Source organism: Terrimonas pollutisoli (assembly GCF_029360765.1).
GTDB lineage: Bacteria > Bacteroidota > Bacteroidia > Chitinophagales > Chitinophagaceae > Terrimonas_B > Terrimonas_B pollutisoli.
In genome coordinates, this window is sequence record NZ_JARKNA010000004.1 from 230,686 (window position 1) to 288,356 (window position 57,671).

General features: G+C 41.9%; 42 protein-coding genes (2 of these 42 only partly in view). 29 read left to right on the forward strand and 13 right to left on the reverse strand.

Features of this window, described 5'->3' with window-relative positions; all coding sequences use genetic code 11:
- Window positions 1-197 carry the end of an MFS transporter gene (locus P2W73_RS09620; protein ID WP_276501812.1) on the forward strand. Its footprint begins 1,090 nt before the window's first position, so 197 of the gene's 1,287 nt are visible here — the last part of the coding sequence; its start codon lies off the left edge, out of view; its stop codon occupies window positions 195-197.
- 816 nt (window positions 198-1,013) lie between these two features.
- Window positions 1,014-1,607 (forward strand): YciE/YciF ferroxidase family protein, encoded by a 594-nt coding sequence (locus P2W73_RS09625; protein WP_276501813.1) that lies wholly within the window; start codon window positions 1,014-1,016, stop codon window positions 1,605-1,607.
- Window positions 1,608-1,781: 174 nt separating this feature from the next.
- On the opposite strand, the gene P2W73_RS09630 is transcribed toward P2W73_RS09625, so the two are convergent.
- Complete coding sequence (locus P2W73_RS09630; RefSeq protein WP_276501814.1) at window positions 1,782-2,153, reverse strand: hypothetical protein; 372 nt, start codon at window positions 2,151-2,153, stop codon at window positions 1,782-1,784.
- 154 nt (window positions 2,154-2,307) lie between these two features.
- Here P2W73_RS09630 and P2W73_RS09635 point away from each other — a divergent pair, with 154 nt between their 5' ends.
- The 3 genes from P2W73_RS09635 to P2W73_RS09645 all read left to right on the forward strand — a co-directional run bounded on the left by P2W73_RS09635 (window position 2,308) and on the right by P2W73_RS09645 (window position 3,713).
- Entirely contained in the window at window positions 2,308-2,634 is a 327-nt protein-coding gene (locus P2W73_RS09635) for a hypothetical protein (protein ID WP_276501815.1), read from the forward strand.
- A gap of 156 nt (window positions 2,635-2,790) precedes the next feature.
- Complete coding sequence (locus P2W73_RS09640; RefSeq protein WP_276501816.1) at window positions 2,791-3,246, forward strand: DUF1572 family protein; 456 nt, start codon at window positions 2,791-2,793, stop codon at window positions 3,244-3,246.
- Window positions 3,243-3,713 carry a hypothetical protein gene (locus P2W73_RS09645; RefSeq protein WP_276501817.1) on the forward strand — a complete coding sequence of 157 codons (471 nt, stop codon included), beginning with the start codon at window positions 3,243-3,245 and terminating at the stop codon, window positions 3,711-3,713. The genes P2W73_RS09640 and P2W73_RS09645 overlap by 4 nt, the downstream gene beginning before the upstream one ends.
- Before the next feature lie 34 nt (window positions 3,714-3,747).
- Here the strand turns inward: P2W73_RS09645 and P2W73_RS09650 are convergent, their stop codons facing one another.
- From P2W73_RS09650 to P2W73_RS09660, 3 genes are all read right to left on the reverse strand, one after another.
- Entirely contained in the window at window positions 3,748-4,266 is a 519-nt protein-coding gene (locus P2W73_RS09650; RefSeq protein ID WP_276501818.1) for an REP-associated tyrosine transposase, read from the reverse strand.
- 837 nt (window positions 4,267-5,103) lie between these two features.
- Entirely contained in the window at window positions 5,104-6,288 is a 1,185-nt protein-coding gene (locus tag P2W73_RS09655; RefSeq protein ID WP_276501819.1) for a DNA-binding transcriptional regulator, read from the reverse strand.
- A 238-nt stretch (window positions 6,289-6,526) separates the two neighbouring features.
- Window positions 6,527-7,360, reverse strand: coding sequence for an ROK family protein (locus P2W73_RS09660; RefSeq protein WP_276501820.1), 834 nt, complete (start codon window positions 7,358-7,360; stop codon window positions 6,527-6,529).
- A gap of 339 nt (window positions 7,361-7,699) precedes the next feature.
- Between P2W73_RS09660 and P2W73_RS09665 the strand changes: the two genes are divergently transcribed.
- The 3 genes from P2W73_RS09665 (at window position 7,700) to P2W73_RS09675 (ending at window position 12,735) form a co-directional block, all read left to right on the forward strand.
- On the forward strand, window positions 7,700-10,753 hold the full coding sequence (locus P2W73_RS09665; RefSeq protein ID WP_276501821.1) for a SusC/RagA family TonB-linked outer membrane protein: 3,054 nt from the start codon (window positions 7,700-7,702) through the stop codon (window positions 10,751-10,753).
- 21 nt (window positions 10,754-10,774) lie between these two features.
- Window positions 10,775-12,223: a RagB/SusD family nutrient uptake outer membrane protein gene (locus P2W73_RS09670; protein ID WP_276501822.1), complete on the forward strand. Its 1,449-nt coding sequence runs from the start codon at window positions 10,775-10,777 to the stop codon at window positions 12,221-12,223.
- A gap of 122 nt (window positions 12,224-12,345) precedes the next feature.
- The gene (locus P2W73_RS09675; RefSeq protein ID WP_276501823.1) at window positions 12,346-12,735 is read left to right on the forward strand and encodes a hypothetical protein; all 390 of its coding nucleotides are present in this window, start codon (window positions 12,346-12,348) and stop codon (window positions 12,733-12,735) included.
- Between the two features lie 244 nt (window positions 12,736-12,979).
- On the opposite strand, the gene P2W73_RS09680 is transcribed toward P2W73_RS09675, so the two are convergent.
- Window positions 12,980-16,462, reverse strand: a complete 3,483-nt coding sequence (locus tag P2W73_RS09680) for a VCBS repeat-containing protein (protein ID WP_276501824.1) — start codon at window positions 16,460-16,462, stop codon at window positions 12,980-12,982.
- A 187-nt stretch (window positions 16,463-16,649) separates the two neighbouring features.
- On the opposite strand from P2W73_RS09680, the gene P2W73_RS09685 reads away from it, so the two are divergent.
- Entirely contained in the window at window positions 16,650-18,293 is a 1,644-nt protein-coding gene (locus P2W73_RS09685; RefSeq protein WP_276501825.1) for an MGH1-like glycoside hydrolase domain-containing protein, read from the forward strand.
- A 435-nt stretch (window positions 18,294-18,728) separates the two neighbouring features.
- The gene (locus P2W73_RS09690; protein WP_276501826.1) at window positions 18,729-19,163 is read left to right on the forward strand and encodes a hypothetical protein; all 435 of its coding nucleotides are present in this window, start codon (window positions 18,729-18,731) and stop codon (window positions 19,161-19,163) included.
- A gap of 298 nt (window positions 19,164-19,461) precedes the next feature.
- Here P2W73_RS09690 and P2W73_RS09695 read toward each other — a convergent pair whose 3' ends face one another.
- Window positions 19,462-19,647 (reverse strand): hypothetical protein, encoded by a 186-nt coding sequence (locus P2W73_RS09695; protein ID WP_276501827.1) that lies wholly within the window; start codon window positions 19,645-19,647, stop codon window positions 19,462-19,464.
- A 648-nt stretch (window positions 19,648-20,295) separates the two neighbouring features.
- Here P2W73_RS09695 and P2W73_RS09700 point away from each other — a divergent pair.
- Window positions 20,296-20,907, forward strand: coding sequence for a CDP-alcohol phosphatidyltransferase family protein (locus P2W73_RS09700; protein ID WP_276501828.1), 612 nt, complete (start codon window positions 20,296-20,298; stop codon window positions 20,905-20,907).
- A gap of 70 nt (window positions 20,908-20,977) precedes the next feature.
- Here P2W73_RS09700 and P2W73_RS09705 read toward each other — a convergent pair whose 3' ends face one another.
- Together P2W73_RS09705 and P2W73_RS09710 are read right to left on the reverse strand one after the other, a co-directional pair.
- Window positions 20,978-22,054 carry a class I SAM-dependent methyltransferase gene (locus P2W73_RS09705; RefSeq protein ID WP_276501829.1) on the reverse strand — a complete coding sequence of 359 codons (1,077 nt, stop codon included), beginning with the start codon at window positions 22,052-22,054 and terminating at the stop codon, window positions 20,978-20,980.
- A 65-nt stretch (window positions 22,055-22,119) separates the two neighbouring features.
- Window positions 22,120-22,329: a KTSC domain-containing protein gene (locus P2W73_RS09710; RefSeq protein WP_276501830.1), complete on the reverse strand. Its 210-nt coding sequence runs from the start codon at window positions 22,327-22,329 to the stop codon at window positions 22,120-22,122.
- A 74-nt stretch (window positions 22,330-22,403) separates the two neighbouring features.
- Between P2W73_RS09710 and P2W73_RS09715 the strand changes: the two genes are divergently transcribed.
- Complete coding sequence (locus P2W73_RS09715) at window positions 22,404-22,934, forward strand: hypothetical protein (protein WP_276501831.1); 531 nt, start codon at window positions 22,404-22,406, stop codon at window positions 22,932-22,934.
- 185 nt (window positions 22,935-23,119) lie between these two features.
- Here P2W73_RS09715 and P2W73_RS09720 read toward each other — a convergent pair whose 3' ends face one another.
- Entirely contained in the window at window positions 23,120-23,770 is a 651-nt protein-coding gene (locus P2W73_RS09720) for a hypothetical protein (protein WP_276501832.1), read from the reverse strand.
- A gap of 174 nt (window positions 23,771-23,944) precedes the next feature.
- Here P2W73_RS09720 and P2W73_RS09725 point away from each other — a divergent pair, with 174 nt between their 5' ends.
- Window positions 23,945-24,892 (forward strand): D-2-hydroxyacid dehydrogenase, encoded by a 948-nt coding sequence (locus tag P2W73_RS09725; RefSeq protein WP_276501833.1) that lies wholly within the window; start codon window positions 23,945-23,947, stop codon window positions 24,890-24,892.
- A 79-nt stretch (window positions 24,893-24,971) separates the two neighbouring features.
- Here P2W73_RS09725 and P2W73_RS09730 read toward each other — a convergent pair whose 3' ends face one another.
- The 3 genes from P2W73_RS09730 to P2W73_RS09740 are packed head-to-tail and all read right to left on the reverse strand — an operon-like array spanning window position 24,972 to window position 27,165.
- Window positions 24,972-26,405 carry a hybrid sensor histidine kinase/response regulator gene (locus tag P2W73_RS09730; RefSeq protein WP_276501834.1) on the reverse strand — a complete coding sequence of 478 codons (1,434 nt, stop codon included), beginning with the start codon at window positions 26,403-26,405 and terminating at the stop codon, window positions 24,972-24,974.
- Between the two features lie 16 nt (window positions 26,406-26,421).
- Window positions 26,422-26,868 carry a response regulator gene (locus P2W73_RS09735; protein WP_276501835.1) on the reverse strand — a complete coding sequence of 149 codons (447 nt, stop codon included), beginning with the start codon at window positions 26,866-26,868 and terminating at the stop codon, window positions 26,422-26,424.
- A 36-nt stretch (window positions 26,869-26,904) separates the two neighbouring features.
- Window positions 26,905-27,165 (reverse strand): hypothetical protein, encoded by a 261-nt coding sequence (locus P2W73_RS09740; protein WP_276501836.1) that lies wholly within the window; start codon window positions 27,163-27,165, stop codon window positions 26,905-26,907.
- Between the two features lie 395 nt (window positions 27,166-27,560).
- Between P2W73_RS09740 and P2W73_RS09745 the strand changes: the two genes are divergently transcribed.
- Window positions 27,561-28,676, forward strand: a complete 1,116-nt coding sequence (locus tag P2W73_RS09745) for a T9SS type A sorting domain-containing protein (RefSeq protein WP_276501837.1) — start codon at window positions 27,561-27,563, stop codon at window positions 28,674-28,676.
- Window positions 28,677-28,717: 41 nt separating this feature from the next.
- Here the strand turns inward: P2W73_RS09745 and P2W73_RS09750 are convergent, their stop codons facing one another.
- Window positions 28,718-29,761 (reverse strand): LacI family DNA-binding transcriptional regulator, encoded by a 1,044-nt coding sequence (locus tag P2W73_RS09750; RefSeq protein ID WP_276501838.1) that lies wholly within the window; start codon window positions 29,759-29,761, stop codon window positions 28,718-28,720.
- Window positions 29,762-30,197: 436 nt separating this feature from the next.
- Between P2W73_RS09750 and P2W73_RS09755 the strand changes: the two genes are divergently transcribed.
- The 15 genes from P2W73_RS09755 to P2W73_RS09825 all read left to right on the forward strand — a co-directional run.
- The gene (locus P2W73_RS09755; RefSeq protein WP_276501839.1) at window positions 30,198-33,440 is read left to right on the forward strand and encodes a SusC/RagA family TonB-linked outer membrane protein; all 3,243 of its coding nucleotides are present in this window, start codon (window positions 30,198-30,200) and stop codon (window positions 33,438-33,440) included.
- A 92-nt stretch (window positions 33,441-33,532) separates the two neighbouring features.
- Complete coding sequence (locus P2W73_RS09760) at window positions 33,533-35,326, forward strand: RagB/SusD family nutrient uptake outer membrane protein (RefSeq protein WP_276501840.1); 1,794 nt, start codon at window positions 33,533-33,535, stop codon at window positions 35,324-35,326.
- 18 nt (window positions 35,327-35,344) lie between these two features.
- Window positions 35,345-36,934 carry a DUF5123 domain-containing protein gene (locus P2W73_RS09765; RefSeq protein WP_276501841.1) on the forward strand — a complete coding sequence of 530 codons (1,590 nt, stop codon included), beginning with the start codon at window positions 35,345-35,347 and terminating at the stop codon, window positions 36,932-36,934.
- A 137-nt stretch (window positions 36,935-37,071) separates the two neighbouring features.
- The gene (locus P2W73_RS09770; protein WP_276501842.1) at window positions 37,072-37,227 is read left to right on the forward strand and encodes a hypothetical protein; all 156 of its coding nucleotides are present in this window, start codon (window positions 37,072-37,074) and stop codon (window positions 37,225-37,227) included.
- Between the two features lie 13 nt (window positions 37,228-37,240).
- Complete coding sequence (locus P2W73_RS09775) at window positions 37,241-38,668, forward strand: pectate lyase family protein (RefSeq protein WP_276501843.1); 1,428 nt, start codon at window positions 37,241-37,243, stop codon at window positions 38,666-38,668.
- Window positions 38,665-39,414 carry a rhamnogalacturonan acetylesterase gene (locus P2W73_RS09780; RefSeq protein ID WP_276501844.1) on the forward strand — a complete coding sequence of 250 codons (750 nt, stop codon included), beginning with the start codon at window positions 38,665-38,667 and terminating at the stop codon, window positions 39,412-39,414. The genes P2W73_RS09775 and P2W73_RS09780 overlap by 4 nt, the downstream gene beginning before the upstream one ends.
- Window positions 39,415-39,429: 15 nt before the next feature.
- On the forward strand, window positions 39,430-46,539 hold the full coding sequence (locus tag P2W73_RS09785; protein WP_276501845.1) for a pectinesterase family protein: 7,110 nt from the start codon (window positions 39,430-39,432) through the stop codon (window positions 46,537-46,539).
- 486 nt (window positions 46,540-47,025) lie between these two features.
- Entirely contained in the window at window positions 47,026-48,060 is a 1,035-nt protein-coding gene (locus tag P2W73_RS09790; protein ID WP_276501846.1) for a pectinesterase family protein, read from the forward strand.
- A 2-nt stretch (window positions 48,061-48,062) separates the two neighbouring features.
- A complete protein-coding gene (locus tag P2W73_RS09795) occupies window positions 48,063-48,983 on the forward strand; it encodes an alpha/beta hydrolase (protein ID WP_276501847.1) in 921 nt (306 codons plus the stop codon).
- Between the two features lie 13 nt (window positions 48,984-48,996).
- Entirely contained in the window at window positions 48,997-50,649 is a 1,653-nt protein-coding gene (locus P2W73_RS09800) for a glycoside hydrolase family 43 protein (RefSeq protein ID WP_276501848.1), read from the forward strand.
- Between the two features lie 461 nt (window positions 50,650-51,110).
- Window positions 51,111-52,505: a Gfo/Idh/MocA family oxidoreductase gene (locus P2W73_RS09805; RefSeq protein WP_276501849.1), complete on the forward strand. Its 1,395-nt coding sequence runs from the start codon at window positions 51,111-51,113 to the stop codon at window positions 52,503-52,505.
- An 11-nt stretch (window positions 52,506-52,516) separates the two neighbouring features.
- On the forward strand, window positions 52,517-52,951 hold the full coding sequence (locus tag P2W73_RS09810) for a nuclear transport factor 2 family protein (protein WP_276501850.1): 435 nt from the start codon (window positions 52,517-52,519) through the stop codon (window positions 52,949-52,951).
- 152 nt (window positions 52,952-53,103) lie between these two features.
- Window positions 53,104-54,744, forward strand: a complete 1,641-nt coding sequence (locus P2W73_RS09815) for a glycoside hydrolase family 28 protein (RefSeq protein ID WP_276501851.1) — start codon at window positions 53,104-53,106, stop codon at window positions 54,742-54,744.
- Window positions 54,741-56,651, forward strand: coding sequence for a glycoside hydrolase family 88 protein (locus P2W73_RS09820; protein ID WP_276501852.1), 1,911 nt, complete (start codon window positions 54,741-54,743; stop codon window positions 56,649-56,651). Before P2W73_RS09815 ends, P2W73_RS09820 begins: the two co-directional genes overlap by 4 nt.
- A 10-nt stretch (window positions 56,652-56,661) precedes the next feature.
- Window positions 56,662-57,671 carry the 5' portion of a pectinesterase family protein gene (locus tag P2W73_RS09825; protein ID WP_276501853.1) on the forward strand. The gene runs 7 nt beyond the window's last position, so 1,010 of the gene's 1,017 nt are visible here — the first part of the coding sequence; the start codon lies at window positions 56,662-56,664; its stop codon lies beyond the right edge, outside the window.

Consider the following 57,671-nt stretch of genomic DNA (forward strand, 5'->3'; position numbering starts at 1 on the left):
GCGCAATACTCACTGGCGTTATTGCCGACACATTTGGGATTAATGCTTCAATCCTGGTAATAGGGCTGCTTACACTATTTTCAGCAGTTGTCATTTTTTACCGAATGAAATGCAGTGACAAAAATTTCGTAAACATTAAGGATTGGATTCGGAATAAATTTTCCCAAACACATGGAGTTAAGTATAAAAGTATCTGAGCTTTGCCAACTACTGAGAATAATCCGGATAAGCGGAATCACTGCCAAGGTTATTGGTTATTTCTTATCAGCTGAAAAGCATTCGCCACAGGGACCGGCTATAATGAGTTGCCAAACGTATAAAATGTATAAAACCAAACAGAGCAGGGCTTGTTTGGGTTGATTAAAATTTTTGTTCAAATAAAATCTGCCTCCGTTCATGGTCAAACCTAAGATTTAAAATATTCTTCTGTAACCTCCATTTCACCATCTACAACCTTAATTGTTTTCCAGGATATCTTATCTTCCAATTTTATCCCGTAAGCGATTTTGCCATAGCTGATTTACATTTTCTTCGATGCTGTTCATTTCAATAGATTTTCATATAAAACATCGAACACTAACATAATGAACTGGCTACTTATCCTGTCATGGATTTTAGTGTTTAAAAATTACAAAAAAATGGTGATGAACAGATCTATGATTATCCACAAAAAAGGAAAAGTTTTACCCGCTGCATTGGCTTGGCCAGCCGTCCGCAGGCATTGCGACACTCAGTTTCCGATCGTGTAAAATTTCTGCTAATGGTAAAATGAAAGAACCGATGTCAATTTTTGTTGCTATTTCAATACCTGTGAATGTTACATAGTTTACTGCAAGATGACTTTTGAATACTTTCGATTGTGGCCTAAACTACCGATGGCTTTACTCACTTATCGTGCAACAAACTCCCCATAATCACCCGATCAATTGTATAGTAAACAAGGATTACTCATGGCATATCGTTTGTGCCATCCAAATGATTGAACAAATTTTTAAACAAAAAATTATATAGCGATGCCAAACACAAAAACCAGGAAGTCAGCCACCGTGCGAACCAGGAGATCAACTGGTTCTTCATCACGGAATGAATCCAATTCTCAACTTGAAAAGTTTTTTACGGATTCGCTGAAAGATATTTACTGGGCTGAGAAACATTTGACAAGGGCTCTTCCCAAAATGCAAAAGGCAGCCACATCGCAGGAGCTTAAGGATGCTATTGATGAACACACTGCGCAGACAGAAGAGCATGTGGCCCGGTTGGAGCAGGTGTTTGAAATGATGGGTATGAAGGCGCAGGCAAAAAAATGCGACGCTATGGAGGGATTGCTTAAGGAAGGAGAGACCGTGGTGGAGGAGACTGAAGAAGGGAGTATGACCAGGGATGCGGGAATCATTATGTCTGCTCAGAAGGTCGAGCATTATGAAATAGCCGCTTATGGTGGATTGGCTCAACTGGCTACTACCATGGGTAAAACAGAAATAGCAGAAATTTTAACTTCTACCCTGGAAGAAGAAAAACAAACTGACGCAGGTCTTACAGAAATTGCAGAAGGCAGCATCAACTGGGAAGCTGAACAGGAAGATAATACTGAAGACGATGATGCCTGATTAGAAAGTGGTTTTAGTTAGCGACAAGCCGGGTTGTTCATAGCCCGGCTTTTTGTTGGAGGTTAAAGGAAGTTCTATTTATCCAGGAGATGCCAAAAAAGCTGATACCAGCAAAAACAGGGGAGCCTTTAAGATTGATCTTTAAGGAAGAAGGAGGGATGCCGGCAGCAGGGTTCAAATTTTGTTCAACCGGCTCAGCAAAAATAGCCAGGTAAGCAGAAACGCAAGTTCTATGAAACCATCCAGTTGATAGATCCATCTAATGGTTCCATTGGCCGTATAATAAAAGTCGATTATGGCTAAACCAGCCGAAGTTGATGTGCCCAACAGCAACACTATCCAGAAATCCTTTTTTAAAAGCGGGCCAAGCAGGATACCGGTACCGATCGGAACCAGCAATGCGGCCACCGTTTTCACCAGCCAAATATCGGTTTTCGGACCCGTTACCGCCATGAAACTTTTGATATCGATGAGTGCCCACAATGCTGTCAGAACGGTATAGCCACCCTGCATGAAACATAATGCCGTATAAACCCGCTTTTCCATGAAATTTTTTTTTAATCTTTTGCTGTAAAAAACGTTTGATAAATATGGAATTTATCAATAAATATCTATTTTAACGTTGTGTCCATGGCTGGCTGATGACACATTTTGGCAAAAGGATTAGTGTAGTTTGACTTAAATGTTGAATTTAACTATTATGACTTCCGATTTAGCGATAGCCCCGACTTTGATCAATGTTGAGACAGCCATATTAGCTAAATGCCTGCTGCAGGATGCATGGATTACCTGTTTAAACCGGTTGGCCCAGCGTTTTCAGACCGGCTGTATGCCGCTGGAAGAAAAAATAATGCTTGAGAACATGTATACTTCTTTTTTTTACAACGCTTTCTACGCCCCGGTTAAATCATATCCTGATATTCGAAGTCTGCTTGTAAGCACCAAAAAGATGTTGGATATGCTTAAAGCCATTGATGAAGATGCCTGGTTAAATATTATTACTACAGGTAAGGCGGACCGGCAATAGACGGAGGTATTTGCCTTCCATTTTTTAAAAATTTTGTTTCTGCAAGCCCCTCCTTATGGTACAACAATTTTTACCTGGATCAATTGACAGATCAGTTGAAAAAGCAAATAATAAAGATTCACTGAATAAATTTTATCAGACACTTATTTTACTTGTATGCTGACTGAAACACTGGCCTCAATTTTCCAAAGAGACCTGTCAAAACTTTATGCAGAAATCGAACAATATAACGACGAGAAAAAACTTTGGGCCACAGAAAAAGCAATTGCCAATTCGGGTGGTAATCTCTGTCTTCATTTAGTAGGTAATCTTAAGACCTATATTGGCGCCGAACTCGGAAATTTTGCTTACACAAGAAACCGTGACCTGGAATTTTCGCAAAAGGGAGTACCCAAAGCTGAACTATTGGCGATGATCACTGAAACAAGAAATATTGTTGATCTAACCTTACGCCAGCTGTCTGCTGACAAATTGCAGGAGGAATATCCATTATTGGTGTTTGCTGAAAAAACATCAACCGAATATTTACTTGTTCATCTTGCCGCGCATTTGAGCTATCATCTCGGTCAGATTAATTACCACCGGCGATTACTGGATACAACGACCTCATGAGTTTACGACTGTCAAAATATTATTTCCAACGCAAGGAATTAATCGATGCGTCTTTGTCCGGGAATAAAGAGCGGATCAGCTACGATGCCAATGGCAATATTTTAAAATACCTGCGCCATGGCGCCGATGACCCTCCCCCACCCGGGGGAGCCGGAGGGGGCCCATTGGATATGGACAGCCTCGGTTATAAATATAACCGGGATGTAAATGGCAACCTGGTCAATAACAGGCTGAACCATGTACGAGATGCTGTCAGCATCAGCAACTATACGGTTGATATCGACAACCAGTCAGCCAACAACTACACCTATGACAGGATAGGGAATCTAAAAACCGATGTAGCCGAAAAGATCGGCAATGTCAACTGGACGGTTTCGCTCATGTTGGTCTTCCGAAAAAGAATACGCCGAACGCCGAGGTTGGTGTTTTTCACCAACCGCATTGCTGTAAGACTATTTGAGAAATAAATGCCTTTATCCATAGTTTCATTCCGCAATCTGGTCAGTCCCTGTGATGAGAAAGAAACCCCCAATTATCTACGCCTGTCTCATAAAATAAAGCCGAAGAATATTTATATTCCTCCGGAAACCCACAAATTCCGGCTCTTACAGGATTCCAATGAATATAGTCAAGCTTCTGCCGATAAACCGTATCTGTTCTTAATTCAATGCTTAAAGGATTTCGTTCCCATATCTGGTACTCTCTGTCAGCCGCATCCACCCTGAAACGTTCCAATACGGCCGGGTGATGCTGTCGCAAATCATGTTTGATTTTCTGCGCTGTGTACTTCAGGAAATCCCGTTGTACATGCTGCGGATGTATCAAAGGCTCCATCTGCCAGATAAGATGGATATGATTGGGCATAATAACAAAAGCATATAGCTTTATCCGCTTATCTTCTACCAAAAATTGAAAACTGCTTATTATAATATCTTTATACTTATCAGGTTCAAGCAGTTTCTTCCACTCCAGATTTGTGGCTGTAAAAAATTGTGGATATTCTGTGATAAAAGCCGGCATTCTGCATATGAAAATATAGAATTTGTTGTATTGATAGTTAGAAAACTTTAGATTGTGCGGTTGGTGAAAAACACCAACCTCGGCGTGTTTTTTTTGGCCAACACCTGCGTGGGCAAAAAATTCGACAAAAAATTTGATTTAAGTGGTAATCAAATGTATTTAAGCGATGATAAACTATTTTTTTCTGATGCCTCATTTTATGTCAACTCGTATTCAATTAGAGATAATAAGTTCAACCAACTGCTAAACGTGGAAAAATCATTAATCTGGGTTTTCATAAAGGAAGGGAAAACTATATTTATTCTTTAACAAGTCGAGGGCTAACGCACAAAAACACAAACAGACATCGGTTGCCAAATATTCATAACGGATACTCGGAAAAGAAAGGGGTGATTCTAAATCATTTGGTTATTCTGATAAATGAAAGTTTAGTGAAAAGGAAGGAAGACTCAAATCAAACTCGTCCTGCTGTAGACACTGCAGGCGAAAAAGCAGCGCCTCCAGTTGCTTTGAATAGCACGATGCGGAGTCTTCGTCCTTCCCCGCCAAAAGCAAAGGCGACATACAAGCCATCAGCGTTTCATGTGCGTTGGCTTGGCAAAAACCCGCGGAGCGTCGGTGTTTTGCCTTGATCTTTTTGTTACTCCATCTAAGGGAAAAAGAAAAGAAGAAAAATTATTTATAAACTCCATACTCCTAAAAATGTATATCACAGGTCTCCTGATCACGGTGCCGGCATATCACAACAAAATTTCCTCCGCCTTAGTGTTGTTAAAAAAAGAAATCCAGGGCTGTGCTGTGTACACCCGCATCATTAATTATAAATCATAGATACCCCTACTTATTCGGCAAATGTTTCTTCCGGTATTCACCCGGGCTGCAGCCGTGAATTTGCTTGAATTGACGTGATAAATTATTGGTGAGCGTTATACCTGCATCGAGAGCAATTTCAGAAATTCTCTTATCTGTTTTCAGCAAACGCTGCGAGAACCGTTGCATCTTTAATTTCAATATATACTGGTATATACTGGTTCCCGTTACTTCATAAAACCTCTTTTCAAGCGATCGCCGCGAGGTAGGAATTTGCGTCAAAACATTACTCACGTTGATGTTCTTCTCTATGTTTTTATGAATGTAATTCAAAGCGATGGCAATATGCGCATTGGTGGTAGCCGTGATGTCGGTAGATTGACGGGTGACAATATAAGTAGGCATCACCATCACATTCCTTGGTTTTTTTATTTTTCCACGAAGCATCATATCCATTAGCCTGGCTGCTTCATATCCGCCCTTCTCTGTGTCAAGGCTGATACTTGATATGGGAGGATCTGACAGGTTGCAGGTCATTTCATCATTGTCTACTCCCAGTACCGCTACATCTTCCGGTATTTTGATATTGGCATGTTTGCAGGCTTCAGTAATATGCTGCGCCCGGGCATCATCGCAAGCCATGATTGCAATCGGCTTGGGAAGCGATTTTAACCATTTACTCAACGCTGAAGGCCTGTAAAGCCAAAAATCCGTCACGTGTATTTCCTCATGTTCAAAATTGTATACTTCAAAACCACGTGCATTCAAATATTCTTCAAAACCTTCCAAACGTTCCCTCGACCAGACAATATCCCGAAAGCCATAAAAGGCAAAATGTTTGAATCCTTTTTTTACAAAATATTCCGCACCCATTTGACCTGTTTCATAATACCCGCCGGTAATATTAGGATATTCGTCAAACCGCTCTTTAAAATCTTCCAATATTAACCGGATACCTGAGTCTGCAATTTTTTTTACATCGCGGGTATTATCCAATTGCGCTATGATTCCCTGTGCGCCCCATTCCTTTGCAAACTTCAATATTCCTTTAATGCCAATTTTTTCCCGGTAATAAATGGGCATCCTGCAAAATAAAGCAGGTTCATTTTCTTTATAATAATTCACGATGCCTGATAGAAGGCTCTGACCATATTGTTCAGAGATATCGAACAACAAAATAATCTTGTGCATTACAGTAGCAGGTGCTTTCATTCAAACTTAGTACAATTTGAAGAATTTAGTTTTATTACACTTATTCATGGGGCGTCCCCAATTTTCGCTTTTTTAAAACCCACCTACGACGCTTCGGCCGGAGCCAGACATTTATCGCCAGGCCCAATTGAATTTCCTTTATGCGAAATCACTTCTACCCCGACGGAGGGGATGCAGCGTTCATTAATTGTAGCAGCGAAAAACCCAATACTGCCAAAATTTAGGACTATACCCTCACTCATTGCCTGGAATAGGCCATAGCAGCGGCGCCTAAAATGGCAATGTTTTTTACTGAAGAAGGAAGTATGCGTACTTGTTTAAGCAGGCCAGGATAAATAAAATCACTCATGCTTTGATACATGGAAGTCTCAAAAAAAGAAAAGGCATTAGACAAACTGCCGCCAATAAATATAGCTTCGGGTGCATAGGTATATAATATCACCTTCATTACCTGTCCCAAATGATGACCATAAGATGACCACATTTGTAAGGCTGACTCATCTTTGTTTACAGCAGCCTGGTAAGCGGCGTGGGCAGTAGTGGAAAAGGTTTCAAAAAAAGCGCCGCTGGCATAAAACTCCAGGTTTTTATCCAGGTATGGGATATAGCCTATTTCACCCGATCCGCATTGTACACCTTCATACAATTTATGATCGATGACAATGGCCGCACCAAGACCTGTACCGATAGCAATCGTCACAAAAGAAGAAAAAGAAGAAGCCTGTCCAAATAACTGCTCGCCGAGAGCCAGGCAATTCACATCATTGTTTACATAGGTCGGGATGCTAAACTTATCTTCCAGTATTTTTTTCAGATCAACTTTTTTCCAGGAAGGAATATTGACGACATCATAGACAATTCCTTTTTTCGTGTCCACTATCGACGGAACGCCGATACCGATTCCCTCTATATTATAGTTGGTGAAAGAAGAAATACTGGAGAACAATTGTTGAAGAGTGCTCTCTAATGAATTTTTTTCGGAAAGTTCCGACTGATGAATTTGAAGGATCGTGCCATTGTCAACCAAACCAGCCCTGACATTCGTGCCTCCCAAATCAATTCCAATGATCATGATTTGCTATGAATTGAATAAAATAAAGGGAAATTTTTATAGGTTCTTTCAACAAATATATCCTTGCCTTTACAAAACAATTGGTTCAATTGCGCAGTAATCTCTTCAAAATGCGCAGCGTATTATTTTTTTGCTATCAAATGATGGCCTTGCGCAAATAGATGGTTAATATACGCATTTGCGCATTGTTCCCCAATCAGTGGAATTTATCTTTAGGAAAGAAAAACGATAACTGTCTTATTGAATGAATGCTTCAAATGTTCCGATTACGGGAAGCACTATAAAATGTATTGCCATACTATGCATTTCACCAAATTAACTGACAAATACCCAAAAAATATGATAATAACGCATATGCGAAGACCTGTATTGGTTTTTGCTTTGACTATGTTAAGTTGTGCGATAGCCATCGCACAATCCACTGTTAAAGGTAAACTAACTGACCAGGGCTCCGGCCAGCCAATTCCCAATGTCAACATAACTGTAAAGGGAACCACCAGGGGGGCAGTCTCTAATGATGCTGGTGTGTATTCAATCACGTTAGCTGCCGGTGATTCCGTATTAGTATTTTCAAGTTCCGGTTATTCAACGGCAGAAGTGGCTATTAATGGAAGATCGGTTATTGATTTACCACTCGAAACAAGCGTAACCGGCCTTGGTGAAGTAGTAGTTGTAGGTTATGGTACGCAAACCAGGCGGGATGTTACGGGTGCTGTCGCTTCCATTAAAGGAAAAGAATTTGAAAATCTACCCGTATCCGGCGCTGTACAGGCATTACAGGGCCGCACTGCCGGTGTAAATGTGGTGAGAAACGGAGGAAGCCCTGGTAATACAGGATCTATACGTATCCGTGGTACCGGCACTATCAACAATGCAGAGCCACTTATTATTATTGATGGTGTGCCTGCTGGCAATCTGAATTCAGTTAATCCTAATGACATCGCTTCTATCGAAGTATTGAAAGATGCTTCCGCATCTGCGATCTATGGTACACGTGCTGCTAACGGAGTTTTAATTGTAACAACCAAACGCGGCAACTTTGAACAACCTACCAGCGTAGGTGTGAACGCTTATACCGGTTTTTCGAAAGTAGGAAACACGATTGATATGCTGGATGCAGCATCTTTGGTAGAACTAAAAAGAGAACGTTATACCAATGATGGTTTAACGGTCAATTCTGTATGGGATGATCCTTCTAACAAAGTTCAACGCACCAACTGGCAGGATGAATTGTTTCAAACCGGAAAAGTAAATAATATAGATGTTAACCTTACCGGTGGTTCTGCGAAATCATCATTTATGTTATCAGCCGGCTACTATGATGAGAAAGGTATTATTACCAACTCTTATTTTAAAAGATATAGTTTCCGTCTTAACTCCGATCACAAGGTTGGCAAAAAACTAAAGATCGGGCAAAGTCTTCAATTGACCCGCTCCAATGATAATAGCCTTAACACAACATCTGCACAAGACGGTTTGATCTGGAGTGCTATTCGTTTCATGCCGTTTATACCGGTAATAAATGATGATGGCACCTGGGGCACATCAAAGGCTTCCAATGAATATGGTGATATCAATAACCCGGTTTTTACCGCCAATAGTGTGGATGCATCCAATATCAATACCCGCCTGCTTGGAAATTTGAATGCGGAATACCAGATAGTAAAAGGCCTGAAGTTGAAAGTGAATTTGGGTCTCGATGGAAATCATTATACCGGCCGCAACTTCAATATTATTGTTACTGATCAAACACGTACTACCAATAATAACTCGCTTAATAAGAGTTTTAGTGAGTCCTATTCTTTGCTGGGTGAATACTTTCTTTCTTATAATACAGTATTTGCCAATAAACATAAACTGGATGTAGTAGGCGGGTACACTGCGCAAACTTTTGATGGCGATGTATTTTCCGCGAGCAAGCGGGACTTTCTCAATGAAGATCCTAATCAACGTTATTTGGATGCAGGACAATCACTCGGCGGTATCTCCGGCAATCGTTACTATGATGCATTACAATCTGTTTTCGGACGAGTAAACTATGATTATAAAAATCGTTATTTATTTACAGGAACATTTCGTGCGGACGGCTCTTCCAAATTTGCCGAAGGAAATAAATGGGGATACTTTCCCGCCTTCTCTGCCGGCTGGAGAATATCACAGGAAGAATTTTTCAATGTAAGTTTTATCAATGAGTTAAAATTAACCGCTGGCTGGGGCCAATTAGGTAACCAGAATGTTGGCGGATTGCAATACCTGGCAACAATTGGTAATGGTGGAAGATACTCCTTTAATAACAATACGGTTTCTTCAGCAACACAAACCCGCTTACCCAATCTCAATATATCCTGGGAAACGGCAGAGATGACCAATATTGGTCTTACCGCCGGGTTGTTTAACAACCGCTTCCAGGTGTCGCTGAACTATTTCGATAAGACCACCCGCGATATGTTGCTTTCACCGCCTACTATCGGAACCGTTGGTACTTTATCTATTCCGGATCAAAACTTAGGTGTGCTTAAAAATAGCGGGGTAGAGGTTGACCTTTCTTATCGCAATAAGCTGGGAGAACTTAGTTATAGCATAAGTGGTAATGCATCTTTCATCAGGAATAAAGTGACAAAATTATATGATGGGAATTTCATTGGCTCGCAAACGTATGGTCGACCCAATGAAGAAATTTCCAGGACCTACGAAGGAGAACCCATTGGTATTTTCTGGGGATGGAAAACAGACGGCTTGTACCAGACAGCAGATGAAATCAATAAAGATGCAAATATTGCCAACGATCCAAGAAGGACGGGTGGATTGATTGAACCCGGTGATGTCAGGTTTATTGATACAAACGGCGATGGGTTGATTGATGACAGGGACAGGGTTAAACTAGGCAGTCCTCATCCTTCTGTAGTGTATGGCTTGAATGCGGACATAGGATATAAAGGATTTGATTTGGGATTGTTTTTCCTGGGCAATGCAGGCTTGGAAATTTATAATGCGGACAGAATGCAGGGGATAGATCCTACCTATTCATTCAATATGTATGCAGAGACAATTAATCGTTGGACAGGTCCCAATACCAGTAACACAATTCCAAGAATGACAACACGCCGGAATAACAGGAACTACCGCACTTCCGACATGTTTATTGAAAAAGGCGACTTCTTCCGTTTAAAAAATCTCGTACTCGGTTATACGTTGAATGAAAAGATCACTGACAAATTGGGCATTGGCCGTACAAGATTTTATATCACGGGACAAAATGTATTTATCATCACAAAATATAATGGATTGGATCCTGAACTGGGTTACACCGATGGTAATAAACAAATCAATGTAGACTTTGCACAATACCCGCAATCACGTTCATGGGCTTTTGGTGTCAACGTTACTTTTTAACTGATTAACGAACTAACTAACATGAAACATATAATAATAAAAAGCGGAATGGTCTTATTGACAGCTCTTTCAATAAGCAGCTGTAAAAAAAATCTCCTGGACTCAACACCTTATGGTCAGTCCACATCAGCAGATTTCTGGCGCAATGCAGATGATGCTATTTCAGCTTCCAATGCACTTTATTCATTTTTGGGTGATGAATATATGTTTGCCCATACCGAGTTTACCTGGGATATATGTTCAGATGACATGTGGAGAGCCGGTGACCATCCCGAGGACCAGGCCATTGAAGAATTTACCTATGAACCCAGCAATCCGCAGCTCAATGAAAGTTGGTCCCGGAAATACGAAGTGATCTCCCGGGCCAATGCGGTGCTTATTAATGTTCCGGATATCGATATGGACCAAACGTTGAAAGATAGGATACTCGGGGAAGCTCATTTTATCAGGGGATTTATTTATTGGCACTTTTACCGGATCTACGGCCAGGTTCCTATCATCAAAGAAGAAAATGTGCTTAGCAATACTTACAACGTGCCGAAAGGAACAGCGGATGAAATGAAAGCAATTATTGAATCTGATTTGACAAAGGCGGCAGATCTTTTACCAGTGCAACATGATGCGGCTAATTTGGGCAGAGCAACAAAAGGTTCGGCATGGGGATATCTTACCAAGTTTTATGTGTACCAGCAAAACTGGGCCAAGGCGATTGAAACCGGTAACAAAGTCATCACCGGACCGTATGCACTTGCTCCGAGCTTTGGCGACAACTTCAAACCAGATACGAAGAACAATCCCGAAATGTTATTTGCTATCCAGTGTACGGACGGCTGGACAGAAAACGTTCAGCAAATTTATGCGGCTCCGAGGCCATGGGGCGGATGGGGATTTACAGAACCCATCAAAGACCTGGCAGATGAGTTCGAGACCGGTGATGAAAGATTGACTTACTCTATTGGAAAAGTAGGAGATATTATAGATCCGGGTGCGTCAAATGGCGGACCGCAACCCGTTCCCGTTGGTCTTACTAACACAGGATATTTTTTCAGGAAAAACGTAAGCTGGAGACCTGATGGTGGTTTAGATAATAATATGAATATACCCATGCTCAGATCGGCGGATGTATACTTACTCGTTGCCGAGGCTAAGATCAGGTCGGGAGCAAACGGTGATAATGAAATAAATAAATTACGAAGCCGAAACGGTTTAAGCAATGTCACCAATGCTACGATGACGCAATTGATTCACGAGAGAAGAGTTGAATTGGCCGGAGAGAATGAAAGACACCAGGATTTGATGCGTTGGGACAGAGCCAGTTTAATAGATCTCAAAACGCATTATGCAAAAAATCGCGGGCAGTTTAAACCCGGAAGAAATTTTCAACGGCCGAAAAATTATCTCTTTCCTATACCTCAACGGCAAATTGATTTGAGTAATGGCGTGCTGATACAAAATCCCGATTTTCAATAACAATTATTAATTACGGGTCCCTGTTCATGTGTTAACTTAGACACAAGGACAGGGATTTTTTTTAAGAAGCAATTATCATTTATTTAATGAGTTCAGGAATAACTGTAAAATTTTTTATAGGGATGTTATGTATCCTATGCACATCCTGCAATCCATCGCCTGATGTACAAATCATCGGCAACTGGCGTATGGATTCTATTTATGATAATTATAACGGGTTTAGTTTTACCAATACAAATCCATATCCGAAGGAAGTGTATGAATACCGAAAAAACAATACGGTGTTGCGAAAGGGTATGGGGGAGCAGTTGGAATACCGGTATAACTTAACGGATTCAATGTTGACCTTGACTGATACATCGGGTAATCAACGTTCCGAGTTTATTATCCTTCATCTCGACAAAAACAGGATGGCACTTAAAAAAAACAGAAAGTTTTTATTTCCCGGAAAGAACCAGGTAAGATATGAGGTTCGTTACTTTACCAGGATCGATTCTGTTGAATTAAAATGACATTAATTTGCGGAGAACAAAGGACACAACGCAGGACACAAAGAACCTGCCTGCCGGCAGGCAGGCACAACGTTTGAACACAAGTACTGGTTTCTTTGTGCCCTTTGTGTTTTCTTAGTGTCCTTCGTGCTACTAAACACTTTTCAGACAACCTCCGGGTGCAAACATTTATAATATCAACCCACCATCAGTTCCTAACGGGCAATGAAAGGCATTTATCATTGAAAAACATCCCAAACTCACGTTAAAACGATAATTTTCTTTTCACGCCTTTGTAATTGTATAGCTCCACCGATTTCACATTGCCTGGTAGTCGCAGATATCTTGCAGTGCCGGATAAATAGCCGGAACCGTAATAAAATTCCTGTTTGATTGTTTTTCCATTGTCAAGCTGGATAATCGCTACCGCATCATCAGCGCTTGCTTTCAGTATTCGAAGACCTTTGTTAGGAGAACGACATTCTACTGCAACCAGGGAATCATTATTCAATGCCGCCAGGATGATAGATGTATTATTTGTCCGCAAAATTTCCGCAAGGCCTTTGCCATCGCCTTCAACACGAAAGCCATTCTCTTTGACTTTAAATTCTCCCTGGCCATTCCCTTGCAGGAAAAGCCCTTTGAATGCGTCATACTGTCCGTTGATTACTTCAGTTCCATAGAAGTTTCCGGTAAGCAATATATCCTCAAACCCATCTGCATCGTAATCATTGACAAGGATGCCAAATACCGGCGCAAATTGCGCTTCGACACAAAGTGGTGAAATAGCCCAGGGTTGGTTGCCATTATTCAGCAATATCACAGATTGAAAAGTATTTGCGGTCACCATCTTCGCTTGTTGTAAAGTCTGCGGTGAAAATAAATCAGTGATGCCCGCTTTGGCATAATCATCATACAGGGGGAATTTCTTTCTCAGGCCGGGTAACTGCATCATCATGTCATCCCGCGGATGGATAGGGTAACTGTTCCCTTTTTCTTTATAAGTGATAACCGGATTGCGATTCCCTACGTTTCCAAAATCATTGGTGTAAATGGTCAGGGGATTTGTTGCCGAAGTGGTATAGCGGCTATTGCTACCTAAATTGCCGAGGATAAAATCCATTCTTCCATCACGATTGAAATCGCCGGCATGGATGCTATTCCACCAACCCACTGTATTCTCCAGTCCAAATTGTCGTGTCACATTCCTGAACTGTTGCTGTTCATTTGTGAATACGGTAACAGGCATCCATTCACCCGCTACAATTAAATCCGGCCGGTGATCATTATTTACATCTGACCAAATCGCAGCATTTACCATCCCGATATTTTTTAAGCCGGGAGCCTTTTCATCGGTTACATCAATAAACCTTCCAGCCCTGTTTTCCAATAAAAAACTATTTCCTCCTTCGGGATAATGTTGTGGATTTATTTTGCCAGCTACAAATAGATCAAGATCACCATCCCGGTCAAAATCGCTTGCTGTAACACAGGATCCACTTGAGTTTTCAGCAGGTAAAGCATCCGTGTTAAGTTTAAAGCGACCGTGCCCATCATTGCTGTACAAACGATCCTGGTAATACTTAGAGCCAGCCGCGAATTCATTACCACCACTCACCACATACAGATCAAGGTCTTTATCGTTATCCGCATCAAATAACAATGCGCCCATGTCTTCTTCGGATTTTTTTCTATTCTCCAATGGGATTGAAATAAAATTGCCACTTTTTTGTTGAAAGAAGAGTTCTCCGGATTGATGATAAGCGCCGCCCACAAAAAAATCATCCATGCCATCTCCGTTCATATCGCCAACCGCAATACCTGGTCCACTTTGCGAAAATTTGTGCGGCAGCAAAGGTTGTATGTTGAAATCGGTATAAGGCGTTTCTTTATGCCGGAAATGAATGTTGTATTGCTTGTTCACCCGTTGAAAAATTATTTCATCCTGCTTACCTGATTCTTTGTTGGAAAAATTGCCGGTAGAATAAACGATTTGAATTTGCTGATCAGCCTTGATATTATATAACCGGGTTATTTTTCCGTCCGGCCATGTAATGATAACGGAGTCTGCTTTTGATTCCTTGTTAATTCCAAAATGAATAGGACCAGCAACAGATGACTGGTATCCATGCACCGGGTTATACTCCTGGTACAATGCCAGTTCATTGGCATACAAATTAATTTTTGTTCCAAATGCATCGATATTTCCGGGAGGGCCTTTCAATGCAATGCTTATAGAATGATGTTGTTTTAAACTATCGGCATTGTTTCGGTATATGTCAGCCGGAGTGCCGGTATTTACAAGGATCAGATCCTGGTCGCCGTCATTGTCGAGGTCTGCATAAGCAGCGCCGCTTGAATAAGCACTTTTAGAGATGCCCCATTCAGCAGATACGTCTTTATAAATAAGATTTTTTTGATTTTGAAAAACAAAACTGTGGAGCAATGCACCATCAAGTTTTTGTAGCGCTGCAAATAAATCTGTATTTCCACTTTGCGCTCTATAGGTAATAAAGTCACGATTGGTAATATCCCGCGGATAACCGTTCGTAACCACCAGGTCTTTCCAGCCATCATTGTCAAGATCGGCAAGCAAAGCACTCCAACTCCAGTCAGTAGCGGCTATTCCCGATAGTTGGCCAATCTCACTGAAGCCAGGAATGCCGTTTTCATTAATGCCACGATTCAGTTGCAGTGTATTTCGCATGAATTGCGGGTCATACCCGTATTGCAATTCTGAGCGATAGCGGTCATGGTTCGTTGAACCCAGCATCATTTTTTTTCGATAGTTATCAGGAGGCAGCATATCAACCTCGATAAGATCAGGTTTTCCGTCATTGTTTATATCACCAATATCGTTCCCCATGGCGGAATAACTGGTGTGTTTAAAAACAACGCCAGCCACATCGCTGAATGTTCCATTTTTATTATTGATGTATAACAGGTCGTTGGAAATGTAATCGTTTGAAACAAAAATATCGGGCCATCCGTCCTCGTTGATGTCGGCGACAGAAACGCCTAACCCATAGCCTTCCTTGGTTATACCGGCTTCTCTTGAAACATTTGTAAAAGTGTTATTACCATTATTGTGATACAAGCGGTCGGTATTGGCCATTTCCCCATTGTTGCGTTTGGGCCGGATGATATTGGGGCCCGTTTCATCTGTAATATTCGTGAGCAGGTACATATCAAGGTCCTGGTCCCTGTCATAATCGAAAAAAACAGCCTGCACACTGTGCCCGGTATCCGCTAATCCATATTCAACAGCTTTATCAGTGAAAGTGCTATTACCGTTATTAATGTACAGTGAATTGGCTCTTTTCTCCGGACCGTGCGGACCTGCAAAACATAGATAAATATCCGGCAGGCTATCCTGGTTAATGTCTACAATGGAAACACCTGATGCCCATTTACCGGTGGTGTTGATTCCTGATGAATCAGTGATATCATCGAAGACAAAATTGCCCCGGTTAAGGTATAATTTGCTTTGGCCCATGTTGGAGCTAAAAAAAATATCCTGCAAACCATCTTTGTTGAAATCGCCAATACCTACACCGGCGCCGTTATAAAAATATTCGAATGATAAAATGTTCAGATTTTCATCTTCCCTGATTTCATTGGTGAATTCAACACCGGTCTTTTCAGATGGCAGCAGTTCAAGCAATACAAGATGGTTACTATTTTTCTTGCATGCCGGGATAAAGAACAACGCAATTACAAAAAGAAAAAGCGGAATGAGTTTGTACATTTAATACCTGTAATTAAGAGATTAAAAGTAGCGTCTTTTCAAAAATATTTAGCGGGTCAATTTATTTTCTATTACGTATTTTGAGGTAGTAATTGCGCAATTGCGCAGCAACGATATTGCCGCCGGGGATATCTTAGCACGGATAGCTTTTTAACCAATCACCTTTATCTTTTATAATTTATTTGCCATGGATTCACGAAGAAAATTTTTACGGGACAGTGTGATGATCGCTGCCTCCACAGCTGTTCCTGTTTCTGCGCTGAAAGCAAATGAGAAAAAAAAGGACAATGTTGGGATGAACGCTGATGCCGGCGGCTGTGAATTCAAAAATACATATGTAAAGAATGTATTTGTAACCGAGAATGAATTTCGCAACGCCAAACCAACTATTATAGATGCTCCGGCGTTTCAACAAGCAAAGGAATTGTTGCCTGCACCGGTGTGGAAGGGGAATGATCTTGCTATTGAGATGTATTGGAAGGCCTGGGAAATCGCATTTAGAAATATCAAAAACCCTGCTCCTGAATCAGGTTTTATCTGTTCCTATATTGATACAGCTTACAACGGAAATATATTCATGTGGGATTCTGCTTTTATCACCATGTTTGCCCGTTACGGATCGAAAGCATATCCTTTTCAGCAAACATTGAACAATTTCTATTGCAAGCAACATCCCGATGGTTTTATTTGTCGGGAAATCTGGGGTCAAACCGGGGGTGATTGTTTTCACCGTTTCGATCCTACGAGCACAGGCCCCAACCTTATTCCCTGGAGTGAACTGGAGTATTATCACCAGTTCGGGGATTTGAACAGGATTCATAAAATTTTTCCTGTACTCTGCGGATATTATCAATGGCTGAAACTATACCGCACCTGGCAGGATGGGTCCTACTGGTCGAGCGGATGGGGAACCGGGATGGATAATCAGCCACGGGTGCCGAAACAGTACAACCCGATTTATTCGAATGGACACATGACCTGGCTTGATACCTGTTTACAACAATTGTTTATCGGTAAGATCCTGGTAGATTTTGGTTTTTATACAGAAAGATGGCAGGAGATTGAAGACATCGAAGAAGAAACAAAATTTCTTAGAAAATATATCCGGGAAAAATTGTGGGATCCAAAGACATCCTTTTTTTATGATCGTTATGCAGATGGCTCCAAAGGAACTTTGAAAAGTATAGGGGCGTATTGGGCGCTATGGACAGATATACTTATGCCAGAAGAACTCCAACGTTTTGTCGCACATTTAAAAGATCCAAAAACTTTTGCAAGAAAACATCCCATTCCATCCATGCCTGCCGATCATGAGAAATACCAGGCAGACGGACGTTATTGGCAGGGAGGTGTGTGGGCTCCTGCAAATTATATGGTCATAACAGGATTGAAGAAGAAAAACTTCGGCGCAATGGCCTTCGATCTGGCTATCAAACATCATCAGCAAGTAGGGGAAGTGTATAAGAAGGAGAAGACTTTTTTTGAATATTATGCTCCCGAATCTGCTGCTCCTGGTTTTTTGGCCCGCCCGGATTTCATCGGCTGGACCGGGCTTGTTCCTATTTCCATTTTAATTGAATCTATTTTTGGAGTAACAGCCAATATTCAACAACAGTTGATAAAATGGGATATCAATTTGACAGAAGAACATGGCATCGATAAATACCCGGTGGGTAAGGATGGTCTTATTTCATTTCGTTGTGCAAATCGTAGCAATGCAAAACAAAAGCCACAACTGCTGATTGAATCCAATATTGCGATAAAGCTGGCCGTATCCTGGGCAGGAGGGACTGACAACATAGACATCAAGCCCGGTACCAATAAATATTAATAGTATCGGATCAATGTCGTTTACTTAAGGAAACCAGAATTGAACATTGATCCCGATGGCTATCGGGAGAATATTTGAACATTTATTCCTGCTGAAGAAATGTTCAATGCTCAACGCTCAATTTTCAATAAAAAGACCTTAAGTAAAACGATATTGAATATCGAATAACAATTGCTGTCGAATCATTTTTCAGTAAGATTAGGACAGGGGTACTTGCAAAAAAGTTCGCGGTTGTAAAGGTTTCTTACAGTGAAAATACTTAGTGTTTAGTCAATTATATTCTACAAATCGGGCGGTCAGTTAATGACGGCCGAATCATAGAACACTCTATTTTTTCCGGCTCAGTTTGTTACTTACTTTGTATCGTCATAGCAAGGATAACCTGCCCTGTGAAAAATTCAGACCATGTCCTAAAATCCCTATCCGTTGTAAACCATGTTAACTGACACTATCCCGGAAATCCCGCCGGTTGTCAATCAGCCGGCGGACCTCCACGAGTTTACCTCAGGCTTGCTCAACACCATTACCACTAAAGCAGTGTTGAACAAAATTAGTTTTATCAATGATGTCCCAGCCCGTTTGCCGCTGGCTACAGACCAGGGTATGTTAACAATGATGTTGGAGGCGTTGTTGTCAGTAGTTGTTTTTCATGCCAGGGACAATTGTATCCGGTTAACGGCAAAAGCATATGGTCATGTTGTGATGATGTATGTGACCGATCATTTGTCCGATACGCCAGCTGTTGAAACAGAGGTCTGCAAGTTGCTACCGGTTGCTGAAAAAATGATGTGTTCGGTAAGTGTGACGAGTATGAGAAAGGATTTAACGACGGTGGCGTTTGGGTTTGTGAATTTACCGTTGATGGATTGACATATTGCAAATGAAATCAATTAATACCCTATGCAATTCTTTTTATTACAAATAATCTACGGCTCCATTCTGCATTGTTCGATTTTTTTGTCCAATATCCGTTTGAGAATACTCATATCAAAGAACAGGTGATCCCTGGTTGGTAGTTTTTACAAAGGCCGGTTTTTACCGGCTTTTGTTTTTTATACAATTTAGTCGACAGGTTAAGTGGGATATAAACCGACGCCTACCCGGATTTTTATAAAATTTTTGAGGTCCGGTTGAATTTTAAATAGAAAGAAGCAAGTAAGGTCTGAAGCTAGTTTTGTCGTTCTTTCGTGTGCATCAAAAAAGAATCGAGCTTTGTTTTCAGCAAGCTGATATAACGGCGTATTCTCTTTACCTCTTCAAATACAATTCCTTTCTTAATAGCTTCTTTCGCTTTTACCTCTTGCTCGGTTATTTCCTGGCGTAACTGATTCAAAATTTCTTCATTAGTATCCATATCAATAGATTTTCATATAAAACATCGGAACAATCAAAGAAAGAACTCTGTGATCCCGTCCCTGTAGTAAGGTTTATTAAAAGTCACAAAAAAAATTACACAAAAAGCGGAAGATTGATGAATGGTTTAACCGGGCAAATCCTGATTTGGTGCCGGTTATTCAAATCGTCTTCTTAATTAAGTATAAACAATTAATAGAAAAACAAATACCGAAGGCATTCACGTATATGCCCGGCAATTACCGGATGTAATCGGGTTATAAGATGGGGACATGATCCGGAAATATCTGATCCTGTTTTATTTGCACTGCTGGTTTTTTTTCTGAAAAGCGAATGGGCATCTTTTTTGTCGCTTTGGTTAATAAACAGTAGCATGTATCATCAAAAACTTGACACCGCCCGTCATCCCTGACACATGAAGCATTTAACCAGTTCAGGTTTGTTCCGATGCTGGAAGGAACCACAGGATAGCAAATCATAGCTTTCAATAATCGGTTAATGTATGGATTATGGACGTGGACAATAAAGTAAAAAGCTTTTCGCTTAAAAGCTCTGCTGATTCGGATCAGTCATTGTATCCGCTGTAGGAAGAACCGGATTGTTATAAAATGCCCGAAACATATCCGTTCGGGTATTAATGAAGAAGGACATGCAAAGAACCAGTTATTATATCATCAACGGGATTACGGTTTATCGAATTGTGGCGTCGATATTGCTTCTTTATTTCATTATCTCGGATAAACCCAATTTTTTTAAATGGTTTCTGGCAGTCAGTTTTTTTACCGACGCAATTGATGGTTTCCTGGCCCGTCGTTATCATGTTGTCAGTGCAATGGGAGCAAAGATTGATTCGATCGGGGATGATCTTACTGTTTTAATGGGTGTCATCGGACTTTTTGTATTTAAATGGGATTTTATCAGTAGTCAATATGTTTGGCTGATTGCCATTTTTATGTTATTTCTTATCCAGGTTATTTCAGCATTCATCCGCTATGGCGCTTTAACAAGTTTTCATACCTACCTGGCCAAATTTGCTGCTGTCGTACAGGGTACATTTTTAATTCTCGCATTTTTTTTAAAAGAGCCATTGCATACGCTTTATTATCTTGCCATTGCAGTTACAGCCCTGGACTTGCTGGAAGAAATTGCCATTACCTGGTTTCTTCCTGAAAACAAAGAAAATGTGAAGGGTTTATATTGGTTGGTAAAACAGAGGAGGGCTCTGGTGTTTCTTCCCTTTATCGCGGTTTCAATTGTTTGAAAAAAATCAGCATTGATAAATGTGGTCTGTAATAGTTTAAAATTAATATGGCTGTGACAATCCGTGCCATTCAGAGAGGATTACTCAGGGACAGCCCCGAAAGATAAGCAGCGTTCATATTTTTTTGTTGAATAAACACTTTGATTTTGGTTCCAATATTCCATAACAGAGCTTTTATTGCATCAACAGCGTCACGACTATTTAATTTTAACGATCGTAGGTTGCCGATACCCAAACCCGATAAAAAATGAGCCTGTGATGTAAAGCCGAGTGGCAGCAAGTTAAATTTGGCACCCCATAATTTCAGCGCAGAGAAATTAATGTGGGCAGTAATATCCTGCTTACCTATATTTTGATATGGGCAATAGTTTCGCTTGTGTTCATGATAGCAAATCATATTACCGGATTTTCTGTATGGTTGATATAATTCATCAGATGTATAGCCATAGTCAATTGTCAATACGAATCCCTTGCGCATTTTTGCCGAGATTGTTTTCATCCAATGAATAGCTTGCAGGTTAATTTCGGTTCGCAGGCCAAATGGCAACTGTACATTGAGTTTCTTGAAGTAATCGGCCAGGATCTTGCTTGCCGGGTGTAATACTTCTGTGAAGCAGCTATCCTTATAGCTAACCATGATTTCCATAAGTTGATTTTCCATCAGCACCTGGTGTACGGAAAAATTATCGACTAACTCGTTAGATAAAAAACAGCCCTCAAACTGGTCTATTTCCTCAAGCGATTCGTGCCAACTCATTTTTTCATGAAATTCAGCCAATACTGTCCTCGCATGCATAAGATTCTTTTCTACAAATACATATCGAAGATTTTTATACAATGATTTATTTTCTTTTAATGCGTGAAGGATATCACTGCAGAGTTTGCCCGATCCGCCACCCATTTCTACAATGGTAAAAGGTTGTTTGCCCAGGGCAATCCACATCTCTGCTATTTGTCGTGCAATCATTTGGCCAAACACTTCACTTATACAAGGACTTGTGTAATAGTCGCCAGGTGTGCCAATCCTGGGAGTGGGAGAGGTATAGTAACCCATCCCCGGATAATAGAGACACATTTCCATAAATTTTCTGAAGCCAATCGGGCCTTTTTTCCCGATTTCGTGGACAATTGTTTCCTCCAGGGACATGATCGTAATTTATTCGTATTGTCCAATTTTAATGCCTGAGCGGCAAAATACTGGAGTGCTGTGCTTTAATGACGTTTTAATTGTTCATATTCAAAAAGGCCTTTAATATGGGTGTTGAAAAATTTTCCTTTCGAAAAAGCCTGGATCATTTGGGTATACAGTTCAGCAGGCACTTTTTTATAACGATAAATATTACCGGATGTAAAACGAATGTCCAGGTTCCTGGAAGCAGCATTGTATTTTATATCGGAAATGACGCTTGAGGGCATATCCATCAGCAATAAAATTTATACCATTTTTGCCAAGATTGGCTAAGCTTTTGCGGCTTATTTTTTCTAAGTCCTGGTAAATGATCACCTATCCTGTCATATCATTTCAGACTGATATTGACGATAAATCAATGGGGGTGGATGTTTTAACGCAAGTGCTGGACCGTGGTCAATTCAGGTTTTATGTCAAATTCGGGAACGGCCAGGAGGATATTTATGTGCATGATGCTATTCACAATAGCTGGTTCAGTGAACATAATGAGGATTGCGAGCAAGCCTGCTTCAAAGCTGTTAAGGACGACCTGGTAACGCTTGAATATTATCCTGTTTTTAAAAAATACCTGGTGCACCGGAAGAATATAAATGGTGAGCCTGTAAATATTTGGGTATTTGAATCGCAGCGGGAAAAAGATGTTATTATCTATACGGTATATTTCAAAGGGGACTATCAATTTGATTTAAAAAAGCATAGGGGAGCATGGCACGGCGAATCGGTTAAAAAAGGCAAGGCTGTCGTTGATCCGCACCTGGTAAAGGAAATCGGAAAACTTATTGACAATTCCATTTATGATACCGATTTGTGGAGAAGCCACGCCCATTTCATTCGTTGATAGATTAAAATTATTTTCTCTATATAGAGTGGATAACTTCGGGCAATGATAAAATTATTCCACGCTTATGAAAAAGGGGTGGACAATGGTCTACATGTCGTTGGTTTGTAAATGTTGCTGTTTGTTCTGGGTTGTACATTTTTTAAAATGCCTATAATACATAGTACGGAATGTTGTACGCAGATTTAATAATTAGCCATTCTCCATTCTAAGTCTATATTCTCCAAATCTGCATCTGGATAATTTATTTCTTTTTTGCTTAACTCCCTTTTAGTTGGGTCAAGAATAAGCCAAAGTGTTTCGTCAATTTCAGAAAGATTATTGTTGATTATTTCTTTAAGTTGCCGTTGCAGATAAAAGCTATAATGTAGTCCGGCTGAAAAACCTTCCAACATTCCATCATTAGGATAAGTTATTTTATATATCTCTTGTCTGAAATTAAGCAGGTCATTAAACAGCCAGCCAATATCTACGGGCTTTTGATGGATATATTCTGTGAGGTCTGGATACAAAGAAGTAATTCTTGTTGCAATTTTCTCAGACAGTTCTTTGTTTGCCACTTTTTCTCTGTCGTAAAGAAATTCTCCATTTAGCAAATATTCAAGATTTGTCAACTTGTTTAGGTGTTTCGCTCTGTCCAGCTTGTCCTTATTACCAGTAAAAGAGTACTTTATTTGAACAAGAGGGTTTACGTATTTCTTTGTAAGTCCGAATGCTTCTTGTAGCGCTTCAATCTGTGAAAGTCTAATCTTTGCGGGGATAGAATTTTTTCTGTTTGGCGACAACCACAAATAGTTGTAGTCTAAAATTTTGTTCAATAAATCTTTTGCTGTCATGGTTGAAGTGTTCCTGAAATTTGCCAACGTACTGTATTGATGTATTAGATGCTATTGCACTAAAAATACAAATTATTAAGCAGGGAGATAGAAAGGGAATGCAAGATTTAATAGATAGTCAAACTTATGTGGTGATAGTTTCACTACTTTTATTTTAAGTATATAAATGAAACAATGAAGATTGTAGTTACTGATGGTTATACCCTGAACCCGGGTGATTTAAGCTGGGACAGCATTGCAGCTTGCGGTGAGCTGGTTGTTTATGACAGAACCCCGCCGGCAGAATTTATGGATAGGTGCACAGATGCGGAAATTATTCTGACCAATAAAGTAGCGATGAATAAAGAAGCCATTGAACAATGTAAAAAGCTTCAATTGATCAGTGTGCTGGCAACTGGTTATAATGTCATTGATGTCAAAGCTGCCAGCGACCGAAAAATAATTGTTTGTAATGTGCCTGCCTATGGTACCGACTCCGTAGCGCAACATTGTTTTGCTTTGTTGCTGGAACTGACGAACCGGGTGGGACAACATGCATGGTCTGTCGCTAAAGGTGATTGGCAGCAGTCGCCGGACTGGTGCTATAGCGTGGCGCCGATTATGGAATTGGCCGGTAAGACCGTAGGGATTGTTGGCTTTGGCCATATAGGGCAGCAGGTAGCCCGCGTTGCCAATGCATTCGGGATGCAGGTTATCTATCATCGGTTGAATGATAAACCCACTACGCTGGGCCGATACGTGGATTTACCAACCCTATTTGCCAGCAGTGATATTATAACATTACATTGCCCGCTGACGACCGGCAATCATCAATTCGTAAATAAGGACTTATTGCAGCGCATGAAACGATCGGCTTATCTTGTCAATACGGCCCGCGGGCCTTTGATTCATGAACAGGATCTCGCTGATGCATTGAATAATGATCAAATAGCCGGCGCCGCCCTGGATGTTTTATCTACTGAACCGCCACAGGAAGGCAATCCTTTATTGAAGGCGAAGAATTGCATTATTACGCCGCACAATGCATGGATGAGCAAAGAAGCGAGAGCCAGGATCCTGCATATTACCCGGAATAATGTAGTGGCTTTTTTAGAGGGTCAGCCTGTCAACCGGGTAAACTGAGATTGGAAAGACAGGGATCTGTTTTGACAATAAGATCAATTCAGCCAGCATCTTTTATTCCGGGCAATGTACCGGGGCCTTACGAGTTATCGTTGTCGCTCAACGGTACGCCTACACTTACCGTTGTCCCTTTTCCGGCTTCACTTTTAATCGTCACCTGGCCATTCATAATATAAGCCCGTTCCCGCATACCCAATAATCCGAGGGACTTCAACACCGTTGAAGTGTCGAACCCCTTCCCGTTGTCTTCAACTGTCAGCGTCAGCATATCCTTCAAATAGGAGAGGGTTGTGGTCACTTTTGTCGCTTCGGCATGTCTTGCGACATTCGTCAATGCTTCCTGGTAAATCCGGAATACACCGATGGCCACAGATGGATCGATATCTATTTCCTGTTCGGGGTGAATCACTTCTACTTCCACATCGTATCGCTTATGAAATTCCCGGCTTTGCCACTGAAGGCCTTCGATCAAACCAAAATCATCCAGCACACTGGGTCGGAGATCGGAGGCAATCTTTTTTACTGAGCGCATGGCATCATCTAACAAGGCGGCCATTTCATCCATGCGTTGCCGGACTGATGCCTGGTTTTTATCACTATGGTTTCGCAGCCAGGACAGGTCCATCTTTAAACCTGTCAGCATTTGCCCTAACTGGTCATGTACTTCCCTTGCGATACGTGCCTGTTCATCTTCACGTATTCGCTCCAGATGTCCCGATACTGTCAACAACTCTTCATTCAATTGTTTTAACACCAGTGCTGATTGTTTGCTCGCTGAAATATCAATCCCCACGCCAAGCAAACAAGACTTTTCTTCAAAAGTTACTACCCGGCTGGTAAAATAATAATGTATCCGCCTGCCATCTCTACGAATCAGCAAGGCTTCCGTCTCACCATACCCCGTCGCAAAACAACGATGTACATATGAATCGATGTTTTCAATAAAAAGGTTTAGGGTGAGGTTGTTTATTTCATCATTATCATAACCGGTAATGAATTCTAAATTCCGGTTCCATCGTAAAAAATTGCCATACCGGTCACAGAGAAAAAATATACCTGGTAAGCTATTGACAATCGAGATTGACAATTCTTTTTCTTTCTCTCTTTCCTTTTCCGCCAATTCTTTTTCATACCGGCTTCTTTTTTTCTCAATGGCGCTTTTCAAGGCTGCGGGGAGCCGTGTAAGATTGGTCTTTAAAATATAATCATCGGCGCCCTGCTGAATGATATTTACCGCAAATTCTTCCGACACCGTGCCGGTTACAAGGATAAAGGCTACATGCGGGTTGGTTTTCTGAATGAGCTTCAGTGCTTCCATGGAACTGTACTGCGGCAGCGCATTATCGGCCAGCACCGCATGATAACCCTGACTTTTCATCGCTGCTAAAAACTCTGCTTCATCACCCGCTACAACAGCGCTAAATTGGAGACCGGCCCGTTTCAGCAAGGTCTGTATCAGGTCAGCATCTGCCGGGTTATCTTCCAGTAATAATAATTTCAGTTCAGTATTCATTGATAAGGTTGATTGATCAGGCATTTGGACTTTGGTTAAGAATCATCCAATATAATCCGAGGTCCGCCACTGCTTTACTAAAAGATTCAAAATTGACGGGCTTCACGATATAACTGTTTACGCCCAGTTTATAGCTCTCGATGATATCTTTTTCCTCTTGTGAAGAAGTCAGGATCGTTACCGGAATGCTCTGAGTTTTTGGATCATTTTTGATTTGACGAAGTATCTCCAATCCATCCACCTTGGGGAGTTTGAGATCAAGAATGATCAGCTTTGGATTGGGAGAGGATTCACGGTCGGCATATACACCATTGGCAAAAATAAAATCCAGCGCCTCGGCCCCGTCATCAATATGCTTGAGGGTGTTTGCCAGGTTATGTTTTTTCAGGCTGCGAATGGTCAATTCTGCTTCATGTGGGTTGTCTTCAATAAATAAAATTTCAATGGGGTTGTAAACATTCATGCTGGTTGATTTGAATAGGATAAACTAAATTTTTTTTCACCTTTTTTCACTTCGGCTTCGGCCCATGCCTTTCCACAAACTTATCGGCTTATGCATAGTAAACCTGGCGCCATTGTCTTCAATAGCATACACCACTTTGTCTTTCCTCTTCTCAGAATAAATCTTTGTGAAAGAGTTTAATTGGTTGCCTGCATACTTTAATACAGCCATTATGGCAAAGTCGGACCAGGGTACCAGGTATGATCCGGGTGCAGATTCAAATAACCATTGAAAATATGCGCCGCTGGGCGTAAGCATGACCAATATTTTAATTCGTTAAAATCAAGCCACCATTCCACACAGAACTCAACCATGGCTTATCAGGTGTTGAAGCTACCAATCAGTTTCTTTCCATAACAGAGCAGGTTCCTTAACAGATGATTTTCACCGCCAGTATAGCGATTACTTAAAGATCGGAAAAATTAAGACGGTATAACAACGAAATTGGGAAATATTAGCCATTAAGGGTTTTCATCTATGCAGGTAAGCTGCACTAAGGGATGATGGTTACACAATGAATCGCATTAATTAATAGTAAAAATGCTAAGGGATTTTATATTGGCAGAAAAAGAAATCATTTGAATGAGCCCAATAATTTGCAACCGACAATTTGCTTCAATAGTTTAGCGAACCAACTAATCCACCTGGTTCTTATGAAATTCATCCAGTTCTTATTATGGATGGCTATGCCATTCATCGCTTCATCGCAATGCAGCACAACGGGTGCACATACATCTTCCTCCGTAGCGAACAATTCGGGTTTGGGATCAATAACCTGGTCCAATCTTGCCAATACTGTACTTTCTGATAACAGTTATTCCAGTGCTGGTACCTTATTAGGTGTCTTGGCAACTGCCAATACACAATATCTCGTATTCAAAGATTTTAATTTCAGCCTTCCGGCTGGTGCTGCAATATGTGGTATCGAAGTTTCCCGTGAAGGTTCAGCCAGCGGCCTGCTTGTGGGATCTTCTATCCGGGACAATTCTGTTCGGATCATTAAAAATAACGTGATCGACGGAGACGATAAGGCAAGTGCAACCAACTGGACGGGTAGCGATGCGACGACAACGTATGGATCTGTATCTGATGATTGGGGATTAAGCTGGACGGCGGCAGATATCAATAGCTCCGATTTTGGTGTGGCTATTTCGGCACGCATGTCAGCTGGATTGGCAAGTTTGTTTTTGACAGCCAATGTAGACCGGGTAAGCATTACGGTTTACTACAATCTGATCTTGCCGGTGCAACTGGAAAGCTTTACGGCGAAAGCTAACCAGCATAAAGTAGAATTAAACTGGGCCACCGTCTCCGAAAGCAACAGTGATCATTTTAAAATACAACGGGCCACTTCATCGATGGATTGGCAAACGATCGCCACGGTGGAAGCGGCTGGTTATAGTAATGCAAAGAAGGTCTATCAATGGACTGATGAAAATCCCCGACCAGTGAACTATTATCGCCTGGTGCAGGTGGATCAGGATAACAGGGCAGCTATTTCATCAACAGTATCGGCCAGCCTGCAGCAATCAGGAGCCCGTATTTTTATTTATCCTAACCCAGTAATGACAGATCTGTTTATCGAAAACAATGAACCCATTCAATCCGCGACCCTATATAATAGTTATGGCCAAATGGTAGCGGTGACGAGTCACAAGCGAAGTGCTTATCAATGGCGGTTAAATTGCCAGGGATTGCGGTCGGGAATTTATTTGTTGCACATTCAGGACAAAACCAAATTTGAACGGAGGCAAGTTGTTGTTAACTAAAAAGGTCCCCAGGCTGAGAATTCAATATTGAATGAATATTCCTAAACCTTGTTCGCTAAGATCAGGGAAGATTGCCGTACCTGCAGATCAGGAGTCAATACTCTTTTTTCAAACTCCCTTATTGGTCGTTTACTTTCTATCAATTGTAACAATAGTTCGGTAGCAGCTCTTCCCATTTCTTCTGCGGGTTGCCGAACCAATGTCAGGGGCGGGTTGATCAACTCGGGTATATCGGTGTTAGAAAAGCCAACCAACGCAATATCATCGGGAACTTTTATACCGCGGCGCTGTAAGGTCTTCAGGCAACCGGTTGTTAACTTGTCACTGGTAGTGAAGATGGCATCCGGTTTTTGTTTAAGAGTAAATAGCTTATTCACCGCATCTTCAATTTCGGAAAATATCATGCCCCCATAAAAACAATGCCGGATATAGCTGTTATTTATTTTCATATTGTGCGACTGCAACGCTTCTTTATAGCCAGCCATTCTTTCAGTCGTAATGGAGAGAAATTCCGAATTGGTGAGAACTGCTATATTTTTATAACCGTTGTTGATCAGGTGCGTTGTAGCATCGTAGGCGCCTTTAAAATTATCAATGACAACTTTATGGGTATTGATTTCGTCAGCAATGCGATCAAACAAAACAATCGGTAATCCTTTTTCATGCAGTGCTTTCAGATGACTTAAATCACTTGTTTCTGTAGAAAGAGAAATCAATAAACCATCTACAGAACGTGATGCGAGATATTGCAGATCTACTACTTCGCGGTCGTAGGACTCCCGGCTCTGCGAGATGATAACGTTGTAACCACGGTCATAAGCAATAGATTCAATACCATTAATAACCTGGGAAAAAAAATTGTTTGCAATTTCACAGACGACAACCCCAATGGAACGGCTTCGTTTTTCTTTAAGGCTAAGTGCAATCGGGTTGGGCCGGTAGTTCAGCCTTTCTGCACATTCCAACACCATCTGTTTAGTTTCCGGACTTATCTCATAGCTGTCACGCAGTGCCCGTGAGACTGTGGAAGTAGAAATACCCAGTGCTTTGGCAATATCTTTTATAGTAACAGCTTCAAATTTCATGGCAGAGACATCGGTTTAGGAAAGCACTAAGGTAAGCGATTTTAGTTGCGCATTTCAAGCCATGATATTGCAAAAGATTTACATAAACTTTAATTGTTTAAAATGCAATCCTGCAACAACAATATTTTATTGATCAGGGAAAAAGAAATAAAAAAGAGAGTTGCTAAACAAATGGCATCGTTGTCGGGAACGATTGCGCAAATAAATGGGTTTAAATAATACAGTACAATTAAAAATCTGCATAGACTTGTTGTGTCGATTTTTAAAGGATTGCTTGCAATGAAGAGAAATATCTATGCTTCTGCTAAATTAAATATTGCATCTTTAGCAACTATCCTGCACTATCTTTTCTGATTTTATTACAACGATTGTCAATTTTTGTCCTTGTGACAGCAAATTGATTTGAATGTATCTCATTAAAAAACAAACTGACTGTATGAAAAAAATGCTGCTCTTGCTTGGTTGGCTTTTTACCGTATTGATTAGCCAGGCACAAACCCGGGAGGTGTCGGGCCAGGTTACAGACGAAGAAGGAAAGCCTTTGCGTGGTGTGACCGTATTAGTAACTGCAACCAAAAAAGGTACACAAACCGATACCAATGGAAATTTTAAAATTGATGCACCTGCCTCGGGTGAGGTGGTATTGCAAATCACCAATACAGGATTTAAACCGGCTACAGTTAGAACAGATGGCGCAGCCGCTGTAGCTGTTAAATTGGATAAAGATGTGGCAGCGCTGGAGGATGTGGTGGTGATCGGATACCAGTCTGTCAAAAGAAAAGATTTGACAGGCACTGTATCTTCTTTGCCTGCATCACAATTGGAGAAAATACCGGTATCCAGCGCTGCGGAAGCTTTAACGGGCCGGTTAGCAGGGGTGCAGGTAACCACGGTGGATGGACAACCCGGTGCTGAAGTGGTAATCCGTGTAAGGGGTGGAGGTTCTATCACCGGCAGCAATGATCCCCTTTATATCGTAGATGGATTTCGGGTAAGCAGCATCAATGATATTGCGCCAACCGATATAGCCAGCATTGATATTTTAAAGGATGCAGCAACAGCGGCCATCTATGGGGCCGCCGGCGCCAATGGCGTTGTTATTATTACTACCAAAAGCGCCAAAGGTGGCAAAACAACCATTTCCTACAACGGATTCATGCAGTCAAGGAATCTGCCCAAAAAACTCGATGTACTTTCTCCTTATGAGTTTGTACTTGCCCAACATGAATTTGCCAAACTCAGGGGACAGTCCGAAGTAGACAACCTCACAAAATATTTTGGCGCTTATGATGACCTGGAATTGTATAAATACCAGCAAGGCACCGACTGGCAGGAGGTATTGTTTGGCAGCGCTCCATTGTCGCAACAGCACAACCTGAGCATTACCGGCGGCACCGATAAAACCAAAATGAGTTTGAGCGTATCCAACAATAAAGACGAGGGGTTGATACCTGCCAATGCCTACCAGCGCAATTATCTTAACTTCAAATTGAACCATGAAATATCAAAATCCCTCAAGTTTGATTTTGCTTCCCGGTTTACACATACTGTTGTTGATGGAAACGGAACTGCGGGCACTTCATCCCTTCGTATTGGGGATGCTATCACAGCAAGGCCGGTGAATGGTATCGCTGACCAGATTGTAATTGATCAGGGTGCTGGCGATGATGAGTATGAACAGTTTTTAAAAAGCCTGATCAATCCCCTGGCACTTGCTGAACAGGATTGGCGAAAAAGAACATCACGTTTGCTGAATATGAATGCAGGCCTTTCCTGGCAAATCATAAAAGGGCTTACTTACCGGTCAGAGTTTAACTTAAACCACGGAACCAGCATCATCAAACGCTACTATGGTCCGTTGACGACTTTATCAAAAAATGAAGGCTCCAATCTTCCTCTTGGAGAACTGACCAATAACGAGACACATGGTTACCGTTGGACCAATACCCTCGCTTATTCCAGGAACTTTGCGGAGCGGCACGATCTCAGCCTGTTGGCAGGACAGGAAGTTCTGGCTTTAAACAAAGGCCTTACCGAATATTCCCGTGCAATCAAGTTTGTCGATGGTACAGCGCCCGAAAAACTTTTTGCTACCATGGCTTTGGGAACTACCGACAAGCATACTACCACTGTTTTAGCAGGTCAGAAAGTAGCTTCCTTCTTTGGTCAGGCTATATACCAGTTTGATAAAAAATACATCTTTAATCTGACCGGACGCTTTGATGGTTCTACCCAATTTGCTCCCGGAAAACAGTGGGGTTTCTTTCCAGCCGCTTCATTTGCATGGCGTATGTCCAATGAAGAATTTATGGATAATGTAGCCTTTGTTTCCGACCTGAAGTTTAGGGCAAGCTATGGCGCAGTGGGAAATAATAACATAGCGAATGATCTTTGGAGAACCTTGTTTACTCCGTCTGTTACACGGCCTATTGGCTTTGGTGATGCGCCACAACCTTACTACACCTATGCTTCCACCTTACTTACCAATCCTGATATCAGGTGGGAAACTACCATTACCCGGAATATCGGTTTGGATTTCGGTTTATTCAAAAACCGCTTAACCGGCACGCTGGATTTTTATAAAAACACTACTAAAGATCTATTGGTAGAATCATTAATACCGACCACCACCGGTTTTTCCCGTCAGCAGCAAAATATCGGGCAAACATCAAACAAGGGGATTGAACTGGCTTTAAATGTGGATGTGATAAGAAAAAAAGACCTACAGATCAATTTCAACTTCAACATAGGTATCAACCGTGCAAGAATTGATAAACTGGATGGAGTAAATGAACAAGCCTTCAGCTCAAACTGGGCCGGAACCGATCTCAAAACACAGGATGATTACCGGCTTATTGTGGGGCAAACCATTGGATTGATGTATGGGTATGTAACTGACGGCTGGTACACGGCTGATGATTTTGAATCTTATGACGCCACCAGCAAGCAATATATATTGAAGGCAGGTGTACCTAATGACGCCGGCATACTGGGTTTACCCAGCGGATATTTTAAAAGTGGAACGGTACGTCCGGGCATATTAAAACTTAAAGACCTTAATGGCGATACTGCAATAACTGCTGCCGACCGGCAGTTGATTGGCAGCGCTCTGCCAAAACACTCCGGTGGTTTTGGTTTCAACATAGTTTATAAAGGGTTTGACTTTTCTCCTTTCTTCAATTGGATGTATGGCAACGACGTGTATAATACTGGTAAAATTTCTTTCAACATGCAGTATAGAACCAGTTATGGTAATATGCTGAATACATCCAGCTATGACAACCGGTTTCACTACACAGATGCCAACGGAGAAATTGTTACTGATATGGCTGAGTTGTCAAAAATGAATGCCAATGCTAAAACATGGTCGCCTTTTTCGATGGGCACCGCTTCCCCGGTATTTCATTCGTCGGCTGTAGAAGATGGATCTTTTTTGCGCCTAAACAATGTGACGCTCGGCTACTCACTGCCTCAAAAGCTGATATCGAAAGCTTATATGAAGAAACTGCGGGTGTATGTGACGGTGTATAATGCTTTCCTGTGGACTTCATACTCAGGTTACGATCCGGAAGTGAGTACTACACGCAGCAGCGGCTATTCGCAACTGACGCCGGGTGTAGATTATTCGGCCTTTCCCAAAAGCCGTACCTATACCGCCGGTGTAAACGTAACATTCTGATAACCGGGAAATCAAAAAATAATTTTCATGAAATAAGCCCGGGTAATTCATTACAAAATTCCTTTTGGCTAAAAACAATAAAAAAATTTCAAATGAAACGTCGTCTTTTTTTCATCATCGCAGCTTCCGCAGTGATCTTTAGTTCCTGCAAAAAGTACCTGGAAGCAGATTCGCCTTCCAACTTTATTGATGAGGAGGTTTTTAGCAACGAAACGGATGCTAAAAAGGCCGTCAACATGGTGTATGCATTGTTCAACCAGGATGCTTTTACATCGAGGGTGTCCAACAATTTTGCCGGCAATACCGATGTAGAAGTTGGGCCGGTGGGCGGCTCACCCGATAACAGCCGCAGGGATATTTGGTCGTTTGAATGTACGCCGTCCAATCCAGATTTGTTGACGGTTTGGAATAATGCGTACAGCGCCATCAACAAGGCGAATGAGTGTGAGAGTGGACTTCTCGACATTGCATTGGCAAAAGAACCTGGCAATGCTGTTTATAATAACCTGTTGGGCGAAGTGAAAACGCTTCGTGCTTATTGGTACTATCTTTTGATGAACCACTGGGGCGATGTGCCTTTTCCTGTAAAGCCCTCGAGGGCAGGCGATGATTTTTATTTGCCCCGCACAGGCCGCGATAGCATTCTCAGTTTTCTGATCAATGACCTCATCAGTATAGAGTCAAAAATGCAATGGGCCGACCAATTGGATTTTGGTATTGAAAGAGTAAACCGGGAGTTTACCATGGGTATGATTGCACGGCTGGCGCTGATGCGCGGTGGCTACTGGCTGTATCCTGATATGACGATGAAGCGCAAGGATGATTACCTGGAATATTATAAAATAGCAAACGAATATTGTAAAAAACTCGTCAGCCTGAAACCAAGGGTATTGGGCAACTATGCAACGGTATTTATGAATGAAAATAAATACCTGCCGATGGTAAATGACGATGTGCTCTACGAAGTGGCATTTAATCCCGGCTTTGGCGATGTGGGCTGGTCGGTAGGCGTAGCAGTTACCAGCAAAGTAGGCCATGCTTTTGGTACCACTACTATTCAAATGAGCCTGACGCCTGCTTATTATCATTCTTTTGATACCACCGATTTGCGATTGCCCGCCACCTGTTCTCTTATTTCTTATGGTGATTCATTGATGCAGAACCCCAATGCACCTACTTCTATTTCTATCAATAAATGGAACAGGCTGTTGGTGCCGTCAGCATTGGGCGAATCTACTTCCAAAGGTACCGGCATCAACTGGCCGATGATGCGTTATGCCGATGTGTTACTGATGCTGGCTGAAAGTGAAAATGAATTGAACGGGCCCACTACTGTAGCGCAGGATGCCTTGCGCAAAGTGCGGCAGAGAGCTTTTCCTTCTTCATTGTGGGGTGACAAAGTGGACAACTATATTGCCTCCGTATCAGGTGGTAAGGATAATTTCTTCAATGCTATCGTCAACGAACGTGCCTGGGAATTTGGCGGTGAATTTTTGCGAAAATTTGACCTGGAGCGATGGAACCTCTTCGGTAAAAAAGTGGCAGAAACAAGAAACACGCTGATTCAAATGGGACAGGATGCAGTAAATGGCACAGGCACTTATTCCAGCCTGCCTGATTATATGTACTATTATAAAGATGGCAAAACCATCACTTTCGTTAACAAATATTCAAAAGCGGCTACTGCGCCTGCGGGAGCTAGCCGCATCAACTGGGGCCGTGCATTATGGAATACCACCACCAATGCTCCTGCCGATTATACCAACCGGCAATACCGGGGTTATACCGACAACACAGGCGGCACACCGCTGCGTTATATTTTGCCTTTGCACAACGGTGTTATTTCAAGCAGCAAAGGGTCATTAGAAAATCAATACGGGTACTGATCAAAAAAAATTATTATCATGATGCGGATTAAAAATATTTTACCGGCAGTGGCAGCAATAATTTTGACCATAGCCGCATGTAAGAAAAAAGATCTAATAGAGGAGGCTCCACGTATTTTCAGACCGGTGCTGGCCGGTTCGCTTTCTGCCGATTCCAACACCATTGTAGCTGCATGGCAAAAAATCAGCGGTGCAGCGTCCTATGAATTTCAAATAAGCCGGGATACGTTCAGAACGATCGATGCTTCGCTGCAACTGGACAGCAATGCGGCCGTAATAAAAGGTTTAAAATATAACCAGCTTTACCAGATGCAGGTAAAAGCCATTGCATCCGACACAGCACGAAATTCCAAATGGTCTTATTTAGGCGCTGTAAAAACAGAATCATCTATATTAAAAGTACCCACTGAAAGTGATGTAACCGATGAAGCAGTAAGGGTAAGCTGGACAACCAAAGGCGCCCCGGTAAGCTCAGTTAAAATTCTGAAAGCATCGGACAGTTCCCTGGTAACCGGGGTTGATCTTACAGCAGCCGACCGGGCCGATGAATATAAAATTATTGGCGGCCTGTTACCCTCTGTAAATTATATTATCCTGCTTTACAGCGAGGCCGATCTCAGGGGAGATGCGGCCTTTACAACCAAAACACAGGAAACGGGTATCATCATTGACCTCAGGAGTATTACGGGCCGGCCTTCTGTATTGGCCGATACCATTCCATTCATACCATCGGGCAGCATTGTATATCTGAAAAGAGGAGAAACATATACTATCAGCTCAGCTGTGCTTTTGGATAAATCCATTACCATAAAAAGCGGCGACGATCTTTCCTCCACCGACAGGGGAATGATTTACTTTACCAGCAATTTCAATTTTGCAGCCAACAGTGTGATAGACTCAATTGTGTTTAACGATATATACCTGAAGAGCGATAACTATTCATCACGCTATGTTTTTAACACTGACAACAGCGCCACGGTAGGAACTCTCAGGTTTGAAAATTGTACTGCCGAAATATTCAGGGGACTGGTTCGTTTGAAAGCGGGCAACACGACTGTCTCCAATTTTAAGATCAACAATTGCATCATTGACAGTGTAAAAGATTATGGTGTGTTTAACGTGGATAATGTTACCTGTAAAGCTGAAAATATTTCCATTACCAACAGTACAATCTATAAAGCGCAACGGGTGCTGGTAAGCAAGCAAAACTCCACTTCGCTACTGATTGAAAATTGTACTTTCAATGAAGCGCCACTGGGGGTTACTGCTACCAATGGTTACAGCTATTATATCAATTACAGCACCAGTAGTTCAAATACTGTTACTGATGGGATCATTGTCAATAACTGTCTTTTTGGTACGGGAATACCCAATGGCGGCGCCACTGATGCCGTAAGAGATGTAAATGTCAATTCGGCTACTACAGTCAATGCCAGCAATAATTACAGAACATCGGATCATGTTTCCGGCGGGAATGATTTTGCCAATATCAATACCCACACCAAAACAGCTGCTCAAATCTGGAAGGATCCTACCAACGGAAACTTTAAGATTATAGATGCTTCATTTCCTGGTAAAAACAATGGGGGTGATCCCAGGTGGCGATAATAAAAAGGCAGATGCGGGATGATGACAACCGCATCTGCTTTTTCATTTTGCAACAGATGATAACGCTTGAAAAAATAACAGCCTGGTAGCGGATCAGCTTCAGCGTATAAAAAATTACAGCTTATAAAAACGCAGGTATGAGTAAATTTTACACCCGGTCTTGCAACAGGTTTTTAATAGTTCTTTTTACAGGATTGTATTTTATAATTTCTCAAAGCCTGGTGGCACAATCGCCTGCTTTTCCAGGAGCGAAGGGTGCGGGTAATACACCACAAAAAACAGTATTGGAATAATAAAACAATAAGGATGTTTTCGAGATGGTATTATTGCATAATTGTAATGGCAGGTATTTTTACAAAATGTGCCGCGCAAAAAAATGGTTCACTGCTTGTGAGCGATAAAGAAACAGCCATTGCTTTTCCCGGCGCAGAAGGATTTGGTAAATACACTATCGGTGGCAGGGGAGGAAAGATTTTTATTGTTTCCAATTTAAATGATAACGACGAAGGCAGTTTTCGGAAAGCAGCCGAAGCGAAAGAAAAACGCATCATTGTTTTTGCTGTATCCGGCACCATTCATCTTGAATCGAAACTGACGATCAAAGGCGATGCAACCATTGCAGGACAGACAGCACCTGGGGATGGTATTTGTCTTGCTGATCAGCCGGTGTCCTTGGGCGGAGATAACATCATCGTTCGCTATCTGCGTTTTCGCATGGGTGATAAATACCAAAGCCAAAAAGGTAAAGTGGATGGTAGCGGCGGTGACGATGCTTTTGGTGGAAGCAAAAGAAAAAATATCATCATTGATCATTGCAGCATTAGCTGGAGCACGGATGAATGTTTTTCTGTTTATAACGGCGACAGTACTACACTCCAATGGAATCTTATTTCCGAACCGTTGAACTATTCCTATCATTTCGAAGCAGGCGATAAGGATTTCGAGCATCATGGCTTTGGCGGAATATGGGGTGGTAATCATTTATCGGCGCATCATAATTTGTTTGCACATTGTGTCAGCCGCAATCCGCGGTTCAATGGTACAAGGCTGGGCGCTTCAAAAGAGTTTGTTGACTACAGGAACAATGTGATCTACAACTGGGACGGCAATAATGTATATGGCGGCGAGGCCGGTGAATACAATGTTGTTAACAACTATTATAAATATGGCCCATCTACCAATAAAAATGTTCGTTTCAGAATTGTGAATCCATCGAAGACAGAAACACTTCCTTTTGGTAAATATTATGTAAACGGGAATTATGTAGATGGAGCCAATGATATTTCGAAAAATAATTGGCAGGGCATTATCATGGGTAATAGAGGAACGGAAACAGATAAAAAAAATGCTGTGATAAACTCTGCTTTTCCAACCGAAGAAATAACAACCCAACCGGCTAAAGAAGCTTATGAATCTGTGTTAAAAAAAGTGGGTGCAAGTTTTAAAAGAGATACGTTGGATGAAAGGATTATCCTTGATGTAAGAAACAGGACGGGAAGATTTATTGATGTGCAGGGCGGCTATCCGCATGGCACGGCGTATGAACATACAGTCAAGGCATGGCCTGTTTTGCAGTCATTACCTGCGCCGGTTGATTCAGACAAAGATGGTATGCCTGATGAATGGGAAAAAAAGAATGGATTGAATGAAAGCGATGCGTCGGATGCATCCAAAAACTCCCTGCACTCGTTCTATACAAATATTGAAGTTTATATTAACTCGTTGTTGAAATGAAGATGAATAGATGGTTATTAGTTTTAATTGTTCTTTCCGGTTTTGCCTTTGCATTGCCGGAGAAGAAGAAAATAAAGATCTTCATTGCCGGTGATTCTACGGCCAGCATTAAAGAAACAAAAGCTTATCCCGAAACAGGGTGGGGAATGCCTTTTGTTTATTTCTGGGATTCATCCGTTACGGTTGTAAACCGTGCAAAAAATGGAAGAAGCACCAGAACCTTTATCACTGAAGGTTTGTGGAAATCCATTTATGATGAGGCCAGCGAAGGCGATTACATATTCATACAATTTGGACACAATGATGAAGTGCCCACTAAGAAATCGTACACAACAGAAGCAGAATTCAAGGCCAACCTGAAAAAATTCGTTGCAGAAACAAAACATAAAAAAGCAATTCCTGTTTTAATGACTTCAATGGCCCGCAGAAAATTTGATGCAGCCGGCAGCATCGTTGGTACGCATGATGTGTATGCACAAATTACCCGTGACGTGGCGAAAGAAGAAGGAGTGGTATTGTTTGATATGGATAAGCAAACACAGCAGCTTTTCCAGCAGTTTGGAGCCGAACAATCAGCATTATTATTTCTTCAGTTAAAAGCGGGAGAGCATCCGAATTATCCGCAAGGCAAAGAAGATAACACCCACTTTAACGAACTGGGGGCAAGAATGGTTGCACAATTAGTTTTAAAAGAAATCAGGAACCAACTCCCCGAACTTTCAACACGAATCAGTCAACCTAAATAAAATAATAGATTCAATATGAGAATGAATTTTACTTCTTTTTCACTGAAACCAGCAATATCGATTATTTACCTGTTGTTATATGTTTTGCCTTCAATTGCACAACAACCTTCTTTTCCCGGAGCTGAAGGTGGAGGCATGTTTGCTACAGGTGGAAGAGGAACAACAAGTACACCTACAACTGTTTTTGAAGTAACTAACTTAAGTGACGACGGATTACCGGGCAGTCTTCGTTATGCGTTAACGGCATCAGCAACCTATCGCACGGTTGTATTCAGAATATCAGGAACCATTCATTTGAATTCGAGGCTGACCATCAAAGCCAACACTACCATTGCAGGTCAAACCGCACCAGGGGATGGCATTTGTGTAGCCGATCACCCGGTTTATATCGTCGGTGACAACGTCATTGTCCGTTACATGCGGTTTCGCCTGGGCGATAAAAACCAAAAGAAAGTAGATGCCAATGGCAACCCTGTTAATGGCAGCGGGGGTGATGACGCATTTGGTGGAGCTGATGTAAGCAATATTATTATTGATCATTGCTCTGTAAGCTGGAGCTCTGATGAAGCATTGACCATCTATCGCGGAGATAACTTAACTATTCAATGGTGTTTTATCACAGAACCATTGAACTATTCCTACCATTGGGAAACAGGCGATACAGACTGGGAACAACATGGCTATGGTGGTATATGGGGAGCAAAAAGAGGCTCTTTCCATCACAATCTTTTTGCTGATTGCCGTAATCGTAATCCGCGTTTTGCAGGGATTAGTACCTATTCACCAAACACTGTTGGTATTGAGAAATGTGATTTTAGAAACAACGTAATTTATAACTGGGGTATCAACACAGTTTACGGTGGTGAGGGTGGTAATTATAATGTTGTAAATAACTATTACAAGTATGGTCCTTCAACCGGCAGCGGTGTTCGCTTCCGCATAGCAAATCCCAGCTTCAGCAGCACTGACCCTTATGGAAAATGGTATGTGAACGGGAACTATGTGGACGGTTCTGCAACCATTACGGCTGATAACTGGTCAGGTGGTGTTGTGCCTCAGGGAGGCACTGGTGATATTGCCACGGTAAAAGCTGCAACAGCTTTTGATATTGGTTATCCATTAAACACCGAAGCGGCTATTGATGCTTATGAAGCGGTTTTACAAAAAGCAGGCTGTTCTCTTCCTAATCGTGATACTTTAGATCAGCGTATTGTAAATGATGTTCGCAACAGAACAGGAAGAATTATTGACGTGCAGGGAGGTTATCCGCATGGTACGCCTTATGATCAAACAGTAACTGCATGGCCTGCATTGAATTCAACTGCTGCTCCGGCAGATAGCGATCATGATGGCATGCCGGATAGCTGGGAAACAAGCAACGGTCTTAATCCAAACGATGCCAGTGATAGAAATGGTGTAGCGGCAAATGGTTATACCAATCTTGAAAATTATTTGAACAGTCTTACCAACCCTGTAGCCAATAACAATCCAACCATCTATGCTAATGGTTCCTTTGGCCATTTTAATCAAACCCTGGGTTCACCTTCTCCAGCACAAACATTTTTGGTTTCAGGCAACAATCTTACCAGTGACATCACATTAACTGCTCCGGCTAATTACCAGCTTTCCTTAGATAGTGTAACCTGGAGCAGCAGCTTGACACTAACAGCCAATAACGGTACAGTTTCATCCACAGCTGTTCGTGTTCGCCTCAACGCAACTGCTAATGGAACATATAACGGAAATATTTCTGCTGCAAGCACAGGAGCAACAACCATTAATATGCAGGTGAATGGCACAACCTCTAATGCTGTTCCCCCAGCCGTTAATCAAAAACAAATTATCGGTCTCTTTCCGGAAATGGAAGGCGGTTTTGAAAATCAGCCAGCCGGCGCAGTTTCCACTACTGCACCAGCTGCAGGTACTAATCTTTCTCAAAAAGTATGGACAACGAATGGCAGTGCCAATATTGTAAGCAACGGAACAGCAAGGACAGGCAATAATTACTTTACTTACACCAGCACGAGTTTAAGTACGAAGAATAATTATTCACCAACAGTAACTACACCGTTAACAAAAGGTATAAAATACATCGTTCAGTTTTATTACCGTGCGCCGGCACCTGCTACCGGCAACCAGGTAGGCGGGTTAATAGCAGTAGCTGACAACACGAATTTTACTACGGCTACATCCACCACTGCCTGGACGGCTACAAATGGTGACTGGTCAAAAGCTGTGTACACTTACTCAGTGAACCCCGCTTATACACCTACCATGAGTTTTGGTGGCTTCCGCTTCAATGGAGGAGGTACAAACACAATTACCAAACCTTTTGATGTGGATGATTTTGTGATCTATCCCGCCGATAATCAGACGGTTCCTTCAGCCGATGTGACGGCACCGGATGCTGCTTCTTCTCCTGTAGCAACAGGTAATTCAAACAGCATTACTGTAAATTGGACCGCCCCGGCCAGCGGGGTAGATGCTGGTGGTTATATTGTAGTGAGAAGCACTTCATCCACGGCACCGGCAATAAAAACAAATGGGCTTTATTTCATTGGTAACAGCATAGGTTCAGGTAACACTGTCGTTTACATTGGATCCAATACCAATTTTACTGATGATGGAACTGTGGCTGCTCTAGCACCCGGCATCACCTATTACTATCACATTTTTACTGTTGATAAAGCATTCAACTATTCATCTGTTGCAACAGCATCAGCAGCCACCATCTCAACTGCTCCGGTAGTTTCTATGTCTGGCAATTTAAATCCCTTTACGCAAACCCTGGGCACGCCTTCGGCTTCCCAGTCGTTTACCATACAAGGAAATAATCTTACAGCCAATGTAAGCGTTTCGGCTCCTGCCGGTTTCGAACTATCTGAAGATGATAACAACTGGCACAGTTCATTAAACCTGGTGCGTGAAAACAATAGCGTTAATGCGACAGCCTTTGTGCGATTGAATGCAACTACTGCTGGTTTGTACAGCGGTAACATCACAGCAACAAGTGCTGGTGCAACCGACGCCAGCCTGGCAGCGAGTGGTGTGGCTGCTAATGTACCGTTGTCCGTTGCGGGATATGATGTGGTAGTGGCTCAGGATGGCACAGGAAACTATACAAGCTTGCAGGCGGCCATTAATGCGGCACCGTCTAACAGTGTAACGCCTTACCGGATTTTTGTAAAGAAAGGTAAGTACATAGAGAAAGTAACCATCCCCGCTAACAAACCCTTTTTATACGTGGTTGGTGAAGGCATTAATGAAGTAGTGTTTTCGTGGGATGATTATGCAGGGAAACCAGGTGTTACCGAGATCGCTACGATCACCATTAATTCCAATGACTGTGTATTCATGAATATGACCATCGAAAACTCGTGGGGTCGTAAAAACGATGGACCACAGGCACTGGCTGTAAAAGCAACAGGCGACAGGATCATATTTAAAAACTGTAAAATGGTGAGCGGGCAGGATACAGTGATGGCACAGGGCAATGGTAAAAGACAATACTTCCGAAACTGTTACATCGACGGCAATACCGATTATATCTATGGTTCTGCCATAGCTGTTTTTGACTCCTGTGTGCTGTTTAACAGGGACAGGGTAGATGGTTCAACCAGTAGCGTATTTACTGCTGCAAGTACACCTCCCGGCCAAACGTATGGATATGTTTTCAGAGATTGTTTGCTACCTAACAATAATGGACAGACGACTTATACATTAGGACGTCCCTGGGGGAATGCGGCACCGCCACATACATCAGAGACCAAAGTGGTATTTCTGAATTGCCGCATGGGTACAACCGTAAGACCAGAGCGTTGGCAGGTATGGACACCAGAAACCAATACTGCGTTAATTACCTATGCAGAATACAAGACAAGATATTTCAGCGGTGCATTGGTTGATTTGAGTAAAAGAGTGAGCTGGTCAAAAGAGTTTACTGATGAACAAGCGGCCCCGTATTTCATAAACAGCAATATGTTTGGAACCTGGGATCCTTGTGTTGCGTTGGCAGACGCCTGTAAGCCTTTTTCTGCACCCATTAGCCTGAGCAATTTCAGAGTAAACCGTTCCTCTGCACAATCAACTATTCTGTTCAATATTTGCTGGCCCATTAATGGTGTAACCTTCGAGCTGCACAGAAGCACCGACAGTGTAAACTTTTCAAAGGTCAACGAGTTGGTTGCTTCAACAGACACCTCTGCTGCATACAGGTTCACTGATGTTTTACCACCAGCTGGTGTCAGTTATTTTTATAAAATAGTAGCAAGCAAAGCCGGTTATCAGGCGTTTACAACGGATACAGTAGTGAAGGTTGATCGCTCCACTCCGCTCAATGGTGATTTTCGCTCTGCAGGTTCCGGTTTCTGGACCAATGCCTCGAGCGGCAACGGGTCTAATCCCGCTTCCATCTGGGAAAAGTATGTATCTGCTTCCAACAGTTGGGTGTTGCAGCCAACAGGTGTTCAGCCGACTAATGCAAATGTTACCATCCGGTCGGGACATGCGGTAACAATTGATGGCTTAAAGAGTGTAAACAACCTGACCATTGCGCAAGGGGCTGTTCTGAACAGTAATGGAGGTTATGGTGCAACACCGGCTGCACAAACCTTACGTATTGGTGCAGGACAAGCAGCCACTGTTACCCTTCAAAATGATGGGATTTTCGGAGGTGAAGCCAATCCGCAGGATTTAATTATCCTTGAATTTAATCCTGCATGTGAATCAGTATTGTGGACTGGTGCAGGTGTTTCAAAGATCACCAGGCTGCGTCCATTACCTGCCAATCCCAATGCATTGAATGTTGTATTCGACCAGGATGTAAGCTTGTCGTATAATCTTTCAGGTTTCACAGCGTATTACAACACTGCCACCAATTCGACGAGTGAAAATGTAACCTACACTATCAATAAAGGGAAAACCATTAAGTTGATTCATCCTTCTGCTTCATTTAGTCCTACCGGTTCTGCTACTACGAATCCCGGAGGAAGTTATACGTACAACATTGAAGGAACGCTGGATCTGAGTGCTACTACTACCACTTCTAATCTGGTGCCTTACTCTAACAATGCATCTTCAATTGTTTCACTGAATATTGGTTCGGAAGGAATTTTAAAATTGGGTAAAGGTTTTAATACGGTAAATAGTTCGCCATCTACTACAGGCAATAATGGCAAGATGGTTTTGGCGATTGCCGACGGAGGTTTGGTTGATGCAACAAAAACAACCACTCTTACTCTGGGCAGTAATTATTTCATCACTTCCGGAAGCGGCGCTTTGAAACGTTCTGTAGGTGCTTCAGCAGTTAGCTTCCCGATCGGGACTTCTGCAACCAGCTACAATCCTGTAACACTAACCAACACTGGCGCTATTGATAATTTTTCAGTGAGTGTAAAAAATAGTTTTGACAATCCTGCTTCTGATCCCGACAAAGTAGTGAACAAGCAATGGACGATCAAAGAAGATACAGATGGCGGAAGTAATCTCCTTGCAAAATTCGGATGGGTTGTTGCCGACCAGGCAAGCGGATTTGATCCATCACAACCATTGGCGGTGATGCAATACAAAGAAAGCAACTGGAAGATTGCACCGGCATCACGTAATGGAAGCGGAAGCATTTCCGATCCTTACACAGCTACGGCATCGGGCTTTACAAGTGTTGGTGCATTTGGTGTAACGAATTACACTAAGGCCAATGCAACGGTAAAGATTGAGGCAGGTAATTATAGTTATGATGGTAATGCTCATGCAGCTTCAGGCTTTGCCTATGGAACAGGCGGCGAGGGAGACAGGTTAAGTCCTGATGTGACGTTCACGTATAAAGATGCTGACAATAACAACTTAAGCGGCGCACCAGAAAATGTAGGTAGCTACACCGTTACTGCTTCATTTGCAGGAAACGATTATTACAATCCGGCTTCAGCTACTGCAATGCTTACAATTGACCCGCGACCACTAACGATCAAGGCTAATGATCAAACAAAAGAATGTGGTGATGATTTAAACTTAGGCACTATTGCTTTTACTATAGATGGTTTAGTGAACGGTGATGCAGTGAGCAGTGTCTCGTTAACGGCAAATGCTGTTACCGGAGTAGGACAGTATCCTATAGTACCAGGTTCTGCTGACGGCACGGGGCTTTCTAATTACACAATAACTTATGTAAATGGAACGCTTACCATTACAGATGTAACAGCACCCATCATCACCTATTATCCTGTTGTACCTGTTCAATGTTACAATACCAGTGGTACGTACAGCATACCTGTTCTAACGGCTACGGATAATTGTGGTACGATCAACATCAGTTATTCCATTACTGGAGCTACGACAAGAAGCGGCAGCGGCGCTGATGCAAGCGGCAGCTTTAACGAAGGTGTAAGCACTATTAACTGGATCATAAACGATGGCCACGGCAATCAAACTACATGTCAGACGACAGTTACAGTGAATCCGCGTTTGCTGGTAAGCATTCCCGATGTATATGCAATGAATCCTGCAGTGGATGCAAAGAATACGCTTTACCTCGGCTATGGTCCTTCTTCGCTTAACCTAACGGCAAATGCTTCCGGTGGTACAGCGGCTTACACCTATTCATGGAGCAATGGGCATTCAACACAATCCACGTCAGTAGATGCAGCCGGCACGTATACTGTGTTGGTAACAGATGCGAACCAATGCACGGCGCAAGCTTCTATTACTATCACTGTGGTAGATGTTCGTTGCGGCAACAATAGCGATAAAGTGATGGTATGCCATAACGGAAAAGAGATCTGTGTGAGTTCCGGAGATGTACAGCATCATTTGGATCATGGTGATCACCTGGGTGGATGCAATGCGAATTCGTCTGCCCGATTATATAATTCAGGTGCTAATGGTGGGGTCACTCCTTACCAGGTGATGGTGTATCCGAATCCTGTTCGCGATAATTTGAAAGTGCAGGTATGCAAAATAGAAGCAGGCGCCATGATGCAATTGTATAGTGCCAATGGATCGCTGGTGCGTTCGCTGAAATTGATAAACAATACAAACACAATTCCGGTGAAAGGTTTGAAGGCAGGTATGTATTACCTGGTGATAAGAAACGGCGATCAAACCACTACAAACAAAATAGTGATTCAATAGTTTCTCATGCAAGCCAATTTCCAATTATTGGCGGGGATGGGTTTCAACCCTTCCACAACATTTGGAAATTTTTTAGCTGGGACAGTGGAGAGATGAAGGTAGAAACGTAAAGAAAGAATGAGATGACACGCAAAGTTGAGTGTTCGGGGAAAAAGTTTACATGTATAATTTTTCAACACAGCCAGGAAAAACTTATGCCTTGAAAATTACGAAAGGTGATATGGCTGTTACAAAAAACCTGAATTTGGCAATCGTAAAAGACTGAATTGAGCAAAAACATAAGAATACATTAATGAAAGCCATTGTCCTGATTTCTTTGATCAGTTATTGTGTGATCTCTCGTGCGCAGACTCCGCAGACTTCTCCTGAGAAGTTTGCGGAGTTTATTCCTCTATATGCAAATGGGAAATGCCAAACAGTAAAGGCATGAACTTAAAAGACAGTATTGCGAATAAAAGTATTGACGAGTTTTTAAAAAATAGATTTATGCTGTCAATAAAAAAATTATTTTTTGTTTTGATACTGACCTGTTTGATTGTAAACAGTGTTTTTGGCCAGGCCTCGAATCCGCAGCAATATAAATATGTATTTACCGTAGCAAAGGATGGGAGCGGTGATTATAAGTTCATACAGGATGCTATTGACGCCATGCGGGTTTTTCCATTGGAGCCGATCACACTTTATATAAAGAATGGAGTATATAATGAAAAAATTGAATTGCCGGCAAATAATACCGATGTCACGTTCATCGGCGAAAGCGTAGAAAAAACAATCATCACCTTTAATGATTATTCCGGAAGAGGAAAGCTCACCACCTTCACTTCCTACACGGCAAAAATTTCAGGCAATCGCTTCGTCGCTGAGAATATCACTTTTGTCAATTCAGCGGGAACGGTAGGACAGGCTGTGGCATTGTATGTAGATGCTGATAAGGCGGTATTCAAAAACTGCCGTTTTATTGGCAACCAGGATACGATTTATAATGGCGGGGAATTATCAAGACAATTTTTTATCAACTGCTTTATCGAAGGCACTACTGATTTTATTTTTGGTCCCGCTACAGCCGTATTTCAACATTGCACCATCCGGGCAAAATCCAATTCATATATTACGGCGGCCAATACTCCGGCGGGGAAGAAATTCGGCTTTGTTTTTTTGGATTGTAAAGTAATCACTGATTCTGCAGTCAATAAACTCTATCTCGGCCGTCCGTGGCGGGCCTGGTCCAAAACTGTTTTTATCCGTTGTGAATTTCCTAATGTCATTGCTGCAGAAGGATGGAATAACTGGGGTAATCCCGAAAATGAAAAAACAACTTTTTACGCGGAGTATAAAAATACCGGTGCTGGCGCAGGCATCAGCAAAAGAGTAAACTGGTCGAAGCAACTCAGCGATAAAGAAGCAAAAGATTATACATTGGAAAATATTTTTTCCGGATGTAATCCGGCAATGCTACAGGAGACAGATTGGTTTTCTAATATCAGGACAAAATCGTTTGAATGGCCCATAGATAAAAAATAGATATGAAAAAATCTTTAGTCGTAATTTTTATTGTCAGCTTTTTTGTTGATGCAAAAGCGCAAGAGTTCATCCCGCTATGGCCCGAAGGAAAGAAGCCAAACTTCAACGGCAAAAAGGTAACAGATAGTTTATATAATGAAAGAATATGGAGAGTGGGTACGCCGGGGATGTATGCATTCATTGTTCCCCAGTCGGAAAATAAAGGAACAGCAGTGCTGATTTGCCCGGGTGGAGGTTATGAAAGACTATCGCATTTATACAACGGATTCAATTTTGCCAAATGGTATAATTCAATTGGTATAAACGCCTTTGTTCTTATTTACCGTTTGCCTCACCAGCAGGATTTATTACAACGACAGCTTGCTCCCCTGCAGGATGCACAAAGAGCTATGAAGATTATCAGGGCCAACCATGCAAGGTGGAGTATCAAAACGGACAAAGTTGGGACGATGGGCATTTCGGCAGGCGGCCATGTAGCCAGTATGCTGGGTACAAATAGCAGAGATGCTTCCTCGATCAAAGATGCAGTGGATACTTTTAATTATCGTCCTGATTTCATGGTATTGCTTTCTCCGGTGCTTAGCATGGGTAAGTATGCTCACCCCGGAAGTAAAAGAAATTTTATAGGGCCCGACAGCACCAAGGAAATGATAGAGCGATATTCGAATGAATTGCATGTTTCAGGCTATACTCCACCCACTTTTATTGTTCATGCATTAAATGACAGTACGGTAAAAGTGCAAAACAGTCTGTTGTTTTATAATGCACTTATTGACAAAAAAATAAATGCAAGCATTCATATATTTCCGCAGGGAGGGCATGGAATACGGCTCGATGACAATCCCGGTTCCACTGATTCGTGGATGAACCTGCTGGAGCTATGGATGAAAGAAATGAGTTTTGTTATACCTAAACCTTTTTAATCAGTAATTCCGGATGAAAAAATTTGTTGCTTACACGATACTTTGTGGATTGATTTCTTTTAATGCATTTGCACAGAATAACATCTCTAGGGTATGGGTATCCGATAATGGGAACCGCTCCTACAAAAACCCTGTCATCAATGCTGACTATTCTGACCCTGACGCCATCAGGGTAGGAGATGATTATTATATGATTTCATCCAGCTTTAATCATATACCCGGTTTACCAATCCTTCATTCAAAAGACCTGGTAAACTGGACAATCATCGGGCATGCATTAAAAAGGCAGGCGCCATTCGATCATTTCACTAAAGTACAACATGGAAATGGTGTATGGGCTCCGGCCATCCGTTATCATAAAAATGAATTTTATATCTACTATCCAGATCCTGATTTTGGTATTTACCTGATTAAAGCAAAAAATATCAAAGGCCCCTGGTCTGATCCTGTATTGGTAGAAGGCGGAAAAGGATTAATTGATCCTTGCCCGTTGTGGGATGAGGATGGTAAGGTATACCTTGTTCATGCCTATGCAGGTAGTCGTGCAGGTATCAAAAGCATCATTGTGATCAAACAAATGAATACGGAAGGAACTAAAACAATTGATGATGGTGTAATGGTCTATGATGGTCACGACCTGGACCCGACACTCGAAGGACCTAAAGTATATAAGCGGAATGGCTGGTATTATTTGTTTGCACCTGCCGGCGGTGTAAGCACCGGATGGCAACTGGTATTGCGAAGCAAAAATATCTATGGACCTTATGAAAGAAAAGTGGTGATGGACCAGGGGTCAACAACTGTAAATGGCCCGCACCAGGGAGCATGGGTAGATACAAAAACCGGCGAACATTGGTTCCTGCATTTCCAGGATAAGGAAGCATACGGAAGAGTGGTGCATCTTCAGCCGATGAAATGGGTTAATGACTGGCCGGTGATTGGTGAGGATAAAGACGGTGATGGCAAGGGCCAACCGGTAATGATTTATAAAAAACCAAATGTTGGCAAAACATATCCTATAACTACTCCTGCGGATTCAGATGAATTCGATAAAAATAAATCCGATAGCTATCGGATCGGTTTGCAATGGCAGTGGCAGGCTAATGCAAAACCTTATTGGGCTTTTCCATCAAATGGACAACTGAGGTTGTTTTCTTATCCAATAGCCGATAGTGTGAGAAACTATTGGGAGGTGCCTAATTTATTGATGCAAAAATTTCCGGCCGATGAATTTAGTGTGACAACAAAAATTTCTTTTAAGCCAAGGCTGGATGGTGAGAAAGCCGGACTGATCATATTAGGAGCCGATTACGCCTATGTGGCTGTAGAAAAAAGGAAAGATGGTCATTACATTTCTTATAGCATCTGCAAGGAAGCGGATAAAGGAAAAAACGAGACAGTACAGGACGGTCAAAGGATAAGCAATACGGATATTTATTTTCGGGTGATTGTTGGCAAAGGAGGAATGTGTGAATTCAGTTATAGTGAAGACGGAAAAACATTTGAAGCAATAGGCGATAAGTTAACAGCAAAGTCCGGTCGCTGGGTAGGAGCTAAGGTTGGTTTGTTTTGTACAAGGACCGCGAAAACAAATGATTCAGGCTTTATGGATGTGGATTGGTTTAGGGTTGAAAACCCACGGCCCCCTCTAAATCTCCCCCAATAGGGGAGACTTGCAAAGCACAGCTCCTCGCTTTTCGAAGATGCTGAAAACTAATCGGCGGTTCTGAAAATGCTGAGCAGAGATATAAAGCCGATGTGGTAGTTATATCGTTTGGATTTGCCATGCAGCACCGTCCTTCTCCCTTGGAGAAGGATAAGAGGATGAGGTAGAGAAAGCCACCAACGCACAGCCCTGCTTAACGAAAACTCTGCTATTAATCGGAGCTTTCGAAAATGTTGAGTAGGGATATAAAGTTGATGTGGTAGATATGATGATGTGTAAAGAGATGCAGCACCGCCTCCTCTCTTTGGGAGAGGCAACTGAGCAAAGCGAAAGTTGGGAGCAAAGCTCGGGGAGGTGAGGCCGAGTAGCGAACAGAACGCTGAAGAGTGCGACGCAACGAAGTTGATAGTAGCACTTCAGCCTGCTTCAAAAAAAAATATTTATTAAAAACGATAATTGCCATGGAACGCCGCACATTTATGAAATTTACCGCTGCCGCTGGTGCAGCATTGATGTTAAATCCTTTCGAATCCTTCGCTATTCCATCCGGGAAAAAAATAAAACTTGCTTTAGTAGGCACAGGTGCCCGCGGATCGAGTCTGTGGGGACGGAGCATAGTTAAAACTTTTGGTGATATAACCGAGTTTGTCGGTTTATCGGATATTAATCCGGGGAGACTGGAGTATGTGAAAAAAATGATGGAGGTAAGCTGTCCGACCTTCAGCAATTTTGAGCAGATGCTGAGGGAAACAAAACCCGATTATGTAATTGTAACCACTGTCGACGCTACCCACGATGAGTTTATTGTAAAAGCACTGGACATGGGTGTGAATGTGATCACTGAAAAGCCAATGACCACAGATGAAGTAAAATGTAAAAGGGTTTTGGATGCCGAAAAAAGATCCGGCAAAAAAGTGATCGTTGCATTTAACTACCGGCACAGTGTTCATAATATGCAGCTAAAAGAATTGTTAGCAGCTGAACGAGTAGGTAAAATCACTTCGGTTGATTTCAACTGGTATCTTAATGTGCATCATGGTTCGGATTATTTCAGGAGGTGGCATGGGCGTATGGCAAAAAGTGGTTCACTCTGGGTGCATAAAGCCACCCATCATTTTGACCTGTTGAATTGGTGGCTGAATTCGGAACCGGTAGAAGTTACCGCCTATGGTACATTGGATCATTACGGAAAAAACAATCCTTTCCAGGGAAAAAAATGCCGCGGTTGTGAATACAAGGATAAATGCAAATTTTATTGGGATATCACGAAGGATAAAGGGCAGATGGATTTATATGTAAACAATGAGCACCATGATGGCTATATAAAAGATGGCTGTGTTTGGAGTGCTGAAATAGATATATACGATAAGATGTCTGCGCAGATCGTTTATGCCAATGGTGTAGTCGCCAATTATTCCCTCACTACTTATTCGCCCTATGAAGGATGGCAGATCGCCTTTAATGGATTGAAAGGAAGAATAGAAACCTGGGAAGATATTCCTTACCTGCAAAAAACGCCGGAGGACCAGGCCAAACGACATGCCATCGAAATGTCAAATGCAGACGATGCTGTTGCAGGAGAAGTGCGGGAAATACTAGCAATGGATAACTTTGGAAAAGGCTTTGAAGTGTATACCACTCCTAAAATAAGGGGAGGACATGGCGGTGGTGATATCCGGATGCAGCGGAGAATGTTTGTAGATACCAATGATAATCCACATCATGTGATGGCGGGAACAAGGGAAGGTGCTATGTCCATTTTGATTGGAATTGCGGCAAGAAAAAGTATTCAAGAGAAACGGCCAGTGAAGATTTCCGAATTAACGGACTTAGTTCCAATGGCCAACAGGTTCTAAAAAATGATAACATGATAAAACAATTAATTGTAACATTTTTATTACTCACCACAATGATCAGCGTCAATGCACAAAGTAAGGAGGAGACAGCGGTCGGCAACGCCGTTGAACAATTACGCAAGGCGATGATTGACGGCAACAAAGCGGAATTGGAAGCCATTGCTTCAGATAAATTGAGTTATGGGCATAGTAGTGGCTATGTAGAAGGGAAGACAGAATTTGTTGACAAAATCGCCACAGGCAAATCCGATTTTGTAACAATCGAATTAAAAGATCAAACCATTAGCGTCAATGGCAAAGTGGCCGTGGTACGACATAAATTGAATGCAACAACAAATGATAACGGGAAGCCCGGTGAAGTTCACCTGGCTATTTTATTAGTTTTTCAAAAGGAAAACAAGCAATGGAAATTGCTGGCCAGGCAAGCCGTTAAGGTAGCTCAATAAGGTTTTTTCAATTAACGGGATAAAGCGTGTCCGATGGTATCGTTACCGGTAACGTTTGCGTAAATAAAAGGTTATAACTGGCTTGCTATGAATGACTTTCAGAGTAATCTTGTGTTGCAAACCTGACGTTTGTACAACGATTAATTGACATAATGAAAAAGCTATTCTTCTTTCTTATTGCGGTAGTATTGGTTAGTGTTGTCTCAGCACAATTCGGGATGAAGTTACCTGTGGTGGTTGCTCCCAAATTCAAAAAAGATACGCTTTCAATTATTAAACTGGGTGCGGTACCGGATGGCAACACATTAAATACAAAAAGTATAAACAACGCCATTGATGCGATCAGTAAAAAAGGTGGCGGCGTTGTGCTTGTTCCTGCCGGGCTATGGCTTACAGGACCCGTAGTATTGAAGAACAATGTCAATCTTCACCTGGCGAATGGAGCTACCCTGTTGTTTACAAAAGATAAAAATGAATATCCATTAGTGGAGGCTAATTGGGAAGGCCTGCCACAAATGAGAAATCAATCACCTATTTCGGCTACCGGTGCAACTAATATTGCAATAACAGGAAAAGGAATTATCGATGGAAACGGCGATGCCTGGCGGGCAGTAAAAAAAGATAAGCTGACCGAGAGCCAATGGAAAAAATTGGTTACTGCAGGCGGTGTATTGAGTGAAGATCAAAAAACATGGTATCCTTCCGAAGGATTTATGAAAGGATCAAAGATGCCGGCCAATCCTGGTATAATCGGGAAGGATGCGGCTTTCTATGAGAGCATCAAAGATTTTCTTCGGCCCAACTTGCTTTTACTTACTAACTGTAAATATATTTTGCTGGAAGGTGTCACTTTTCAAAACTCGCCGGCCTGGTGCCTGCATCCGTTGATGAGTGAACACCTGACGGTAAGAAACGTTTTTGTCAAAAATCCCTGGTATGCACAAAACGGCGATGGTATTGATGTAGAGAGCTGCAAAAACGTACTGATTGAAAATTCTGTGTTTGATGTGGGTGACGATGCACTGTGTATGAAAAGTGGTCGTGACGAAGAAGGAAGAAAAAGAGCTATGCCTACAGAGAATGTAATTATCCGGGGTTGTACTGTGTATTCTTCGCATGGTGGTTTTGTGATCGGTAGTGAAATGAGTGGCGGCGCAAGAAATATTTATGTCAGCAATTGCACATTTGTTGGAGCAGATATTGGCTTACGGTTTAAAACAACGAGAGGCCGTGGTGGCATTGTGGAGAATATTTTCATTAAAGACATTTATATGAAAGATATTCCTGCCGAGGCCATTCTTTTTGATATGTACTATATGGCTAAAGACCCGGTCGTGCTGGCTGGCGAAAAAAGAGAATTGCCAAAAGCAGAATTCAAATCCGTTGATGAAACAACACCACAGTTTCGCAACTTTCATATCAGCAACGTGTATTGCAACGGCGCAGAAAAGGCCATTTTTGTTCGTGGCCTTCCTGAAATGCATGTGAAAAATATTGTGCTGGAAAATATGATGCTGCAGGCCAAAAAAGGTATTGATGTGCAGGAGGCGACCGGCATTACCTTTAAAAATATCAAGGTAATAAGCAATGAAACGAACCCAGTAGTTGATATAGTACAAAGCGATAAATTGACTTTTGATAATATCACCTATAAAGACAATTCAGAATTGTTGTTCCGGGTTAGTGGCGACAGGAGTAATGATATCAATATTAAAAAAACCGATGCTACCAGGGCGAAAGAGAAGATCGTGTATGAATTAGGAGCAACAGAAAAAAGCATAACCGTAAAATGAAGAAGATTTCCTATATAGCAGTTTTTGTTTTATTTGTTTGCCTGGCAACAGGTGTGGCCGCTCAACAAAAAGCTTTGTCTGAACAGGTGGCTGAAACCGTAATGAACAGGTGGAAGGATTCTTTTGCATTGGGAAGCCAGGCAAAATGGTCCTATGATATGGGTGTCATCTTAAAAGGTTTCGAAGGTATTTGGAGAAACACCGGTGATGTAAAATATTATAACTATATCCAGAAGCAAATGGATTATTTCGTTCAGGATGACGGTTCCATCAAAACATACCGGCCCGATGAATATAATATTGATCATATCAACAACGGAAAGCTGGTCTTACTACTTTATAGGGTGACACAAAAAGAAAAATACCTGAAAGCAGCAAAGTTATTGAGGACACAATTGCTTACACATCCACGTACCAAAGAAGGTGGTTTCTGGCATAAGAAAATTTATCCTTATCAGATGTGGCTGGATGGGTTATATATGGGCTCACCTTTTTATGCGGAGTATGCCAATTTGATGAACGAGGATACAGCGTTCAATGATGTGGCCAATCAATTTATCTGGATGGAAAAACATGCAAGAGATGCAAAGACAGGCTTGCTCTACCATGCATGGGACGAAAGCCGTGAGCAACAGTGGGCCAATAAACAGACCGGTACTTCTCCTTTGTTTTGGGCAAGAGCAATGGGCTGGTATGCTACAGCCTTGGTGGATGCCTTAGATTGGTTTCCTGAAAATCATCCGAAACGAAAAGATCTTATCGCTATACTGAACCGGCTGGTGAATGCGGTTGAAAAAGTACAGGACCCCAAAACCGGTCTCTGGCTGGATATTTTGAATTATAATGGCCCGGGTAAAGAGAAGAATTATTTTGAAGCATCGGCCAGCAGCCAGTTTGTCTATGCAGTGGCAAAGGGTGTGAGGAAAGGATATTTGCCATCAACAAAAATTTCCATTGCCAAAAAGGGATATGATGGGATCGTCAAACAATTTATTAAGGTTGAAGATGGTCAAACCCATTTGCATGGCACCGTGAAAGTAAGCGGCCTGGGTGGCAATCCTTATCGTGATGGTAGCTTTGCTTATTATATGAGTGAAGATGTTATTGTCAATGATCCAAAAGGGATCGGCGCTTTCTTACTGGCGGGTAATGAAATGGAAATGTTGCTAACACAATCGACAGGGAAAGGCAAAACGGTTTTGCTCGACCGGTATTTCAACAGTGAAAAAAGAAAAGGACCTGGCGGAAATATTGGTTACTGGCATTATACATGGGAAGAATATTCACATCCCGGCTTTGCGGGGTTGGGACTTATTTTTAACAAGTATGGCGCTAAGCTGGCTTCTTTAGATGTAGCGCCAACTGCTGATAATTTAAAGAAAGCATCGGTTTACATCATAGTAGATCCTGACCACCTGAAAGATAATCCTAAACCAAATTATGTTTCATCAAAAGATGTAAAAGCGATTAGCGATTGGGTGAAGGCTGGAGGGGTATTGCTCCTGATGGCAAACGACAGTGCTAATTGTGACCTCCGGCATTTTAATAAACTGAGTGAGACCTTTGGTATACACTTTACGGATTTAAGCAGAAATATGGTTAAAAATGATGCTTACGAAACAGGTGTTGTAATACCCAATGATAAACAGGTCTTCAGCGAACCATATAAAATGTATTTGAAGGAGATAAGTGTGTTGATGGTTAAGTCTCCTGCTAAGGCAGTGGTAAAAAAAGACAACGAAGTAATTATTGCGGTAGCAAAGTATGGAAAGGGTAGTGTATTGGCAGTGGGCGATCCGTGGTTGTATAATGAATACCTCGACGGTAGAAAACTGCCTACTGAGTACCCTAACTTTAAAGCGGCGACTGATTTGGTGAAATGGTTGCTCGGTCAAAGGAAAAAGTGAGAAGTGAAAAGTGAAAAAAAGTAAAACATATAGTTTATTGATACCGGTGTTAATGTTTTTTTTCTGCGGGATTGCTCAGAAAAAAATTGTTGTTGATGCCAAAGGCAAGGGTGATTTCAAAACCATACAGGGAGCTATCAACTCCATTGCCGGCTCGTCGCCTGAACCCCGGACGATATTTATAAAAAACGGGATCTATAACGAAAAGCTTTATATCGAAAAAAGCAATATCATTTTTGAAGGCGAAGACAGGAACAAAACGATAATCACTGCGTCTATTGCAAGAGATGAATGGCGTTGCGGCCATGCGGATGATTGGGGTGTAGCCACAATGAATGTAGGCGCTGATGATATTACACTGAAAAACCTGACCATCACCAACAGTTTTGGTTTTGATTTTAAAGATGAGAAAATAATTCACTGCACTTCCGATACCATCACCCGTCAAAAAAAGTTGGTAAAGAATAGCCACCAAATGGCATTAAGAACAATGAATGCAACCAGAATGAAAGCCATCAATTGTCATTTCAAAGCATTTGGCGGAGATACAGTGAGCCCCTGGAATGTGGATGACGGCATGTGGTATTTCAAGGATTGCGTGATGGAAGGCGGTGTTGATTTTTATTGCCCGCGGGGATGGGCCTGGGCCGAAAATTGTGAATTCATTACACACACGGGCACAGCGGCTATCTGGCATGATGGTTCCAAAGCAGAAGATTCCAAAACGGTACTGGTCAACTGTACATTCAAAGGGTATGATGGTTTTTTATTGGGCCGTTACCATCGCGATGCACAATTCTACCTCATCAATTGTGAGTTTGCCAGGAATATGAGGGATTCTGCCATTTATCGTGTACAAACTGCCAATATCATTCAATGGGGCGAAAGAATATATTATTATAATTGCCGTCGTGAAGGAGGGAATGATTTTAAATGGTATGCAAATAATCTTCCTGCTTCGGTAGATGCAGGCGACATAAATGTAAAATGGGTTTTTAAAAACAGGTGGAATCCTGAGGA

Bases quoted from the DNA above. Each gene is read 5' to 3' on its own strand.
- P2W73_RS09625 (WP_276501813.1), top strand. From the start codon at position 1,014: ATGCCAAACACAAAAACCAGGAAGTCAGCCACCGTGCGAACCAGGAGA.
- P2W73_RS09630 (WP_276501814.1), bottom strand. From the start codon at position 2,153: ATGGAAAAGCGGGTTTATACGGCATTATGTTTCATGCAGGGTGGCTAT.
- P2W73_RS09635 (WP_276501815.1), top strand. From the start codon at position 2,308: ATGACTTCCGATTTAGCGATAGCCCCGACTTTGATCAATGTTGAGACA.
- P2W73_RS09640 (WP_276501816.1), top strand. From the start codon at position 2,791: ATGCTGACTGAAACACTGGCCTCAATTTTCCAAAGAGACCTGTCAAAA.
- P2W73_RS09645 (WP_276501817.1), top strand. From the start codon at position 3,243: ATGAGTTTACGACTGTCAAAATATTATTTCCAACGCAAGGAATTAATC.
- P2W73_RS09650 (WP_276501818.1), bottom strand. From the start codon at position 4,266: ATGCCGGCTTTTATCACAGAATATCCACAATTTTTTACAGCCACAAAT.
- P2W73_RS09655 (WP_276501819.1), bottom strand. From the start codon at position 6,288: ATGAAAGCACCTGCTACTGTAATGCACAAGATTATTTTGTTGTTCGAT.
- P2W73_RS09660 (WP_276501820.1), bottom strand. From the start codon at position 7,360: ATGATCATTGGAATTGATTTGGGAGGCACGAATGTCAGGGCTGGTTTG.
- P2W73_RS09665 (WP_276501821.1), top strand. From the start codon at position 7,700: ATGATAATAACGCATATGCGAAGACCTGTATTGGTTTTTGCTTTGACT.
- P2W73_RS09670 (WP_276501822.1), top strand. From the start codon at position 10,775: ATGAAACATATAATAATAAAAAGCGGAATGGTCTTATTGACAGCTCTT.
- P2W73_RS09675 (WP_276501823.1), top strand. From the start codon at position 12,346: ATGTTATGTATCCTATGCACATCCTGCAATCCATCGCCTGATGTACAA.
- P2W73_RS09680 (WP_276501824.1), bottom strand. From the start codon at position 16,462: ATGTACAAACTCATTCCGCTTTTTCTTTTTGTAATTGCGTTGTTCTTT.
- P2W73_RS09685 (WP_276501825.1), top strand. From the start codon at position 16,650: ATGGATTCACGAAGAAAATTTTTACGGGACAGTGTGATGATCGCTGCC.
- P2W73_RS09690 (WP_276501826.1), top strand. From the start codon at position 18,729: ATGTTAACTGACACTATCCCGGAAATCCCGCCGGTTGTCAATCAGCCG.
- P2W73_RS09695 (WP_276501827.1), bottom strand. From the start codon at position 19,647: ATGGATACTAATGAAGAAATTTTGAATCAGTTACGCCAGGAAATAACC.
- P2W73_RS09700 (WP_276501828.1), top strand. From the start codon at position 20,296: ATGCAAAGAACCAGTTATTATATCATCAACGGGATTACGGTTTATCGA.
- P2W73_RS09705 (WP_276501829.1), bottom strand. From the start codon at position 22,054: ATGTCCCTGGAGGAAACAATTGTCCACGAAATCGGGAAAAAAGGCCCG.
- P2W73_RS09710 (WP_276501830.1), bottom strand. From the start codon at position 22,329: ATGGATATGCCCTCAAGCGTCATTTCCGATATAAAATACAATGCTGCT.
- P2W73_RS09715 (WP_276501831.1), top strand. From the start codon at position 22,404: ATGATCACCTATCCTGTCATATCATTTCAGACTGATATTGACGATAAA.
- P2W73_RS09720 (WP_276501832.1), bottom strand. From the start codon at position 23,770: ATGACAGCAAAAGATTTATTGAACAAAATTTTAGACTACAACTATTTG.
- P2W73_RS09725 (WP_276501833.1), top strand. From the start codon at position 23,945: ATGAAGATTGTAGTTACTGATGGTTATACCCTGAACCCGGGTGATTTA.
- P2W73_RS09730 (WP_276501834.1), bottom strand. From the start codon at position 26,405: ATGAATACTGAACTGAAATTATTATTACTGGAAGATAACCCGGCAGAT.
- P2W73_RS09735 (WP_276501835.1), bottom strand. From the start codon at position 26,868: ATGAATGTTTACAACCCCATTGAAATTTTATTTATTGAAGACAACCCA.
- P2W73_RS09740 (WP_276501836.1), bottom strand. From the start codon at position 27,165: ATGCTTACGCCCAGCGGCGCATATTTTCAATGGTTATTTGAATCTGCA.
- P2W73_RS09745 (WP_276501837.1), top strand. From the start codon at position 27,561: ATGAAATTCATCCAGTTCTTATTATGGATGGCTATGCCATTCATCGCT.
- P2W73_RS09750 (WP_276501838.1), bottom strand. From the start codon at position 29,761: ATGAAATTTGAAGCTGTTACTATAAAAGATATTGCCAAAGCACTGGGT.
- P2W73_RS09755 (WP_276501839.1), top strand. From the start codon at position 30,198: ATGAAAAAAATGCTGCTCTTGCTTGGTTGGCTTTTTACCGTATTGATT.
- P2W73_RS09760 (WP_276501840.1), top strand. From the start codon at position 33,533: ATGAAACGTCGTCTTTTTTTCATCATCGCAGCTTCCGCAGTGATCTTT.
- P2W73_RS09765 (WP_276501841.1), top strand. From the start codon at position 35,345: ATGATGCGGATTAAAAATATTTTACCGGCAGTGGCAGCAATAATTTTG.
- P2W73_RS09770 (WP_276501842.1), top strand. From the start codon at position 37,072: ATGAGTAAATTTTACACCCGGTCTTGCAACAGGTTTTTAATAGTTCTT.
- P2W73_RS09775 (WP_276501843.1), top strand. From the start codon at position 37,241: ATGTTTTCGAGATGGTATTATTGCATAATTGTAATGGCAGGTATTTTT.
- P2W73_RS09780 (WP_276501844.1), top strand. From the start codon at position 38,665: ATGAAGATGAATAGATGGTTATTAGTTTTAATTGTTCTTTCCGGTTTT.
- P2W73_RS09785 (WP_276501845.1), top strand. From the start codon at position 39,430: ATGAGAATGAATTTTACTTCTTTTTCACTGAAACCAGCAATATCGATT.
- P2W73_RS09790 (WP_276501846.1), top strand. From the start codon at position 47,026: ATGCTGTCAATAAAAAAATTATTTTTTGTTTTGATACTGACCTGTTTG.
- P2W73_RS09795 (WP_276501847.1), top strand. From the start codon at position 48,063: ATGAAAAAATCTTTAGTCGTAATTTTTATTGTCAGCTTTTTTGTTGAT.
- P2W73_RS09800 (WP_276501848.1), top strand. From the start codon at position 48,997: ATGAAAAAATTTGTTGCTTACACGATACTTTGTGGATTGATTTCTTTT.
- P2W73_RS09805 (WP_276501849.1), top strand. From the start codon at position 51,111: ATGGAACGCCGCACATTTATGAAATTTACCGCTGCCGCTGGTGCAGCA.
- P2W73_RS09810 (WP_276501850.1), top strand. From the start codon at position 52,517: ATGATAAAACAATTAATTGTAACATTTTTATTACTCACCACAATGATC.
- P2W73_RS09815 (WP_276501851.1), top strand. From the start codon at position 53,104: ATGAAAAAGCTATTCTTCTTTCTTATTGCGGTAGTATTGGTTAGTGTT.
- P2W73_RS09820 (WP_276501852.1), top strand. From the start codon at position 54,741: ATGAAGAAGATTTCCTATATAGCAGTTTTTGTTTTATTTGTTTGCCTG.